This is a genomic window from Kitasatospora sp. NPDC001175 (genome assembly GCF_053598215.1).
The window spans coordinates 115,344-159,744 of sequence record NZ_JBSFJU010000015.1 but is presented as its reverse complement, the minus strand read 5'-3'; the positions used below and the strand labels follow the sequence as shown (position 1 = coordinate 159,744).

General features: G+C 72.4%; 31 protein-coding genes and 2 pseudogenes (1 of these 33 running past the window's edge). 14 read left to right on the top strand and 19 right to left on the bottom strand.

Going from position 1 to position 44,401, the window contains the following annotated elements; all coding sequences use genetic code 11:
* The 5 genes from ACWDAK_RS14315 to ACWDAK_RS14295 all read left to right on the top strand — a co-directional run.
* Positions 1–5,896 (top strand): amino acid adenylation domain-containing protein (locus tag ACWDAK_RS14315; RefSeq protein ID WP_427393419.1); only part of this gene is annotated, 5,896 nt, incomplete at its 5' end.
* A 3-nt stretch (positions 5,897–5,899) separates the two neighbouring features.
* On the top strand, positions 5,900–6,115 hold the full coding sequence (locus tag ACWDAK_RS14310) for an MbtH family protein (protein ID WP_344637592.1): 216 nt from the start codon (positions 5,900–5,902) through the stop codon (positions 6,113–6,115).
* A gap of 10 nt (positions 6,116–6,125) precedes the next feature.
* Complete coding sequence (locus tag ACWDAK_RS14305; RefSeq protein ID WP_427393418.1) at positions 6,126–7,436, top strand: cytochrome P450; 1,311 nt, start codon at positions 6,126–6,128, stop codon at positions 7,434–7,436.
* A 32-nt stretch (positions 7,437–7,468) separates the two neighbouring features.
* Positions 7,469–8,212, top strand: coding sequence for an SRPBCC family protein (locus ACWDAK_RS14300; RefSeq protein WP_427393417.1), 744 nt, complete (start codon positions 7,469–7,471; stop codon positions 8,210–8,212).
* A 132-nt stretch (positions 8,213–8,344) separates the two neighbouring features.
* Complete coding sequence (locus ACWDAK_RS14295; protein ID WP_344637595.1) at positions 8,345–8,533, top strand: hypothetical protein; 189 nt, start codon at positions 8,345–8,347, stop codon at positions 8,531–8,533.
* Positions 8,534–8,690: 157 nt separating this feature from the next.
* Here ACWDAK_RS14295 and ACWDAK_RS14290 read toward each other — a convergent pair whose 3' ends face one another.
* Positions 8,691–9,770 (bottom strand): hypothetical protein, encoded by a 1,080-nt coding sequence (locus tag ACWDAK_RS14290; protein ID WP_344637596.1) that lies wholly within the window; start codon positions 9,768–9,770, stop codon positions 8,691–8,693.
* Between the two features lie 214 nt (positions 9,771–9,984).
* Positions 9,985–10,119, bottom strand: a pseudogene (locus ACWDAK_RS14285) (IS630 family transposase); the annotation flags it as partial.
* Between the two features lie 173 nt (positions 10,120–10,292).
* On the opposite strand from ACWDAK_RS14285, the gene gcvH reads away from it, so the two are divergent.
* Together gcvH and ACWDAK_RS14275 are read left to right on the top strand one after the other, a co-directional pair.
* The gene (gene gcvH, locus ACWDAK_RS14280; protein ID WP_427393416.1) at positions 10,293–10,685 is read left to right on the top strand and encodes a glycine cleavage system protein GcvH; all 393 of its coding nucleotides are present in this window, start codon (positions 10,293–10,295) and stop codon (positions 10,683–10,685) included.
* A gap of 545 nt (positions 10,686–11,230) precedes the next feature.
* Positions 11,231–11,506, top strand: coding sequence for a hypothetical protein (locus ACWDAK_RS14275; protein WP_344637598.1), 276 nt, complete (start codon positions 11,231–11,233; stop codon positions 11,504–11,506).
* 330 nt (positions 11,507–11,836) lie between these two features.
* On the opposite strand, the gene ACWDAK_RS14270 is transcribed toward ACWDAK_RS14275, so the two are convergent.
* From ACWDAK_RS14270 to ACWDAK_RS14240, 7 genes are all read right to left on the bottom strand, one after another.
* On the bottom strand, positions 11,837–12,967 hold the full coding sequence (locus ACWDAK_RS14270) for a M24 family metallopeptidase (RefSeq protein WP_427393415.1): 1,131 nt from the start codon (positions 12,965–12,967) through the stop codon (positions 11,837–11,839).
* Between the two features lie 242 nt (positions 12,968–13,209).
* Positions 13,210–14,379: a class I SAM-dependent methyltransferase gene (locus ACWDAK_RS14265; RefSeq protein WP_427393414.1), complete on the bottom strand. Its 1,170-nt coding sequence runs from the start codon at positions 14,377–14,379 to the stop codon at positions 13,210–13,212.
* Complete coding sequence (locus ACWDAK_RS14260; protein ID WP_427393413.1) at positions 14,376–15,737, bottom strand: glycosyltransferase; 1,362 nt, start codon at positions 15,735–15,737, stop codon at positions 14,376–14,378. The genes ACWDAK_RS14265 and ACWDAK_RS14260 overlap by 4 nt, the downstream gene beginning before the upstream one ends.
* Positions 15,734–16,585 carry an alpha/beta fold hydrolase gene (locus ACWDAK_RS14255; protein ID WP_427393412.1) on the bottom strand — a complete coding sequence of 284 codons (852 nt, stop codon included), beginning with the start codon at positions 16,583–16,585 and terminating at the stop codon, positions 15,734–15,736. Before ACWDAK_RS14255 ends, ACWDAK_RS14260 begins: the two co-directional genes overlap by 4 nt.
* Positions 16,586–16,588: 3 nt before the next feature.
* Positions 16,589–16,915, bottom strand: a complete 327-nt coding sequence (locus tag ACWDAK_RS14250; protein ID WP_425557660.1) for an acyl carrier protein — start codon at positions 16,913–16,915, stop codon at positions 16,589–16,591.
* Complete coding sequence (locus tag ACWDAK_RS14245; protein WP_427393422.1) at positions 16,912–21,531, bottom strand: beta-ketoacyl synthase N-terminal-like domain-containing protein; 4,620 nt, start codon at positions 21,529–21,531, stop codon at positions 16,912–16,914. The genes ACWDAK_RS14250 and ACWDAK_RS14245 overlap by 4 nt, the downstream gene beginning before the upstream one ends.
* Positions 21,532–21,578: 47 nt before the next feature.
* Positions 21,579–28,415, bottom strand: a complete 6,837-nt coding sequence (locus tag ACWDAK_RS14240) for an SDR family oxidoreductase (protein WP_427393411.1) — start codon at positions 28,413–28,415, stop codon at positions 21,579–21,581.
* A gap of 678 nt (positions 28,416–29,093) precedes the next feature.
* Between ACWDAK_RS14240 and ACWDAK_RS14235 the strand changes: the two genes are divergently transcribed.
* Complete coding sequence (locus ACWDAK_RS14235) at positions 29,094–29,765, top strand: FadR/GntR family transcriptional regulator (protein WP_344637605.1); 672 nt, start codon at positions 29,094–29,096, stop codon at positions 29,763–29,765.
* Between the two features lie 65 nt (positions 29,766–29,830).
* On the opposite strand, the gene ACWDAK_RS14230 is transcribed toward ACWDAK_RS14235, so the two are convergent.
* From ACWDAK_RS14230 to ACWDAK_RS14195, 8 genes and pseudogenes are all read right to left on the bottom strand, one after another.
* A complete protein-coding gene (locus tag ACWDAK_RS14230; protein ID WP_427393410.1) occupies positions 29,831–30,688 on the bottom strand; it encodes an amidohydrolase family protein in 858 nt (285 codons plus the stop codon).
* The gene (locus ACWDAK_RS14225) at positions 30,685–30,996 is read right to left on the bottom strand and encodes an L-rhamnose mutarotase (protein WP_344637607.1); all 312 of its coding nucleotides are present in this window, start codon (positions 30,994–30,996) and stop codon (positions 30,685–30,687) included. Before ACWDAK_RS14225 ends, ACWDAK_RS14230 begins: the two co-directional genes overlap by 4 nt.
* Positions 30,997–31,171: 175 nt before the next feature.
* Positions 31,172–31,234: pseudogene (locus ACWDAK_RS14220) on the bottom strand (lactate utilization protein C); the annotation flags it as partial.
* Between the two features lie 87 nt (positions 31,235–31,321).
* Positions 31,322–31,474, bottom strand: coding sequence for a heterodisulfide reductase-related iron-sulfur binding cluster (locus tag ACWDAK_RS14215; RefSeq protein ID WP_427393409.1), 153 nt, complete (start codon positions 31,472–31,474; stop codon positions 31,322–31,324).
* Positions 31,465–32,469: an aldo/keto reductase gene (locus ACWDAK_RS14210; RefSeq protein ID WP_427393408.1), complete on the bottom strand. Its 1,005-nt coding sequence runs from the start codon at positions 32,467–32,469 to the stop codon at positions 31,465–31,467. The genes ACWDAK_RS14215 and ACWDAK_RS14210 overlap by 10 nt, the downstream gene beginning before the upstream one ends.
* Positions 32,470–32,480: 11 nt before the next feature.
* On the bottom strand, positions 32,481–33,239 hold the full coding sequence (locus tag ACWDAK_RS14205; RefSeq protein ID WP_427393407.1) for an SDR family NAD(P)-dependent oxidoreductase: 759 nt from the start codon (positions 33,237–33,239) through the stop codon (positions 32,481–32,483).
* Positions 33,236–34,579: an L-fuconate dehydratase gene (locus ACWDAK_RS14200; protein WP_427393406.1), complete on the bottom strand. Its 1,344-nt coding sequence runs from the start codon at positions 34,577–34,579 to the stop codon at positions 33,236–33,238. The genes ACWDAK_RS14205 and ACWDAK_RS14200 overlap by 4 nt, the downstream gene beginning before the upstream one ends.
* Before the next feature lie 11 nt (positions 34,580–34,590).
* The gene (locus ACWDAK_RS14195) at positions 34,591–35,442 is read right to left on the bottom strand and encodes a fumarylacetoacetate hydrolase family protein (RefSeq protein WP_344637611.1); all 852 of its coding nucleotides are present in this window, start codon (positions 35,440–35,442) and stop codon (positions 34,591–34,593) included.
* 508 nt (positions 35,443–35,950) lie between these two features.
* Here ACWDAK_RS14195 and ACWDAK_RS14190 point away from each other — a divergent pair.
* The 6 genes from ACWDAK_RS14190 to ACWDAK_RS14165 all read left to right on the top strand — a co-directional run bounded on the left by ACWDAK_RS14190 (position 35,951) and on the right by ACWDAK_RS14165 (position 43,052).
* Positions 35,951–36,997, top strand: a complete 1,047-nt coding sequence (locus ACWDAK_RS14190) for a sugar ABC transporter substrate-binding protein (RefSeq protein ID WP_344637612.1) — start codon at positions 35,951–35,953, stop codon at positions 36,995–36,997.
* 94 nt (positions 36,998–37,091) lie between these two features.
* Positions 37,092–38,645, top strand: a complete 1,554-nt coding sequence (locus tag ACWDAK_RS14185) for a sugar ABC transporter ATP-binding protein (RefSeq protein ID WP_344637613.1) — start codon at positions 37,092–37,094, stop codon at positions 38,643–38,645.
* Positions 38,632–39,657, top strand: coding sequence for an ABC transporter permease (locus ACWDAK_RS14180; RefSeq protein ID WP_427393405.1), 1,026 nt, complete (start codon positions 38,632–38,634; stop codon positions 39,655–39,657). The genes ACWDAK_RS14185 and ACWDAK_RS14180 overlap by 14 nt, the downstream gene beginning before the upstream one ends.
* 146 nt (positions 39,658–39,803) lie before the next feature.
* Complete coding sequence (locus tag ACWDAK_RS14175; protein WP_344637615.1) at positions 39,804–40,550, top strand: FadR/GntR family transcriptional regulator; 747 nt, start codon at positions 39,804–39,806, stop codon at positions 40,548–40,550.
* A 15-nt stretch (positions 40,551–40,565) separates the two neighbouring features.
* Positions 40,566–41,618: a sugar ABC transporter substrate-binding protein gene (locus tag ACWDAK_RS14170; protein ID WP_344637616.1), complete on the top strand. Its 1,053-nt coding sequence runs from the start codon at positions 40,566–40,568 to the stop codon at positions 41,616–41,618.
* A 129-nt stretch (positions 41,619–41,747) separates the two neighbouring features.
* Positions 41,748–43,052 (top strand): aminotransferase class I/II-fold pyridoxal phosphate-dependent enzyme, encoded by a 1,305-nt coding sequence (locus ACWDAK_RS14165; RefSeq protein ID WP_344637617.1) that lies wholly within the window; start codon positions 41,748–41,750, stop codon positions 43,050–43,052.
* A 207-nt stretch (positions 43,053–43,259) separates the two neighbouring features.
* On the opposite strand, the gene ACWDAK_RS14160 is transcribed toward ACWDAK_RS14165, so the two are convergent.
* Positions 43,260–43,955, bottom strand: coding sequence for a maleylpyruvate isomerase family mycothiol-dependent enzyme (locus ACWDAK_RS14160; protein WP_344637618.1), 696 nt, complete (start codon positions 43,953–43,955; stop codon positions 43,260–43,262).
* 137 nt (positions 43,956–44,092) lie between these two features.
* A protein-coding gene (locus tag ACWDAK_RS14155) for a glycosyl hydrolase family 18 protein (protein ID WP_427393421.1) crosses the window boundary here: on the bottom strand, positions 44,093–44,401 show its 3' end. Its footprint extends 612 nt past the window's final position; only the last 309 of its 921 coding nucleotides appear in the window; its start codon lies beyond the right edge, outside the window — the gene reads right to left on this strand; it ends in the stop codon at positions 44,093–44,095.

The following is a 44,401-nucleotide window of genomic DNA, read 5'->3' as shown; positions in this document are numbered from 1 at the left end:
GGGGGAGTTGTACGTCGCCGGTGCGGGGCTGGCCCGCGGGTACCTGAACCGGCCGGGGCTGACGGCAGGACGGTTCGTGGCGTGCCCGTTCGACCAGGCGGGCGCGCGGATGTACCGCACCGGTGACCTGGTGCGCTGGCGCGCCGACGGCGAGCTGGAGTACGTCGGCCGCGCCGACGACCAGGTGAAGGTGCGCGGCTTCCGGATCGAACTCGGCGAGGTCGAGGCGGCGCTGGCCGAGCACCCCGCCGTCGCCCAGGCCGCCGCCCTCGCCGAGGACGACCGGCTCATCGGCTACGTCGTCCCGCGCCAGGACACCGCTCGGGACAACGGCCTCGAAGCGGACCACGTGGGTGAGTGGCAGGACATCTACGACGCCCTGCCCATCACCCCCGCAGAAGCCGCCTTCGGCCAGAACTTCGTCGGCTGGAACAGCAGTTACGACACCCACCCGATCCCCATCGAGCAGATGCGCGAGTGGCGCGACACCACCGTGGCGCGCATCCTCGCCCTGCGGCCCCGCCGGGTGCTGGAGGTCGGCGTCGGCACCGGTCTGCTGCTCTCGCACATCGCGCCACACTGCGAGAGCTACTGGGCGACCGACTTCTCCGCCACCGCGATCGACGCGCTGGCCGCCCAGATCGCTCAGCAGGACGGCCTGGCCGAGCGCGTGGTGCTCCACACCCGCCCGGCACACGACACCGACAAGCTACCCACCGGGCAGTTCGACACCATCGTGATCAACTCGGTGGTCCAGTACTTCCCCTCCGCCGACTACCTGGCGGAGGTGGTCGACCAACTGATGACCCTGCTCACCCCCGGCGGCGCGCTCTTCATCGGCGACGTACGCAACCTGCGGCTGCTGCGCCCGCTGACGACCGCCGTCCAACTGCACCGGGCCACCGACGGCACCGACCTGCCGGCGGTGCGCCGCGCGGTGGAGCAGGCCCTCCTGGTGGAGAAGGAACTCCTGGTCGACCCGGACTTCTTCACCGTCCTGCGCGAGCGCGGCACCGACATCGGCGCGGTGGCCGTGGAGGTCAAGCGCGGCCGGCACCACAACGAGCTGACCCGCTACCGCTACGACGTCACCCTGCACAAGCAGCCGACCGTGCCGACGGCACCGACCACGCAGCAGGAACTGACGTGGGGCCGAGAGGTCGCCGACCTCGCGGAACTGCGCGAGCTGCTCGCCCGGCGCGGCGCGGATTCGGTGCGCATCACCGAGCTGCCAAACCGGCGCGTCGCCCGCGAGGCCGCGCTGGCCCGGGCGGTGCAGACCGGGGACGGCACGCTCGCCGAACTGCTGGACCGGCTGCACGGCCCGGACAACGACGGCCTGCCCGACCCGGAGGACCTCCGCGCGCTCGGCGACGAACTCGGACGCCGGGTGTACGTCACCTGGTCGCCCACCGCGTCCGACGCCCTCGACGTGCTCTTCACCAGAGCGCCGGCACCGCAGGACGTCGGCGTCGAGGCCTACCGGCCGCTGCGGCCGTCCGGCACCGCGCTGTCCGAGCTCACCAACCGCCCGACCGGGAACCGGGGTACCACTGCCCTCATCGGCGAACTCCGCGACCGGCTGCGCGACCGCCTGCCCGAGTACCTCGTGCCGTCGGCCTTCGTGGTCCTGGACGCGTTGCCGCTGACCGCCAGCGGCAAGCTCGACCGCCGCGCCCTGCCCACCCCCGACCTGGGGATGGCCGCGGCCGGGCGCGCGCCGCGCACCCCGCAGGAACAGCTGCTCGCCGACCTCTACGCCGACGTGCTCGGGCTGGCCCAGGTCGGCGTCGAGGACAGCTTCTTCGACCTGGGCGGGCACTCGTTGCTGGCGACCAGGCTGGCCTCCCGGGTCAGGGCGGTCTTCGGTGCCGAGCTGGAGGTCCGGACGCTGTTCGAGTACCCGACCGTGGCCGCACTGGCGGCTCGCCTCGACGGCTCGGCAGCGGCGCGGCCCGCGCTGACCGCCCGCCCGCGCCCCGAGAGGATCCCGCTGTCCTTCGCCCAGCGCCGCCTTTGGTTCCTGCACCGCATGGACGGGCCGAGCGCCACCTACAACATGCCGCTCGCGCTGCGCCTGGACGGCCGGCTGGACCAGCCGGCGCTGCGGGCCGCGTTCGCGGACGTGGTCGCCCGGCACGAGAGCCTGCGGACGGTTCTCCGCGAGGCGGACGGCGCGCCGTACCAGGTCGTGCTGAGCGCGGACGAGGCCCCGTCCCCGGCGCTGAAGGTGATCGGGCTCGACGAGGGCCGGCTGGCCGAGCGGCTGGCGGAGGCGGCCCGGCGCGGGTTCGACTTGGCCGCCGAGCCGCCGATCCGGGCGGAGCTCTTCGCGCTCGCGCCGGACCGGCACGTGCTGCTGGTCGTGGTGCACCACATCGCCGGTGACGGCTGGTCGATGGGCCCGCTCTCCCGCGACCTCGCGGCGGCCTATGCGGCCCGCTGCCGGGGCGAGGAACCGCAGTGGTCCCCGCTGCCGGTTCAGTACGCCGACTACACCCTGTGGCAACGCGATCTGCTTGGCGACACCGCCGACCAGAACAGCCTGTTCTACCGGCAACTCAGCTACTGGGAAATGGAGTTGGCGGGACTTCCGGAGCTGGTCCAGGTGCCAGCCGACCGCCCCCGACCGGCCGAGGCCTCCCAGCGGGGCGGCCGGCTCGAGGTCCACATGGACGCCGAACTGCACCAGGCGCTGCGGGACCTGGCCGCCGCGCACGGCGCCAGCATGTTCATGGTGCTCCAAGCCGGCCTCGCCGCGCTGCTCACCCGGCTCGGCGCCGGTACGGACATCCCGATCGGCAGCCCGATCGCCGGCCGCACCGACCAGGCCCTGGACGAACTCGTCGGCTTCTTCGTCAACACCCTGGTGCTGCGCACCGACACCAGCGGCGACCCCGACTTCGCCGAACTGCTCGGCCGGGTGCGGCAGAAGGCGCTCACCGCCTACGACCACCAGGACGTGCCGTTCGAGTACCTGGTCGAGGTGGTCAACCCGGCCCGGTCGCTGGCCCACCACCCGCTGTTCCAGGTCATGCTGGCGCTGCAGAACGCGCCGCTGGGCGAGTTCACGCTGCCCGGGCTGGAGACCGGCTACCTGCCGGCGCCGACCGGCACCGCGCGGGTCGACCTGACGTTCAGCCTGGCCGAGCAGTTCCGCCCCGACGGCGGCCTCGACGGCGTGGTCGGTGCGGTGGAGTTCGCCACCGACCTGTTCGACCCGGACACCGTGGAACTGCTGTTCGCCCGCTGGGTGCGGCTGCTGCGCGCGGCAGCCGCCGACCCGCACCGGGCGATCGGCCGGATCGACATCCTGTCGGGCGAGGAACGCCACCGGCTGCTCGGCGAGTTCAACGACACCGCCGCCGAGCTGCCCGAGGCCGCCCTGCCGGAGCTGTTCGCCCTCCAGGTGCGGGCCACCCCGGACGCGGTGGCCGTCGTCACCGACGGCACCGAACTGACCTACCGGGAACTCGACCTGCGGGCCAACCGCCTGGCGCGGGCACTGATCCGCCAGGGCGTGGGGCCGGAGACGCCGGTGGCGGTCCTGCTGGACCGCTCGGCGGAGCTGGTCGTGGCGATCCTGGCGATCATCAAGGCGGGCGGCGCCTACGTCCCGCTCGACTCGCGCTTCCCGTCCTCCCGCATCGACCTGATCCTCCGGGAGACCGGCGCCGCGCTGGTGCTCACCGAGGACGTACTGACCGCACTGATCCAGACCGAACCCGATTCATCCGACACTGAAGTCTCATGCAACCCAGAGCAGTTGGCGTACGTGATGTACACCTCCGGCTCGACCGGCCGGCCGAAGGGAGTGGGCGTCACCCATCGCGACGTGGCGGCTCTGGCGCTGGCCCCGTGCTGGTCCGGCGGCGCCCACGACCGGGTGCTGCTGCACTCCCCGATCGCCTTCGACGCCGCGACGTACGAGCTGTGGGCGCCGCTGCTCGGCGGTGGCCGGGTCGTCGTCGCACCGCCCGGCCGGCTCGATGTCGACCAGTTGCACCGGACCGTCACCGAACACCGGGTGACCGGCCTGTGGCTCACAGCCGGTCTCTTCCGCCTGGTGGCCGAGGAACGGCCGACGCTGCTCGCCGGGGTGCACGAGGTCTGGACCGGCGGTGACGTGGTCTCCCCGGCCGCCGTCGCCCGGGTTCTGGCGGCCTGCCCGGACATCGCGGTGGTCAACGGCTACGGACCGACCGAGACCACGACCTTCGCCGCCCACCACCGGGTACGCGCCCTCCCCGCGCACGCCGCCACCGTCCCGATCGGCCGGCCGATGGCGAACATGCGGGCGTACGTACTCGACGCCGGACTGCGGCCGGTGCCAACGGGAGTGGCCGGTGAGCTCTACCTGGCCGGCGCGGGCACGGCCCGGGGCTATCTGGACCGGCCCGGCCTGACGGCGGGGCGGTTCACCGCCGACCCGTACGGGCCCGCCGGGGAGCGGATGTACCGCACCGGGGACCTGGCGCGGTGGCTGGCCGACGGCACGCTGGAGTTCGCCGGCCGAGCGGACGACCAGGTCAAGCTGCGCGGCTTCCGGATCGAGCCCGGCGAGATCGAAGCCGTCCTCGCCGGACTCCCGGGCATCGCCCAGGCAGCCGTCGTCGCCCGCGAGGACCAACCGGGCGACCAGCGGCTCGTCGCCTACCTGGTACCCGCTCCCGAGGACGCGCCCGAGGTGGGCGAGCTGTCCGAGCGGCTGCGCCGCGAACTGCCCGAGTACATGGTGCCGTCGGCGTTCGTCACCCTGGACGTGCTGCCGCTGACCGCCAACGGCAAGGTGGACCGGGCCGCCCTGCCGGCTCCCGAGTACGGCGCGACGAGCACCGGCCGCGGCCCCCGGACCCCGCAGGAGCAGCTGCTGTGCGCCCTGTTCGCCGAGATCCTCGGCCGGGAACAGGTCCACATCGACGACAGCTTCTTCGACCTGGGCGGGCACTCGCTGCTGGCCGCCCGGCTGGTCTCGCGCGTCCGAGAGACCCTGGGCGTCCAGGTCGGCCTGCGCACGCTCTTCGAAGCGCCGACGGTGGCCGGGCTCACGAACCGCCTGGCCATGAACGATCCCGAGGACTCCTTCGAAGTGGTGCTGCCGCTGCGCCCGACAGGCAGCCGTCCGCCGCTGTTCTGCATCCACCCCGGCGGCGGCATCAGCTGGTCGTACAGCGGGCTGCTGAACCACGTCGGCCCGGAGCACCCGGTCTACGCGATCCAGGCGCGCGGCCTCGCCCGACCGGAGGAACTTCCGAAGTCCTACGAGGAGATGGCGGCCGACTACGCCGACCAGATCCGCAAGATCCAGTCCGACGGTCCCTACCGGCTGCTCGGCTGGTCCGCCGGCGGGCTGATCGCCCACGCGATCGCCTGCGAGCTGCAGGCCCGCGGCGAACGCACCGAGCTGCTGGCGATCCTCGACGCCTACCCGGTGAAGGACGTGGAGTTCGACGAGGCACCCGTCCCGACCGAGCGGGACGTGCTGGTCGGGATCCTCGACTGCGACCCCGCCGAACTGGACGAGGGGCCGCTGACCTACGGCGAGATCGCCGAGATCCTGCGCCGACGGGGCAGCGCCCTGGCGGACCTGGACGAGCGGCGCATCGAGGCCGTCGTCCAGATCATGATCAACAACGCCCGGCTGGCGCTCGACCACGACCCGGGCAGGTTCGACGGGGACCTGCTGCTGTTCAACTCCACCATCGACCGCACCGACGACTCGACGGGCGCCGGGATCTGGCAGCCGTACGTCGCCGGCCGGATCGAATCGCACGAGATCACCACCCGGCACGACCGGATGACCCAGCCGGGCTCACTGGCCCAGATCGGACCGATCCTGGCCGCCAGGCTCGCCGAGGCCACCGGTGCCACCTCGACCCCCAACCTGGAGGACTGACTCATGACCAACCCGTTCGACGACCAGAACGGCACCTTCCTCGTGCTCGTCAACGAGGAGAACCAGCACTCGCTCTGGCCCCAGTTCGCCGACGTCCCAGCGGGGTGGACCGTCGCCCACGGCCCCGACACCCACGCCGCCTGCCTGGAGTTCGTCGAGCAGAGCTGGACCGACATGCGGCCCAAGAGCCTCGTCGACGCCATGAACGCCCAGCGGTAGAGCGGCCGACGTGACTTCTACCGACACCGCCCTCGGAGCCGACACGCTCGGCACCGATGCCCCCGGCGCCGGCACGCTCGGCACCGGCGCCCCCAGCGAGGCCCGCACCACCGCGAGCCCGTCCGGGCCGGGCGATCTGGCCGCGGCGCTGCACACACCCGCGGCCCGCCGGGACCCGTACCCGTTCTACGCCCGGATGCGCCGCGAACGCCCGGTGTACCGCAGCCCGCAGGGCATCTGGTACCTCACCCGGTACGCCGACGTCGAGACGGCACTGGGCGACCTGAGGCTGTCCAACGACCGGGACCGGATGACCCGGGCCCTCGGTGCGCTGGACGGCAACCTCAAGGGCCTGAGCCGGCTCACCGACCGGCTCGGCAGGGTGATGACCAACACCGACCCGCCGGACCACGCCCGGCTGCGCAAACTGGTGAACAAGGCGTTCACCGCCCGACGGGTCGAGGCCCTCAGGGACGGCATCCAGACGATCGTAGACGGCCTGATCGACCGGGCCGTGGCCCAGGGGCCGACCATGGACCTCATCGAGGCGGTCGCCTCCCCACTGCCGCTCGCGGTCGTCTGCGAGCTGTTCGGCATCCCGCCCGAGGACCGTCCGAAGGTCAAGGGCTGGTTCCGCCGGCTCGGCAACCTGACCGAGGACATCGAGCAGTCCGTCCTGGCCGTCGACCAGCACGAGGAGTACCTCACCGAGCTCATCCGCCGACGCCGCGCCGACCCGGGCGAGGACCTGATCAGCGCCCTGGTCACCGCCCAGGCGCGAGGCGACCGGCTCACTGACGCGGAACTGCTGTCGACCTGCTTCGTCCTCATCACCGCCGGCGACGAGACGACCACCCACCTGATCGGCAACGGCACCCTCGCCCTGCTGCGCCACCCCGAACAGCTGGCCCGGCTGCGTGAGGACCCGAGGTTGATCCGGAGCGCCGTCGAAGAACTGTCCCGGTACGACACGCCGACCCAGGCGATCGTGCGGGTCGTCGCCGAGGACGTTCCGATCGGCGGGGAGACGCTGCGCGAGGGCGAGTTGGTGTACCTGTTCCTCGCCGCGACAAACCGTGATCCCGAGCGCTTCGAGGACCCCGACCGGCTCGACCTGGCACGCCCCGGCAACCGGCACCTGAGCTTCGGCAACGGCCCCCACTTCTGCTTGGGCGGACCGCTGGCCAAGCTCGAAGCCGAGGTGGCCATCGGCACGCTGGTCCGCCGGCTCCCACAGCTACGGCTGGCCGAGGAGGCGGCCCTCGAGTGGAAGCCCAACCCGTTGCAGCGCCGGCTGAGTGCCCTTCCGCTCTGCTACTGAACAAGTCATCGGCTATCGAAGGAGTTCTGATCATGGCCCAGGAGTTCCGGGTCCGCCGGGAGCAGGAGCTGGCCGCCGCACCCGACCAGGTCTGGCACGCGGTCGCCACCGCTGGCGGCAACCTCGGCTGGCTCTACCCCATGGAGATCGAGCCGCACATCGGCGGGAAGGTTTCCCGCGGCGATGGGACCGTCGTGGCGTGGGAGCCGCCGCACCACTTCGCCTGCCGGGTGACCAGGGACGACGGATTCTCCAACACGCTCAGCTACCAGATCGAGCCGGCCGACGGCGTAACCAGCCGACTGCGCATGGGAATTCACTGGGTCCACGAGGGCGTCGTCGACGACGGCTGGGACACCAGGGCGGACGCGGCCGAGAAGCACGTCGACTTCTACCAGCACAGCCTGGCCGAGTACCTGACGCACTTCGCGGGGCGTCCCGCCGTCTACGTCAAGGCCGACCGGCCTGGGCCGAGCGCCGACCCCGCCGAGTTCGCCGCCCTGCGCCGACGCCTCGGACTGGCCGACGGCAAGGCCGTCGGCGACCGGTTGTCGCTCACGCTGCCGGGCCGGGACGGCGGCCCGGTAGACGTGATCGTGGACTACCTCACCCGCGACTTCATCGGCCTGCGCGGTCCGGACGCGCTGTACCGCTTCTTCGACGGGAGCTCCTGGAACTGGCCGATCTGGCTGGGCCACCACCTGTTCGCCAAGGACACCGACGAGGAGCAGACCGTGCAGGCGTGGACCGCTTGGCTGAACGACGCGCCCTCCTAACCCGGGGCTGGGGAACGGGAGGCGGCGGAACCGCGCCTTCCTACCGCCGCCTCCCGCGACCCGGGATCCGCCTCCCGTGACCCGCGACCCGAGCTCCGACCGACCGGACGACGGAGAACCGAAGGACCTCTGATGGAAACACTGCTCTATACCGCCGAACTCATCCAGGAAGGCGGTACCTACAAGCTCGTGGTGCAGGACAAGCTGCGGGACACGGTGCAGACCACCCAAGTCCCCAGGGCCGCGGTGGACAAGCTCCCGACCTTCCTGTCCATGCTCAGCGCCAAGCTCAACTCGGGGCTGCCGCACGGCCGGCGGTAGGCAGTGGGCGGCGGAGCGTGCGATGACCACGTTCCACCGGCACGGGGTGGACCGCCGGACCGTCATCCGCCCGGAGCGAGCCGACTGCCTGGTGGTCGAACCTCGTATGAGCCGATGAGCGCGGCGGTACGCCTGTTCGCGCGGGGTTCGCAGCGGATCACAGCAGCGTGCGACGCGCACAACACGGCGTCGATCCAGTCCCTGGGTCGGGTCGACCGCTGGCGGCGGTGATCTTCGTGGCGGTGTCCCACAGCTCAGGTAGAGCCGCCAGGGTCGCCTGGGCGCGGTGCTGCAGGTCGGTACTGGAGGCGATGCCGAGGTCGGCCAGGACGGCGTCGAACAGCGGGGCCAGCTCGGCCTGGCTCTGCGGGGCGTCGATGGCGAGGATCTTGTGGCACCGGGCGAAGGTCGCCGTGATCCAGAACATCGCCTCCCGGTGGTCGCCGCGTTCGGTCAGGTCGTAGCTGGCGTCGATGGCGATCGGCCGGGCGATCGGGGTGATGTCGGTGCTGAAGGAGAACGGCGTCGTGGCTGCTGCGGCTGCGGCATCGAAGGTGGTGGCCAGGGCGTCGACGTGTCCATGGACCTGGGTGGCGGTCAGCTGGTCGGCGCCCATCAACCGCAGCAGGCCGGGGTAGCACTGGGCCAGGCCGAAGTCGGTGAGGGTCTCGCGGGCGCGCAGGTAGCGCAGGCGCACGGTGGGGTTTCGCAGGGCGGCGACCAGGATCAGGTGCGCGGTCACTCCGGTGGGGAAGAGCCAGCTCGTCACCTGGTCGTGCCAGGGCAGCGTCGTGTCCAGGTTGCCGAGTGCGGTCTCGATCTTGTCGCGGACGCTCTGGCAGCGGGCCCGGACCCAGGCCGGGTCGGCGAAACCGGTGGCGACCTGCTGTTGCAGGGCACGCAGAGCGCCGGTGGGGTCGTCGACGATGGTGTCGCGCCGGAGCCCGCCCGCCAGATGGTAGTCGGCCAGTGTCGCCTCGGCCGGGTGGAGCTGCTCCCACGCCAGGTAGGTCACTTCCAGCAGGACGCCCCGGTGCGTGAACTTGCCGAGCTTGTGCCCTTCGACGGGCCAACGGGTGATCAGCATGATGTCGACGTCCGAGCCGAGCGGAAGTTCGGCTTCGTCACGCAGCACGGTGGTGGATCCACTGAGATAGGCCCCGAAGTAGCCGGGAAGGGAACGGCCGTTGGTTGTGATCCAGTCGCGGGCAGCGGCACGTGCGATGTCCATTTTCATGGGCAGGTTCCTCCGGTCAGAGAAGATGGGGCCTGGCGCGCCAAGCTGGTGCTGTGACCGCATAGGTACACCGGGTTGCTTGATCACGCGACGAGGGCTGGTTCGCCACCCCGGCGGAGTCCCTTCTCGCTGCGGATGCGGGCGTGTTCTCGACGCTGGGCGGCCACGACATCGGGGGGCGGGCGTTGGCGTTGCGCCAGCACGGGCAGGCGAGCAGTTTGCGGATCGACCAGCGGCCGAAGGGTTGCCCGAGTTCGGTCGGGCGGGTGGTGGCCGTCTGGACGACGAAGTCCTCGTCGTCAGGACCGCGCAGGCGGAGACAGCCTCCCGCCCACTGAGGGGCCGGGCACGGCACCCAGGGCGGGAAGCCGAAGCGGGCGGAACGGGCGGACGGTGGCGGGATCATCGGCGAGATGTCACCCGTTCGAGTGAGGATCCGAGCTGTGACCGACGATCTGTTGCACGCTGTCCAGCGGCGCCCGGCGACAACGGCGTCTCAGCGACCAGTTCAGGGAGGCTCTCATGGCCAACGTCCCGAAGGACCTCATGTACTCCAAAGAGCACGAGTGGGTGCAACGGATGGGAAACGGCCAGGTGCGCGTGGGTATCACGGACTTCGCACAGCGGCAGCTCGGGGACATCGTCTTCGTGGAACTGCCCAAGGTGGGGGACCGGCTCGATGTCGGACGGGCGTTCGGCAGCGTGGAATCCGTAAAGGCGGTCAGCGAGCTCTACATGCCGGTGGCCGGCACGATCGTCGCCGTGAACGTGGATATGAACGACGACCCTGAAATGATCAACCAAGACCCCTACGACGGCTGGATGATCGAGATCACGCTGGCCAAGGCTTCCGACACCGACAACCTGCTCTCAGCCGCGCAATACGAGGCGTACCTCAGTGAGGAAGCCGACTGACCAGTGGCAGATCGGATCCGAACGGCCCACCCTGTTCGGGTAGTTGGGCCGGCTCGCGACGATGCGTGACGTCAAGAGGTGCTCCCGGAGCCGTGGGCCCGGGGGCACCTCTCGATCAAACGGGGAGCAGACGCGTCAACCGTTCTGAGACAACGAGACGGGCTGAACTGGGTCGGTTGGTTCCGGACATCCCGCGGGCAGTGCCCGGTACGCACATTCATGGCTCTGTTCGCGAGAACTCCTCAACAGTCAGCTGTAGTCCCGCGCCGCGTCACCGGCGGAGAGCTCGCGCCCACAGAGCTCGCGGTCCCGGCTGCTTTGCACGCGGCCGCGCCGATCCTGGCGAGCCTACTTGCGCTGGCGATCGCCCCGACCGTCACCGTGCATGCGCCGGTTCGCCAGCGTGACAGCCTGGCTCACTGCCGAGGGACTTCCTGCGGTTGGTCGAGGTCGTGGCAGGCATGGTGTGATCAGCCCACCGTCCGCCCGGGAAGATCACCGCCCTCGGGCTGCACACCCGGCCGGCCAGACCTACCGTGAGGGGCATGAGCGAGCTCCCTCAAGCCGCCCGGCAAGCCGCCGACGCCTACGCCCATGCCGTCGTCCTCCTCGGCCGCTGCGGCGAGGCCACCCACCAGGCCGACTGGGCCGCGCTCGCCGAGCACGCCGGCGCCCTCAGTGTCGCCGCGGGCGAGCTGTCCGTCGCCGCCGGTGCCGTAACCCGGGAGGAGACGCCTGTCAGCCCAGCCGAGTTCCATGCCGCAGCACAGCAGGCCATTCGCGGACGGCAGCCTGATCCACGTGTGCCACGGGGCCAATGAGTGCCGGGCGCAGGGCGGCTGCGGCTACAGCGGGTCGGACGCCGAGCAGGCCAGGCCGGGTGATCGCGCAGCTGTGCGATGCCGCCATGGCCCACTTCCCGAAGCCCGGCGGCGACAACGGCGTGCGCTGGTTGATCGGCAAGCTGCCGGACGCCGTGTGACGACGCCGTGGCCGGGCCCACTCGTCCGCGCGGCGGGCCCGGCCACGTCACGGGTGTACGGAACGCGTCCTCCGCTGGTCTTGGGGCCTGGGTCCTGAGCCACGGGAGCGGTGGACGGGACACGGTGACGGGTACTGCCGAGGCGATTGCCAGGGCGCGGGGCGTCCGTTCAGCCCGGGACGACGGTGAGTTCGCGGGTGCTCCGGTTGAGCCGTTCGGCGCCGTCCGGAGTGCAGACCACGATGTCCTCGATCCTGGCGCCGTAGCGCCCGGCCAGGTAGATGCCCGGTTCGACCGAGAAGGCCATCCCCGGCTCCAGCGGCCGTGACGAGCCGGCCACGATGTAGGGCTCCTCGTGGGTCTCCAGACCGATTCCGTGACCGGTGCGGTGCAGGAACTGCTCGCCGTACCCGGCGGCCGTGATGACGTCCCGCCCGACGGCGTCCAGTTCCTCGGCCGTGATGCCCGGCCGCGCGGCGTCGGTCTGTGCCCGCTGGGCGCGCAACAGCACCTCGTACAGGCGGCGGTACCCGGCCGGCGGCTCGCCGAGCGCGTAGCAGCGGGTGGAGTCGGAGCAGTAGCCGGCTGCGGTGGTTCCGCCGATGTCGACGACCACCGGGTCCCCCGCGCGCAGTGCCCGGTCCGACACCTCGTGGTGGGGGCTCGCGCTGTTCGGCCCCGAGCCGACGATCACGAAGTCGACCTGGACGTGACCCTCGGCGGTGATGGCCTCCGCGATGTCCCGGCCGACCTCGCGCTCCGTGCGGCCCGGCCGCAGCCATTCGGCCATCCGGGCGTGCACCCGGTCGATGGCCGCCGCGGCCTGCCGGAGCGCCTGCACCTCCTGCGAGCTCTTGCGCATGCGCAGTTCGCCGAGTACGGGCCCGGCGAGGACCTGCCGGCTGCGGGGCAGGGCAGCCTGGAAGGCCATCGCCTTCTCGGCCCACATCCGGTTGTCGACGCCGATCGTCGCGCGTGCGGGCAGCCGGGCGGCGGCGATCGCGTACGGGTCCTGCGTCTCCTGCCAGCTGATGATCTCCAGATCGAGACCTGCGGCGGGGGAGGCCTGCGCGGCGGGCTCCTCCAGGGCCGGTACGAGTAGGAAGGGATCGCCCTCGACGGGCAGCACCAGGCAGGTGAGCCGCTCGAGCGGCAGGGCGTGATAGCCCGTCAGATACCGCAGATCGGCACCGGGCGAGATCAGGAGGGCGTCGATGCCGGTGCGGCCGGCGGCTTCACGGGCCTGCCGCAGGCGGTCCGAGGTGACCGTGAGCGGGAGCGGGCGGTCCGGGTCAGGCATTCGGGATCTCCTTCGGGTCTGGCGGCAGGGCCGGATCGGCCCCCACGGGCAGGGCCGGATCGTGAGGACGCCGCCGAGTGCGCCATCGCGACCGGGGCGCCAGCAGCCTCGCCGTCGGGGATCGGGCTGCCGACCGTCCCGAACGCCAAAGAGCGGGCGACCCCTGCCGGTCCGTCATGCCGGGTGGGTTCCGTGACGTTGTCGCTGACCACCTCACGGTCGGCAACCTGCGGACACTCTACCTACCAAACGTTTGTTATGCATCCGTCTTGCGGACTTGCTGACGGAGCGGCAGGGTTGCCGTCGGCGATGCGCTGCGGCACGTCGAGGCGGGCGAGCAGGCGGTAGGCGTTGGCGAGGCGGGCGTGGCCCGCGACGGGGGCGAGCAGGCGGTCGAGGGCGGCCGCCGCCAGCAGGACCGGCGCGGCGGCCAGGAAGAGCGTGCCGCGCAGCAGTCGCCGGCCTCGCCCGGGGGAGCCCGGCAGCCAGGCGGCGTCCTCGCGCGGGGCGACCGCATCGAGCAGCAGCCAGCAGGCGGCGAGCAGGTCCACCGGGTCGTGGGGCTCGCCGTGCTGTTCCAGTAGGACGGTGAAACCCAGCTCGGACAGTCGTCGGCGCAGGTTGACGGCGGGCAGCAGGTGGAGGTGTTGCGGCTGGAGCCAGGGCAGCCACCACCGGCCCAGCAGGCGGGCGTAACGCGACCGCGGGTCGGGGACCTCGATCAGCAGCAGCCCGCTGGGGCCCAGCGCCTGCCGTGCGGCGGCCAACTCCCGGTGCGGGTCGGTGCAGTGCTCCAGGTAGTGGAACATGCTCACCACGTCGTACTGCCCGGCCAGGGTGGGTGCCAGCTCCGGGAAGGAGCCGCGGAAGGCCCGGACCACCCGGCCCTCCCGGCGGGCGAGTTCGACACCCTCGGTGAGGTCCAGGCCGTCGAAGGCGGTATTCGGGAAGAGCCCGCGGGCGCTCTCGCAGAAGTGCCCGTGGCCGGTGCCGACGTCGAGCCATCGGGCGAGTCCGCCGGCGGCGTGCGGAAGGACGGATTCGGCACGCCGGCGGTAGACCCGGGACCGGGTGCCGAAGACTCCGCCGAGCCGCTGCTCGCCCAGCCCGTCGTAGAAGTCGCGATAGTAGAACTCCAGCCCGGCGGACGTCAGCTGCGGGTTCTGGAAGATGTGTCCGCAGCTGCGGCACTCGTCCAGGACGAACCGTCCCGGCTTGTGCTGCAGCAGGTCCGAGGTGCGCAGCCGGGATCGCAGGTCGGTGGCGCCGCACCACGGGCAGTCGGTGCGGCGGGCCGCGAAGAACCGGTCGGTGCCCTCCGCGAGGTCGGCCCGGTAGCCGGGGCGCAGGGCGGCGATCAGGGCGGTGCGGGTCGCGGCCGCGGTGGTGGTCGGCCTCGCGGAGGTGGTCACTGGCTGCTCCCGGGTGTCAAGGGCCGCTCCACTGCCAGCCGTTCGAGGTGATCGGCGGCCGCGGTGGCGCCGCCGGCGGCTCGGAAGGAGGCGCCGACGCGCTGCGCGGCGGCGCGGTACGCGGGGTCGTCGAGGACGGCGTCCAGCGCCTGTCCGAGCCGTTCCGCGGTGGTCCGACCGAACCGCAGCCGCACGCCCGTGCCGGCCGCCACCACCTGCGCGGCCACCACGGGCTGGTCGTCCCGGATCGGGGCGACCACCAGCGGCACTCCGTGCCACAGTGCCTCGCAGACCGTGTTGTGCCCGGCATGGCAGACGACGGCCGCCGCGCGGGCCAGCAGGTCCAGCTGCGGGACGTGCGGGAGTACCAGGACGTCCGGGTCCAGGGCAGGTGCTCCCAGCAGGCCACCCGGGTCGACGATCACGGCCTGGAGGCGTTTCGAGCGTGTGCGCAGGGATGTCTGACTGTGTGACAGAAACGCTGCTCCGGCGTCGGAGTTGGCGGTTCCCAGGGTTACCAGGACCAGTGCGCGGTCCGGGTCCAGCCACTCCCAGGGGAAGGCGGTGCCGCTCGGGCGTGCAGCCAGCGACGGGCCGACGAAGCGGATCGGTCCACCGGCTGACGTGGCGGATGAGGCCAACTCTGCTGTGCTGAAGGCGAGTACCAAATACGGGGAGAAGCGCGGGTCTGTGTTAGTCGCCCGCTCGCCTCCGGGCGCTCGGACCCGGTGCCGACGGTCGTCGCTCCCGCACTCCCTCCTTCGTCGGTCGTTTCCTCGCTCCTCACTTACGTCACCGGCGCGCCCCTCGGCTCGGGGCGGGTTGGTCGCCCGCTCGTTGAGGGGCGGGCCGTCTGGGTCGTCCGGGCCGCTGAGGCGGCTGCGCAGTTCGGCGAGCCGGTCGCGGACCCAGCCCTCGACCAGTGGCATGCCGTCCAGAGGGCCGGTGAGCTCCGCCGAGGTGGTCGCCGAGGTGGCCCAGGGTAGGCCCGCGCGTTCGGCGACCAGCGCGCCGGCCACCGCCTGCTGGTCGACCACCAGCACGTCGGGGCGGAAGTGCTCGATGGCCTCGGCCACGCCAGGGGCCATCGCGTCGGCGAGCGGGACCAGGAAGTCCTCCCAGAGGAACTTCAGCGCCGCCGGACCGCGCAGCTCTGGCGGGCGTTCGGGAACGGCGTCCGGAGCCAGGGCGACGGCGCAGCGGAACACCTCCGCCTCGGAGCCGGCGAGCCGGCCGATCAGCTCGGGTACCCCGGCCCAGGCCGTGGCGTGCCCGCGCGCCGCCAGCTCGGCCGCCACGCCCACCACCGGGTTGACGTGCCCGACCAGCGGCGGGACCACGAACAGGTAGCGGCTCATCGGGCGCTGTCCTCCAGTTCCCGTCCAGTGGGCAGCGGAGCGTGGGCCGGATCGCGGAGGCGGACGCCGCACTCGTGCAGCCAGCTGAGAGTCAACTTCCGGACGGTGTAGGGGGCTTCGACTAGGACCGAGTGTTCCTGTCCGGGCACGAAGGTGGTGCGGCAGTCCGGTAGCAGGCCGTCCAGCCAGGCCGCCTGATGGGCCAGATCCGAATCGGTCCCGTAGACGGCGAGCACCGGGCAGGAGATCGAGCGCAGTTCGGCGCCGCCGGGCAGCCGGCTGGCCGGGATCTCCCGGGCCAGCGAGGTCTGTGCGAGCAGCCGGCCGGCCGAGCGGGCCAGCCGTGCGGTGTGTGCGCCGCGCTGCTCGGCGACCCAGGCCAGGGTGGTCTCCCGGACCAGCTCGTGCTCGGCACGGCGCAGGATGCCGTCCAGCTTGGCCGCCCAGGAGCGGGAGGCCGGTTCGGACTCGATCGCCAGGATGCTCGCCACCCGCGCGGGACGGCGGGCGGCAAGGCCGAACGCCACCGTGCCGCCGAAGGAGTTGCCCACCAGATGCACCGGACCGGTCAGGTCGAGCCCGTCCAGCAGCGCCGCCAGGTCGTCGACGAAGTGCTCCAGGCGGTAGCCGGTGGCCGGCCGCGCGGTGCGACCGTGGCCGCGCTGGTCGTACATCAGCACATCGAGTCCGGCAGTGGCCAGCGCCGGGCCCAGGGTGAAGTAGTAGCTGGCGAGGCTGTCGGTGAGCAGGCCGTGCACCAGCACGACGGTGGCCGCGGGCGGGCCGCCGTCCTGCGGAGCGAGTCGCTGTACATGCCGGCGCAGCCCGCCGAGGTCGAGGAAGGCCATCGGTCAGCCTCGCGCGGCGTTCTGCAGCTGGTTCACCACGTAGTCGACCAGCCGGCCGACGGTCAGGCCGATGATCTCGTCCAGCTCCATGCCGGCGATGAACTCGGCGAAGTTGATGTGGTCGCCCCAGCGTTCCTGGAGCCGGCCGCTGAGGGTCACCAGGTCGATGCTCTCCAGTTCGAGGTCCTCGGTGAACCGGGTCGCCATGGTGACCTCGGTGTCCGCGAGGCCGTACTCGTCGAGCACGGCGGCCAGCATGCCGGTGATCTCGCGCAGGACCTCCTGGTCGGTGGGCGGGCGGTGGTTCACCGTGTGCTGACTGGTCGTCACGTCGGTAACTCCCCTGAGAGGTTGTCGGTGTCGGTGGTGGCCGCTGTCCAGGCGACCACGTACCTGCACTCGGGCAGGCCGGGTGGGCTGCCGGTATCGGTGTAGTGGATGCGGTGGGTTCGCGCCCCTCTCCCAGCCTCCGGCCGGGGGCACCCTGCTGGCCCGGCGAGCCGGACCAGCAGGGTGCCCGGTTGGGCGGAGGTGATCGCGAACTCCCGTGGTCGGCCGCGCAGTCCGGTGCCTTCGGCCTTGGCCGCCGCCTCCTTGGCGGCCCAGAACCGGGTGAACCAGAGCGCCTCGGAGCCGCCGTCCGGGTCGGCTGCGCGGCAGTCGGCGAGCAGGTCGAGTTCGGCCGGGCCGAAGGCGACGCGCAGGTCCTGCGGGGCGCTGTCGGTGACCGTCTCCAGGTCGATGCCCACGCCGCCGGATCCGGCCGGCCGGACGAGTGCGACGGCCGCCTCGGCGCGGTGGGCCAGCGAGACGTGGAGGGTCGGGAGCGTGCGGCCGTGCGCGCCGGTGACGTAAGGGCGGCCGCTCGCGTCGTTCCACACCTGGATCTCGGCGGGGAACACCGGTCCTTCACCGTGGTCCCAGAGCCACCGCCGGACGGCGTCCTTGACGGCGATCCGGCCCAGCAGCCAGCCGCGTCGGCCGCGCGGGGGCTGGCGGTGGTAGCGGTCCCGCTCGGCGGAGCCCAGGTGGTTGCGCATGATCAGGTCGCGGGATGCCAGGTCCGGCCAGCGCTCGTGCAGCAGTGTCCAGCCGCCGGGCTGCACGGTGGAGAGGGTGTTGTGTTCGGGGCGGCGTTCCACCGGTCGGGTGGCGGGGTCGCTGTCGAAGCGGCGGTCCTGCCAACCGTTCACCTCCGCCCGGACCTCGCCGTCGATGAGCAACTGGGCGTCGGCTTCGAGGGTGGTGTCGCCGAGGGTGGTGATCCGGATGTGGCAGTCCACTTCGGTGCCGGGACGCGGCAGCGGTCCGTACCACCGCAACCGGCGCATGCCGACGGGGAAGACCACGGTGCGCTCGGCGCGGGTGGCCATGATCCAGTAGCCGAGCAGCTGGCCGACGTTGTCCAGCAGCGCGCCGGGGGCGCCGGGTGCGGTGATCACTCCGCGGCCGTGGGTGTCGCCGATCGCGGTCAGTTCGGTCAAGCCCTGGAAGGCCGGGCCGTGGAACATCCATCGCTCGTCGTAGAGCCCGGCGGCGGTCAGTTCCGGTGTCCGCTCGCCCGCCGGGTCGATCGGCCATGGCTCCGGCGGTGTGATGTGGCGATCAGTCAGTTCCACCGTGCCGCAGGCGTAGTCGCCGAAGGCCGCGGCGAGCCGGTCCGGTCCCAGCTCCTGGAGGGTGATCTCCACGTCCAGTGGTTCCGCAGCCGGGACCCACCGCCCGAACCGCAGGTCGTGGACGGTGCCGGCGACCCGGCCCGGCAGTGCCCGCTCGGCCGCGTCCATCAGGTGCTGCACGATCGTGGTGGCCGGGACCACCGGCCAGCGGTCGGCCGGGTCGGGCCAGCCGGGGCGCTGGCGGAAGAAGCAGTGGTCGAGCAGGTACGGCATGGTGGTGGCGCAGACGCGCAGCCGGCTGGTGTAGCGGCGGCCGGCGGGCTGGGCGGGCGCGGCTGCGGACGCACGGGACGGTGGCGTCGGCGGTGGCGCCGTCGGCGCGGCCCGCCCGGCGTGTCGGCCGGCGGTGATCAGGTCGGCGGCGGTGCGGGCGGTGTCCCGTAGCAGGGCGTCGAGTTCGGCCGCGATCGGATGGCCTTCGGCGAGCGCCGCGAGGTCCGATGCAGGGCCTGCGGGCACGGGGGCGGGTGTGGGCCCGGGCGTGCCGGCCGGCGCCGGGGCGGTGGTGTGGGATCGGGCGAGTTCGGCCCGGAGCGAGGTCAGCGTGGCCTCGTCCAGCGCGACCAGGGCGCCGCTGAGGTCGAGCGGGACGACGGGGTGCGGCCGGGCTGGGGCCGTCGAGGCGCCGGCCCGCGATTTCGCGGCCAGTACCGCCAGGTCGGGTTCCGCGCCGATGCTCCACAACGCCGCGGCCGCGCAGCGCAGTTGGGAGATCCCCGGGCGGTGCGGCGCGTTGGCGGCGACCACCAGGTGGTCCCGGCCGTGCAGCGTGTCGCCGACCAGCGAGCCCAACTGCCCGGTGCCCACCTGGACGAAGGCCCGGAAGCCGTCCGCGTACAGCGCCTCCACCAGACGCCGGAACCGCACCGGCTCCAGCAGATGGCGGACGAACAGTGCCCGGATCTCGTCCTGTCGCGTCGGGAACGGCGCGGCCGTGGTGCCGGACCAGACCGGCACGGTCGGCCGGTGCAGGGTGAAGCGCTCCGCGGACTGCCGGATCGGCTCCAGATAGGGGCTCAGCATCGGTGTGTGGAATCCGGACCGGAACGGCAACACCTGGCCGAGCACACCGCGCGCCCGGAACCACCGGACCAGCCGCTCGACCGGTTCCTCGGGACCGCAGACGATCGACTGCTGCGGCGCGTTGTCGTGCGACAGCACGACCTCCGACAGGCCGTCCACACTCTCCAGCGCCCCGAGCACCCGCTCCGCCGAGGCGCCGAGCGCGGCGAAGGCCAGCCCGGGAACGCGCAGCGCGTCGGGGTCGAAGGAGGACAGGAAGGAGTCCACCTCCGTGCCGGCGAAGAGGCCGCCCGCGATCATGGCGGTCCACTCGCCGACACTGTGCCCCGCGACGGCGTCCGGTGTGACGCCCAGGCGGCGCAGCGCGGTGTCGAGCAGCCGTCCGACGCCGACCACGCCCACGCCGTGCCGCCCGATGTCGCCCACCCGGTCCGTGCGGCCGGCGCCGCCGGCCGTCAGGTCGGGGCGGGGCAGCGCGAAGTGCTCGGCGACGTCGTCCACCCGCGGCGCGAACTCGCCCTCCAGGCCCGGGAAGAGGAACGCCACCCGGCCCCGTGCGGCCGCGCCCTCGCCGAGCAGCGGCTCGGGCGCGAACCACACGTCGTTGCGCCCGTGCCAGGCCCGTCCCCGGGCCACCGCGCGACGGGCCAGCGCCAGCCGCTTCGGTGTCGGGTCCACGATCGCCAGCCGGCAGCGCGGTGCGGGCACCGCGCGCTCCGGCAGGCCGGCCGCCAGCACGGTCCGGTCGTCCGCCGCCAGCAGGGCGGCCAGCTGCCCGGGCCCGTCGGCGGCCAGCCGCAGCACCCGCTCGGGTTCGGTGACGGTGGCGGAAGGTCGCGGCGGTGCGGGGCTCGGGGCCGGTCCGCCGCCGGGCGCCTGTTCCAGTACCACATGGGCGTTGATCCCGCCGAAACCGAAGGCGTTGACGGCCGCCCGACGCGGCTGCCCGGCGGTCTCCCACGACCGGGCGGTGGCCACCGTACGGAACCGGGTGGCCGCCAGCGCGGGGTGCGGGTCCTCGCAGTGCAGGGTGGGCAGCAGCATCCCGTGGTGCACGGCCAGCGCGGCCTTGACCAGTCCGGCCACACCCGCCGCGGGCATGGTGTGCCCGATCATCGACTTGACCGAGCCGAGCACCGCCCGTTCGCCGCCCACCTGGGCCGGGCCGAACACCTCGGCAAGGGTGGCCAGTTCTGCCGCGTCACCGGCCGGGGTGGCGGTCCCGTGCGCCTCCAGCAGACCGATCGCGCCGGGTGCCGCCGGATCGAGGCCGGCCGCCTGCCAGGCGGCCCGGACCGCCCGGCTCTGGCCGCCGGGGTCGGGGTTGGCGAGGCCGGCCGTGCGGCCGTCGCTCGCCACGCCGGTGCCGCGGATCACCGCGTAGACCCGGTCACCGTCGCGCTCGGCGTCGGTGAGCCGCTTGAGCACCACCACGCCGGTGCCCTCGCCGATCAGGATGCCGTCGGCGCCCCGGTGGAAGGGCCGGATCCGCTGGCTCGGCGAGAGCGCCCGCAACTGTGCGAAGACGCTCCACAGCGTGACGTCGTGGCAGTGGTGCACCCCGCCGGCCAGCACCAGGTCGCAGCGGCCGGAGGCCAGTTCACCGATCGCCTGGTCCACCGCGACCAGCGAGGAGGCGCAGGCGGCGTCCACGGTGTACGCGGGACCGCGCAGGTCCAGCCGGTTGGCCAGCCGGGAGGCGGCGAGGTTGGGCACCAGGCCGATCGCCGACTCGGGTCTCTCGGGCCCCAGCCGGTCGGTGAACGCGGTACGGACCTGGTCGAGCTGACCAGGCGTCAGTTCCGGTATCAGCTCGCCGAGGGTGCGTACCAACTGGTGTGCGCTGCGCACCCGTTGGTCGAGCCGGACCAGGCCTGGCGTGAGATAGCCGCCGCGGCCCAGCACCACGCCGACCCGGTCGCGGTCGGGCAGCCGGTCCGGACCGCCGGCGTCCTCGATCGCGGCGGCGGCGACCTGCAGCGCGATCAGCTGGTCGGGCTCGGTGCCCGGCACCGAGCTGGGCATCAGACCGAACCTGGTCGGCTGTACCTGCGCCAGTCCGTCCACGAAGCCGCCGCGCCTGCAGTAGAGCCGGTCCGCCGTCGCCGGTCCGCCGGCCGCCGCCGGATCGTAGTAGGCCACGTCCCAGCGTCCCTCGGGGACGTCCGTGATCGCGTCCACCCCCTCGACCAGGTTCCGCCAGTAGGCCGCCAGGTCCGGCGCGCCGGGCAGCAGCACCGCCATGCCCACCACGGCCACCGGCGGCTGGCCCTCCGTCCGCACGGCGGCCCTCACCAGCCCGAGGCGGTGTAGACCACGGACCGCACCGACTCCTCGCCCCAGGCGAGTTCACGCAGCAGGGCCCGGGTGCCGGCCTCCGGGTCGATCAGCCTGACGCCGCGCCGGGCGTAGTCCTCGGCCAGTTCGGGCGAGACCATCCCGCCGTGCGGGCCGGACGGCGCCCAGGGCCCCCAGTGCACGGTCAGCGCCCGCAGGCCGGTACGGTTCGCCCAGCGCGCGCCGAGCTCCTCCAGCGCGTCGTTGGCCGCCGCGTAGTCCGCCTGTCCGCGGTTGCCCAGGGCGGCGGCGATGCTGCCGAACAGGACGGTGAACCGCGGACGGGCAGGCAGGTCGGCCAGCGCCTCCAGCAGCGCCCGGGCGCCGTCGGCCTTGGTGGCGAAGACCCGGCGGAAGGACTCGGGGTCCTTCTCGGCGAGGACCTTGTCCTCGATCACTCCGGCCGCGAACACCACACCGTCCAGCCGGCCGTACTCGGTGTAGGTCTCCTTGACCGCCTGGCGCAGTGCGGCCGGATCGGCCGCGTCCACCGGGCGGTACCGGGCCTGGGCGCCGAGCGCGGACAACTCCGCGAGGGTGGCGGTGACTTCACGTGCGGCGAGCAGGCCGGCGGCGGTGCGGTCGATCTGCGCCAGCGGAACGCCCTGCCGGGCCAGCGCGGCGCGCAGCGCCGTCCGGTCCGGGGCGGCGGCCGTCGCCGGGTCCTCCGGGCCCTCGGGCGCCGCGGTGCGGCCGATCAGCTCCAGGCGGCAGCGGGCGGCGGAGGCGAGCGTCGCCGCGAACCGCGCGGTGATGCCCCGTGCGCCGCCGACCAGCAGTACCACCGCGTCCCGGTCGAGCCCGAGCGCCGCCGCCTCCGCCGCGCCCTCCCCGGCCGGGCCGGCGCCGGTGCTGCCCAGCACGCCGAGGCCGGACTCGGTCAGGGCCGGAGCCGCCCGGCCGGCCGTGCGCAGCACCACGGGCTCGTGGTCGTCCGCCCGCAGCTCGGCGAGCAGCAGGTCCGCGGCCTCCTCGGCGGACCGGCCCTCGCCGAGCTCCACCAGTCGGGTGACGCACCGCGGGTACTCGCGGGCCAGGGTGCGGAAGAGCCCGCGCAACCCGGTGGCCCGGGAGGTGTCCGCCTCGGGCGAGGTCCGGGCGGCGAGCAGCCGGCCCGGGGCGGTGGCCAGCGCGGCCTGCAGCACGGGCACCAGTTCGGGCAGCACCGGTGCGCCGCGATGGGAGAGCGGGTCGAGTAGCAGGACTCCGTCCAACGGCCCGTCAGCGTCGGATAGTTCGTGTCCGGCGTCGAAGGTCAGCGGCTCGGCCCCGGCCGAGAGGAGCCGGGCCGCCAGGGCGTCGCGGACCCCGGTGCCGTCCTCGCCGAGCAGGGCGAAGCGGCGGCCGGCCAGTGTGCCGGGTGCCTCGTCGGGCTGGGGCAGCGGGCTGGTGGTGAAGAGCAGCCGGACCGGTTCGTGGCCCAGGACGACGGCGGGCGGCGGGTCCTCGGCCGGCGGCGCCTCGGCCGGTGGTTCCCCGGCCGGCACCGGTGCGGGGCCGGCGAGCCGGGTGGTGAGCCACTCGGTGATGGCGGAGGCGGTACGGGCCCGGGAGAGCTCCTCCAGCTCGTCGTCGGTGAGGCCGGCGAGGTCGCCGTCCGCTCCGGTGAGATGGCGGGCCAGCCGGCCGATGATCTCGGTGCGCTTGATGGAGTCGATCGAGAGGTCGGCCTCCAGGTCGAGGTCGGGTTCGATCATGTCGGCCGGATAGCCGGTGCGTTCGCTGATCACGGCCACCACGGCGGCCATCAGGTCCACCGGTTCCCGCCCGGCCGGCTCGGGGGCCGCCGGGGGCTGCGCGACGGTGCTCGCGGGCTCGGGCTGCGCGGGCGCGGCCAGCGCCGCCGGCACTGCGTACGCCGGTGTGGCCCGGACCGGCTGCGCGCGTACGGACGGCTCGGCGCCGGGCCCGCCGAAGTAGCTGAGCAGTACGTCCCGCTGGGCCGCGATCAGCTCGCGGCTGCTGCGCAGGAAGTCGGCGACGAGCGCGTCTGCGCCGTTGGGCTGCGGTACCTGCGTGGTCACCAGGGTCTCCGGTACGAGTCGGGCCGGTGCGAGCGCACCGGGCAGCAGTTCTCCGGCAGCGGTCCGCACCAGCTGCCCGTCCACCGTCCAGCCGGGCCGGCGTGGCGCCCGCGCCCGGCTCGCGTCCACCGCGTCCCGGCCGCGCAGCAGCCGGCCGGTCCGCACCGGCACGCCCGCGACGGCCAACTCGGCCAGGGCGTCCAGGAATCCGGACAGTCCGCGGCGGCGGCCCTCGAGAGCGACCGCCCAGTGCGGCCGGTCCCCGAGGACCGACGTCACCAGGCGGGTCAGCACCGACCCCGGCCCGGCCTCGACGAAGACCCGGGCGCCCGCCAGGTACATCGCCTCGATCTGCTCCGCGAACCGCACGGGCGCGCCGATCTGCGCGGCGAGGTGGGCCCGCACCGCGGCCGCGTCCGCCGGGTAGGCGCTCGCCGTGCGGTTCGACCAGACCGGGAACTCGGGGGCCCGTACGGCGCGGCGCACCAGTGCCGCGGCGAACCGCTCGCCCGCACCCGCCACCAGCGGGCTGTGGAAGGCACAGGCCACCGGAAGCCGCTTGGCGCCGTACCCGGCCGCGCGCAACTCCTCGACGGCGGCGACCAGTTCCTCCGTCGGCCCGGAGACGACCGTCTGCCGGGGCGCGTTGCGGTTGGCCGCCACCACCCGGCCGTCCAGCCCCGCCGCCCGCAGTACGTGCTCAACCTCCTCGGCGCTCGCCGTGACCGCGGCCATCGCCCCGGGATCGGCATCCACGCCGATGGCGTCCACGATCGCCCGCGCTCGCTCGGCGCTGAGAGCCGGCAGGTCCTCGGCCGCCAGCGCCCCTGCCGCGCACAGTGCGACCAGTTCGCCGTAGCTGTGGCCGCCGGCCAGCTGCGGGCGCACCCCGGCCAGCCCCAGCAGCTCGCAGGCGGCCAGTCCGGCCATGCCCAGCACCGGCTGCGCGACCACGGTGTCGGTGACGGCCTCGCGCCGCCGATCCCGTGCCTCGGGAGTGAAGGCCGCCGGAGGGTAGAGTATCCGCGCGTAGTCCGGGTGCAAATGGTGCTGCACACCCGGGAAGGCCGCGAAGAGCTCCGCGAACATCCCCGGCCGCTGACTGCCCTGCCCGGGGAAGAGGAACGCCACCGCACCCTCCTCCGGCTCGCCCCGCCCGGCCAGGTGCAGCCCGGCCGCCGGATCGTGCTCGCCGGCCAGCGCGCGGCGCAGCAGCCCGGCCAGCTCCGCCCGGTTCGCGGCGACCACCGCCACCTGCACCGGCCCGTGGGCCGACTCCGCCCGGCGGGCGGCGGCCAGCGCGAGGTCGCGCATCCGCCAGGGCTGCTCCGCCAGTTCGGCCAGGCGGAGCAGTTCGGCCACCCCGCGCAGTGCGCGCTCGCGGTCGGCGCCGCGGAAGGTGAACAGCTCGGCCGGCCACTCCTGCAGGCCGTGCACCGGCGGTGGTCCGGCGTGACCGCTCAGCACCGCATGGAAGTTGGTGCCGCCGAAGCCGAACGCGCTCACCCCGGCGACCCGTTCGGCCGGCGGTGCGGCCCACGGGCTGGCCTCGGTGTGGAAGCCGAACGGCGTCTTGCCCTCCTGCCAGGCGGAGTTGGGCTGCGAGAGGTGCAGGGTGGGCGGCTTGACCCCGGTGTGCAGGGCGAGCGCGGCCTTGATCAGCCCGGCCAGTCCGGCGGCGCACTTGGTGTGGCCGATCTGGGACTTCACCGAACCGAGCGCGCAGCTCTCCGGCGCCGCCCCCGCCTCGGTGAACACCTCGACCAGGGTGGTCAGTTCGGTGCGGTCGCCGACCACCGTGCCGGTGCCGTGCGCCTCCAGCAGCCCGACCTCGGCCGGGCTGACCCCGGCGCCGCGGTACGCGCGTTCCAGCGCCGCCCGCTGGCCCTCCGGACGCGGTGCGGTGAGTCCCAGCGAACGGCCGTCACTGGCGCTGCCGATGCCCTTGACCACGGCGTAGATCCGGTCGCCGTCCCGTTCCGCGTCCGCCAGCCGCTTCAGCACCAGCGCGGCCACGCCCTCGCCGAGCGCGATGCCGTCCGCCGAGGCGTCGAAGGGCCGGGACCGGCCGGTCGGCGAGAGCGCGTGCACCGAGGAGAACAGCAGGAAGTCGTTGATGCCGTTGTGCAGGTCCGCGCCGCCGCACAGGACCAGGTCGGCGGTGCCCTGGACCAGCTCCTTGCAGGCCACGTCCAGCGCGGCCAGCGAGGAGGCGCAGGCCGCGTCCACGGTGAGGTTGGCGCCGCCGAGGTCCAGCCGGTTGGCGATCCGGCCCGAGATGACGTTGGCCAGCATGCCGGGGAAGGAGTCCTCGGTGAGCGTGGGCAGTTGCCCGGCCAGCGCCTCGGGCACCGTGCCGAGGTAGGACGGCAGCACCGCCGCGAGCACCCCGGCGTTGGACAGGTCGCTGCCCGCCTCCGCACCGAACACCACGCCCGTCCGGGACCGGTCGAAGGGCCGGCCGCCCTCGCCCGCGTCGTACCCGGCGTCCGTCAGAGCCCGGCGCGCCGCCTCCAGCGCCAGCAACTGCACCGGCTCGATGCTGCCGAGCGCGGACGGCGGGATGCCGTAGCTCAGCGGGTCGAAGGGGATCGGCGGCAGGAACCCGCCCCACTTGGACGGCGTGGTGCCGGGCGCGCCGTCCGGCGAGTGGTACAGCGCCGGGTCCCAGCGCTCGACGGAAACCTCGGTGACCGAGTCCACCCCGGCCAGGACGTTGGCCCAGAAAGCGGGCAGGTCGGGCGCCTGCGGGAACATTCCGGCCATCCCGATCACCGCGATGTCCAGCGGCTTCGGCTCCGCCGCCGGGCGGGGCCGCGGGTCGAGCCGGTCGCTCAGCTCCTCGGCCCGTTCGGCGAGGAAGGCGGCGGCGCCGGTGCTCACCGCGGTGTGCAGCTCGGCCAGCGTCGTGGTGGCCGAACGCAGTACGGCCACCTGGCCGGCCATGAACATCCCCCGGGCCAGCTGCTCCTGCTCGTCCACCTCGACCAGCGCACCCGCGACCCGGTCCACGCCCTTGCCGGCGATCCGCAGCCGCCCGACGTTCAGCCGCTCCAGCCGCTCCCAGGTCTCCCGGTCCGGCACACCCCGGGCCCGCAGCCGCTCCCGCTCCCGGGCGAACTCGGCGGTGAACGGGCTCGGCACGCACCGGGTGGCGTGTCCGGGCGCGGTCTGCAGCACCTCGGTCCCGTGCGCCGCCAGCACCTGCCGCTGGAACTGCGGTTGCACCGCCCCGCAGCCCACCGCCTCCTCGGTGAACAGGTAGGCCGTGCCCATCAGGACGCCGGCGGCCACCCCGCGCGCGGCCAGCGGCGCGGCCATCGCCGCCACCATGGCCGCCGAACGCTCGTCGTGCACCCCGCCGGCGAACAGCACCTCAAGCCCCGGCCGGGCATCGGGAGCTGCGCCGTCCAGGAACTCCGCCAGCACCGCCAGCTGCGCCTCCCACAGTGGAAAGCTGTGCCGCGGGCCGACGTGGCCGCCGCACTCGGCGCCCTCGAAGACGAACCGGCGCGCGCCGTCCTCCAGGAACTGGCGCAGCAGGCCGGGGGAGGGGACGTGCAGGAAGGTGCGGATGCCCGCCTCCTCCAGCGCCCGGGCCTGGGACGGGCGCCCGCCGGCGATCACCGCGTGGCTGGGCCGTGCCGCCAGCACCTCGGCCAGCTGGGCTCCTCGTACCTCCTCCGGTGCGAAACCCAACACCCCGACACCCCACGGGCGTTCACCGACCGCCTCGGCGGTGCGGGCGAGCAGCTCGCGGGTCTGCTTCGGGCCGGCCAGGGCCAGCGCGACGAACGGCAGCGCACCGGCTCCGGCCACCGCGGCCGCGAAGCCCGGCCGGTCGCTGACCCGGGTCATCGGGCCCTGGGTCACCGGCAGTTCGGTGCCGAGGGTGGCGCTCATCGGCGTGCCCGGTCCGAGTAGCGCCGTCGTGGCACCCGGCGCCGCAAGCCCCCGCAGCCCGTCGAGTATCGCGTCCCGCATGGCGGGCACGGCGCGTCTCGCGGTGCCCCATCTCTCGGCGAAGTCAGTGGCGAGGAAGCCGTCCTGACCGACGGTCAGTTCGAGCTCCGGTTCGGGTGAACCCGGCCGCCGGCGGCGCAGCACGCGGTGCCCGTCGGCCAGGATGGTCTCGGAACCGTCCATGCCGCGCACGGCCGCAGCGGTCTGCTCGCCGACCGATGACTCGGCGAGCAGTGCGAGCTGGCTGTCCAGTACCACGCCGGCCGCACCGCCGGCCACCGCCGCCACCGCGGTGTGGACGCCGATGCCGCCACAGGCCCAGACCGGCAGCCCGACATCGGGCGCGGCCAGTAACTGCTGGAGCAGCACGAAGGTGCTCAACTCGCCGACCCGTCCGCCGCTTTCACTTCCACGGGCGATCAGCCCACAGGCCCCTGCCCGGACGGCCTCGCGAGCCTGCTCCAGGTCGGTCACCTCGACCAGAACCCGGTGGCCGCTGGCTGGCAGTACGGCGGACAGCCACTCGGGAGGCGCGGCGGCCAGCACGACGGTGTGGGGTACGCCGTTGGCGGGGCCCAGCTCCTCGGGTGTGATCCGGCAGTCCCGGCCCACCCGGATGCCGAACGGGCCTGGCGCCCACTCGCGCAGGCGGATGAGCTCCTCCCGGGACCGGCGGTCGCCGGTCCCGAGGTCCAGGACCCCCGACCCGCCCGCGCGGCACACCGCCGCGGCGAGCTGGGCGTCCGGTTCTTGGAAGGGGGTGATCCCGATGATGAGATCGGCAAGCTGCGAGGTGGGCCGCATGGACTCTCCGGTGGGGGGTCGCGGAGCAACAGAGGACGTGCGAGGACGATCCGTACTCCGGACGGGGCGCTCCGGAGCTGCTGAGCTGCGGACTGCTGCGAAGTGCTTCGAAGTGTTGCGAAGTGCTGAGCTGCGGGACGGTTCCCGAGGATGCAGGGGCATGCCGATGCGTACTTGCGGCGTTCCTGCTCACTGGCGACGATAGCCGGTGTCACTGCGTGCCAGGTTAAGCTCACGTTTCGCGTTCATGCCAATGTAGCGCACACCAGGTTGCCTCCGTCACCCCTTCAACCGCACCGCAAGGAACATGACGCCGAGTCAGGTATTCGGAGCGCGCGTGCCCTCCCAAGGGCGGCCGGCGCGACCGCACGGCAAACGGTCCGCCTCCTCGAGGACCACTCGCTCGCCGAGGCCGGCCTCAACGCGACCGGCAGCCTCCTGGTGGGCCTGGCCGCCGCAGCCGGCGGCCACGCGCTGCTGAGCCGGTGACCGGGGTGCCTCCCGCACGGGGCGACACCCCGATCGCAGTCGTCGGATGACCGGGCGACCTGGTTTCAGTACGGTGTTTCTGCTGCTCAGAGGTCCGCTTCCGGGCGTCTCCCAGCACCTGAGGGCGCTGTCCGGCGCGACCAGGTGCATACTTGCTCGTCAAACATCGGACCAGTGGAAGGCACTGACGTGGCTGTCACCGACGAGGCCATCGAGAAGATCAAAGCGATGATCCTCTCGGGTGCCCTCAAGCCGGGGGATCGGCTGCCCAAGGAGCCCGATCTGGCGGCGGAGCTGGGGCTCTCGCGGAACTCGCTGCGCGAGGCGGTGAAGGCGCTGTCGCTGCTGAACGTGCTCGACGTGCGGCAGGGCGACGGTACCTACGTGAGCAGCCTGGAGCCCCCGCATCTGCTGGAGGCACTCACCTTCATCCTGGACCTGCACCGGGACGAGTCCGTGCTGGAGCTGTTCCAGGTGCGGGCCATCCTGGAGCCGGCCGCCGCCGCGCTGGCCGCCCAGCGGATGACCGACGAGCAGCTCGCCGAGCTGCGCGAGATCCTCGACCGGCTCGGTGAGAACCCGACGGTGGAGGCCCTGGTCGCCAACGACCTGGAGTTCCACGGCCGGATCGCGGCGGCGGTGGGCAACAGCGTCCTGTGCTCGCTCATCGACTCCCTCTCCAGCCGGACGGCCCGCGCCAGGATGTGGCGCGGGCTGACCCAGGAGGACGCCGTCCAGCGGACCATCGCCGAGCACCGGGCGATCGTCGAGGCACTGGCCGCCCGTGACGTGGAGACCACCCGTGCCCTGGCGACGGTGCACATCACCGGTGTCGCGGAGTGGCTCCGCCGGGCGCTCTGACGGGCGAGCCCTGACGCGTGCCGCGACGGGCGAGCTTGGCTTCTGCCCGGCGCCGTGACCGGCGGTCACAGCGCCAGGCGGTACACGCGAGCCGCGTTCCCCCGGAACACGGCATCCTTGTCCGCCGGGCTCAATGTGTCGGTGAGCCGGTCGGCGACCTCCACGATCGCACCGTAGGCGGCCTCCAGCGTCGACACCGGCCAGTCGGAACCGAACAGCACGCGCTGCGGGCCGAAGGCGTCCAGGACCGTGTCGGCGTAGGGCTGGAGGTCCGCGACCTCCCAGGCACCCGGCGTCGCCTCGGTGACCAGGCCGGAGAGCTTGCACACGGTGTTGGGCAGCTCGGCGAGCCGGCGGACGTCGGCCGCCCACGGGCCGAGCGCCCCGGAGGCGATCGGCGGCTTGCCGAGATGGTCGAGTACGAAGGTCAGCCCGGTGAGCCTGGCGGCCACGGCGACGGCTGCGGGCAACTGGTGCGGCCTGACCACCAGGTCGTAGGCCAGGCCGGCGTCGGCGACGGCGGTCAGACCACGCTGCACGTCCTCGCGAAGCAGCCAGTCGGGGTCGGGCTCCTGCTGGACCTGGTGCCGGATGCCCACCAGCCGGTCGCCGCCCGGCCCCTCGCGCAGCACGGCGAGGGCGTCGGTTGTGCCGGGGTCGGTCAGGTCGGTCCAGCCGACCACACCGGCGACCAGCCGGTTGCCGGCCGCGAGGGCCAGCAGCTCCGGGGTCTCCTCGGGGACACAGACGGTCTGCACCACCACGGTGGCCGTCACCCCGGCCGCGCGGGCCTCAGGCGTCAGATCCTCGGCGGAGAAGGAACGGTTGAGCGGCGCGAGCGCCTCTCCGGTGATCCAGCTCTGCGGCCGGACCGCCAGGTCCCAGACGTGGTGGTGGGCGTCGATGATCCCGCGGCCGGTCACAGCTCCCACACCCTGGGAAGACCGGCGCAGGCGCCGTCGGCGGAGTAGTCGTGGACGACCTCCAGCAGCTCCGCCATCCGGGCCTGCCAGGCGATGTTGACCGGGAGCTGCTCCAGTTCGGCGAGCAGCCGGGCGTAGTCCTCGCACTCCAGCAGGTGGAAGAGCTCGACGCCGCTGCGCCAGATGGTCCAGGAGGACACGCCGGCCGACCGGATGGCGTCGGTCAGCTCGGTGGGGACCTCGCGGTGGGCGGCCTCGTACTCGGTGATCCGGTCGGCGCGGACGCGGGTGTGCAGGGCGACTCTCACGGCTCCTCCGTGGTGACGATGATGATGTCCAGGGTGCGCGGGCCGTGCACGCCCTCGACGCGGTCGAGTTCGATGTCGCTGGTGGCGGACGGTAGACGAAGGTCAGCGGTCGCGCCGGATCCAGCCGGGAGAGCGCCTCGGGGACGTCGTCGCAGATCTGCTCCGCGCGGATGACGCACAGGTGGTAGTCGGGGGACGGGGTAGGGGCGCGCCTGCCCTGACCGGGCCCGGCGTCCAGGACGACGGTGCCGGTGACGGCGATACCGACCGCGGCGGGGGTGAGCGCGCCGTTGAAGCGGACGACCAGCGGTACGGCGTCCGGACGCTAGCCGGTGTCGAAGTGCACCTGGCCGCAGCAGGTCTGCTCCGGTGGGAACTCCACGGTGTGGCCGAGCCGTTCCAGCAGGCTGACGACAGCTCGGCCGGTGCCGGGGAAGAAGGTGTCGTTGAAACGGGTGATGAAGAGCGCTACACGCATGGGGGCCGGCTTCCCTTCGGGAGGGGCAGGTGGTCGGGCAGCAGACCGGTGGCCACCAGCCGCTGCCAGAGCGCATCCGGGATGTCCAGATCCAGCAGTCGGGCGGCGTCGGTGATCTCCTCGGCCGAGCGGGCTCCGATCAGCGCGCTCGCGACGGCCTGCGGGGCCAGCGCGAAACGGACCGCGGCAGCCCGCAGCGGCACGCCGTACTGCTCGCAGACGGCCTGCATCCGCAGCGCCCGCTGGAGCAGTTCCGGCGGGGCGGCGGCGTAGTCGAAGGTGGCTCCGGGCTTGGGATCGGCCAGCACACCGGAGTTGAAGACGCCGCCGACGATGACACGGACGCCGCGCCGGGCGGCTTCCGGCAGCAGCTCGGCCATCGCGCCCTGGTCGAGCAGGGTGTACCGCCCGGCCAGCAGTACGGCGTCGACGTCCGTGTCGCGCACGAAGCGGGTCAGCATCCGGGCATGGTTCATCCCGACGCCGATCGCACCCACCACGCCTTCGGCGCGCAGCCGTTCCAGGGCCGGGTAGGCCTGGCCGATGGCCTCGGCGAAGTGGTCGTCGGGGTCGTGCAGATGGACGATGTCCACCCGGTCCAGTCCCAGCCGCTCCAGGCTGGCCTCCAGGCTGCGCCGGACGCCGTCGGGGGTGAAGTCCCACACCCGGCGGTGGGTCGCGGGCACGGCGAAGCCGTTGGCGAGGTCGTCGCCGGCCGGGTCGGGGAGGGGTTCGAGCAGCCTGCCGACCTTGGTGGCGACGGTGTACTCCGCGCGCGGGCGGCCGCGGAGGGCGGCGCCCAGGCGGCGCTCGGAGAGGCCGAGACCGTAGTGGGGAGCGGTGTCGAAGGAGCGGATGCCGGCCGCCCAGGCGGCGTCCACCGCCCGGGCGGCGGCCTCGTCCGTCACCGGGGTGAAGAGGTTGCCGATCCCGGCCGCGCCGAAGGACAGCCGGGTGACGGCCGGGGTGCTGCGGCCGAGCCTGACTCGGTGCACGGCGGCGCTCCTCACCGGGCGGCCGGTCGCAGCCGCAGGCCGGCCATGCCGCCGTCCACCGCGAGTGCGGTGCCGGTGACCGAGGACGCGGTGGGCGAGGCCAGGTAGGCGATGGCGGCGGCCACCTCCTCGGCGGTGACCAGGCGGCCGTGCGGCTGGCGGGCTTCGAGCGCGGCGCGTTCGGCCCGCGGGTCGTCCGCGGCGTCGAGCAGGCGGCCGATCCAGGGGGTGTCCACCGTACCGGGGTTGACGCAGTTGACCCGGATGCCCTCGCCGATGTGGTCGGCCGCCATGGCGAGGGTCAGGGACAGCACGGCGCCCTTGCTCGCCGAGTACAGTGCGCGCTGCGGCAGGCCGGCGGTGGCGGCGATCGAGCAGGTGTTGACCACCGAGGCGTGGGCCGATCGCCGCAGGTGCGGCAGGGCGGCGCGGGTGGTCCGGACGATGCCGAGCACATTGACGTCCAGGACGCGGTGCCACTGGTCGTCGGGGTTGTCCTCGACCGTTCCGGCGGCGCCGATACCGGCGTTGTTGACCAGGATGTCGAGGCCGCCCAGGTCCGCTGCCGCCCGCTCGACGGCCGTGCGGACCGAGGTGTCGTCGCTGACGTCGGCGAAGTAGCCGGCCAGCGGCTCGTTCACGGCCTTCGGGTCGAGGTCGAGCACGGCGACCCGGGCACCGCGCCCGGCGAGCAGTCGCGCGGTGGCCAGGCCGATGCCGGAGGCCCCGCCGGTGACCAGTGCGGCAAGCCCGTCGAGTTCGCATTTCATGCCGGAACCTCCGTGTTCTGCTGCTGTGCCAGGTCCGCTACCCAGAAGTCTCCCTGCGGATAGCGGTAGGTGTCGATCGAGGCTCGGTGCATGGCCGCGGAGAACCCCGGTGCGGTGGGGGCCCGGTAGTGGCCGTCGTCGATCACCACCGGGTCCACGAAGTGCTGGTGGAGGTGGTCGACGAACTCGATGACACGGTCCTCGGTGGTGCCGGAGAGCGCCACGTAGTCGAACATCGAGAGGTGCTGGACGAGTTCGCACAGTCCCACGCCGCCCGCGTGGGGGCAGACCGGGACGCCGTACTTGGCCGCGAGCAGCAGGATGGCGAGGTTCTCGTTCACACCGCCGACCCGCGCCGCGTCCAGTTGCAGCACGTCGATGGCGCCGGCCTGCAGCAACTGCTTGAAGATGATGCGGTTCTGCACGTGCTCGCCGGTGGCCACCCGGATCGGGGCGACCCGCTCGCGGACGGTCGCATGGCCCAGCACGTCGTCCGGGCTGGTGGGTTCCTCGATCCAGTAGGGGTCGAACTCCGCCAGGGCGTTGGTCCAGCTGATCGCCTCGGCCACGTTCCAGCGCTGGTTGGCGTCGATCGCCATCCGGATGTCAGGACCGATGGCGGCGCGGGCGACCCGGCAGCGGCGGATGTCGTCCGCCAGGTCGGCGCCGACCTTCAGCTTGATCTGCCGGAAGCCGTCCGCGACCGCCTCGTGGGCGAGCCGGGTGAGCTTCTCGTCGGAGTAGCCGAGCCAGCCAGGCGACGTGGTGTAGGCCGGGTATCCGCGCCGCAGCAGCTCGGCCGCCCGGTCGGCGGAGCCCTCCTTGCCACGCCGCAGCAGGTGGAGGGCCTCGTCCGGGCTGAGCGCGTCGGCGATGTAGCGGAAGTCGACTTGGGAGAGCAGCCATTCGGGTTCGGCGTCGGCGAGCAGTCGCCACAGCGGCTTGCCCTCGCGCTTGGCCGCGAGATCCCACACCGCGTTGACCACGGCGCCGATCGCCATGTGCATCACGCCCTTCTCCGGGCCGAGCCAGCGCAGTTGGCTGTCACCGACCAGATCGCGGTGCAGCGAGGCCGGATCCGCGCAGACCTCGGCGACCGAGCGCCCGACGACGTGCTCGCGCAGTGCCTGGATGGCGGCCACCTGGACGTCGTTGCCGCGGCCGATGGTGAAGGTGAAGCCGTGGCCCTCCGGGCCGTCGGCCGACGTACGCAGTACCAGGTAGGCGGCGGAGTAGTCGGGATCGGGGTTCATCGCGTCGGAGCCGTCCAGCTGACGCGAGGTGGGGAAGCGGATGTCGTAAGTGTCCACTGCGACGATCCGCGTGGTGTCTGTGGCCAACTCGGTTCCTCTCACGCGTTGCTGAGGATCTGTCGCTGCGCGCCGAGGCGGTCGATCGACAACTCGACGGTGTCGCCCGCGCGCAGGTAGGGGGTGTCCACAAGCCCCAGGGCCACCCCGGCCGGAGTGCCCGTGTTGATGACGTCGCCCGGGTTCAGCACCATGTACCGGCTCAGGTAGTGGATCAGGAAAGCCACCTCGAAGACCATGTTCTTGGTGTTGCCGTCCTGGCGCCGCACTCCGTTGACGTCCAGCCGCAGGCCGAGCGCCTGGGGGTCACCGACCTCATCCGGCGTCACCAGCCACGGGCCGAGCGGGTTGAAGGTCTCGCAGGACTTGCCGAGGTCCCACTGGCCCGAGTACTCCAGCTGGAACTCGCGCTCCGAGACGTCGTTGCTGATCGCGTAGCCCGCGATGCACTCCGCCGCCCCGGCCGGATCCGTCAGGTAGCGGGCGGTGCGGCCGATGACGACGGCAAGTTCGACCTCCCAGTCGGTCTTCACCGAGCCGCGGGGGATCAGCACGCCGTCGTCGGGGCCGACCACCGTGGACGGGTCCTTCATGAAGACCACCGGACGCTCGGGGACGGGCGCGCCCGTCTCCTCGGCGTGGTCGCGGTAGTTGAGGCCGATGCAGACCACCTTGCCGGGACGGGCGATCGGGGCCCCGATCCGTCGGCCCCCGGGCTCGATCGCGGGCAGCCAGCCCTCGGCGAGGGCCCGGCGCACCCGTGTGACGCCGCCGCCGGCGAGAAAGGCCCCGTCGATGTCGTCAGTGACGGTCGAGAGGGCGAAGGTCCGGCCGTCCTCGTCCTGGACGGCCGGCACCTCCTCGCCCGGGGCACCGATGCGCAGCAGCTTCATGGTCAGGCCTCTCGGTCGGGAGGGAGCGGAACTCCGCGTCATACATCGGATGACTTGAAGGTGGCTTGAACCATATGAGTGGGTAGGTCCGAGCGCAACAAGTCCTCCGACGATTCCTGGGCGCACGTCGAAGTCGGATCGGGAAGGTGTGCTTCAGTGCTGAACGCCTGGAGACTAGCGGAGAGTTGGATAGTCGCGAAATCCAAATGTCACGGTTTGGAATCGTCCGAGGTCTGTACTTGTCGAGCGATCGTCAGGACTCGTAGTCTCCTCGTGCCCGCACCCATCCGACGATTCTCGAAGAGTCGGAGAGGCTGGGACTCGCGGTCCGGGCTCCCCTGACCCGGACCGCCGAGCAGGTGCCGGCCTACCCGGGACGAGGGCCCCCGGAGGCGGCCGGCACCTGCGTGCCCTCCGGCGGGTGGGGCCGAGTGCCCCTTTCCACCGTGCCGAACGCTTCTCTTCTCGCCCCCGTCGGCGTCTCGGCCACACCCAAGGAGACCTCACGATGAAGCTTCGCACCTCCCAGACCGTGGCAGCGGCCGTCTCGGTGCTCCTGCTGGCGGCATCCGCCACCGCCTGCAACCGCGGGTCGTCGTCCGACGCCGCCTCAGGTGGCAAGCCGGCCATCGGCATCGATCTCCCGCGCGCGGACTCCGACTTCTGGAACTCCTACGCCCAGTACGTGAAGCAGGGCGCCGCCGCACAGGGCCTCAACACCCTTCCGGTCAGCAACTCGCAGAACGACGTGACCAAGCTGGTCGCCAACGTCCAGGTCTTCGAGAACACCGGTGCCAAGGCCGTGGTCATGGCCCCCCAGGACACCGGCGCCATCGCCTCCACCCTGGACACCCTCGCGGCGAAGAAGATCCCGGTGATCAGCGTCGACACCCGCCCCGACACCGGCAAGGTCTACATGGTGGTCCGCGCGGACAACAAGGCGTACGGCACCAAGGCGTGCGAGTTCCTGGGCAAGCAGCTCGGCGGCAAGGGGAAGGTCGCCGAACTCCAGGGCGCGCTCGACTCGATCAACGGCCGCGACCGCTCCGAGGCCTTCGCCGCCTGCATGAAGAGCGAGTTCCCCGGCATCCAGGTGATCGAGCTCGCGACCGACTGGAAGGGCGACGTGGCCTCGGCCAAGCTGCAGAGCACGCTCGCCGCCAACCCGGACCTGAACGGCGTCTACATGCAGGCCGGCGGTGTCTTCCTGCAGCCCACGCTCGCCCTCCTCCAGCAGAAGGGCCTGCTCAAGCCGGCAGGGGAGAGCGGCCACATCGCCATCGTCTCCAACGACGGCATCCCGCAGGAGTACGACGCGATCCGCAAGGGCGACATCGACGCCACCGTCTCCCAGCCCGCCGACCTGTACGCCAAGTACGCGCTCTCCTACGCGCAGGCCGCCACCGAGGGCAAGACGTTCCAGGCCGGCCCCACCGACCACGACTCGACCATCATCTCCCTGCCCAACGGCCTCGAGGACCAGCTCCCGGCGCCCCTGGTCACCAAGGACAACGTCGACGACAAGGCCCTGTGGGGCAACAACCTCGGCAAGTGACCCAGGACCACCGGTGAACGGCGGATCCGTCCGGCCGCTGCCCACGCGGCCCGCACCGCCGCCCGCCGAATCACCCAGCGGAAAGGACCCCGCCATGGCGGACCCAAGTCCTCCCAAGAGCCCTGTCGTCGAGGCCGATGGAATCAGCAAGCGCTTCGGCGCCACCATCGCGCTGAGCGACGCCCGCATCGCGGTCGCCCCCGGCGAGTCGCACGCCCTGGTCGGCCGCAACGGTGCGGGCAAGTCCACCCTCGTCTCCATCCTCACCGGCCTGCAGACCGCCGACACCGGCACCCTGCGCTTCGACGGCGAACCGGCCCCCGCCCACGGCGACACCGATGCCTGGCGTGCCAAAGTCGCCTGCGTCTACCAGCGTTCCACGATCATCCCCGCGCTGACCGTCGCCGAGAACCTCTTCCTCGACCGCCAGAGCAGCGGCGGCCTCCGCCCCATCAGCTGGCGGCGGCTGCGCCGCAGCGCCACCGAACTGCTCACCGAGTACGGCGTCGAGGTCGACCCGACGGCGCGCGCCGAGGATCTGACGGTCGAACAGCGGCAGTTCGTCGAGATCGCCCGGGCGCTGTCCTTCGGCGCCCGGTTCATCATCCTGGACGAGCCCACCGCGAAACTCGACGCCCGGGGCATCGAGCGGCTGTTCACCAAGCTCCGGGAGCTCCAGGACCAAGGCGTCGCCTTCCTGTTCATCTCGCACCACCTCAAGGAGATCTACGATCTCTGCAGCACGATCACCGTCTACCGCGACGCCCGGCACATCGTCACCGCGCCGGTCGCCGAACTCGACCAGCACGCCCTGGTCGAGGCGATGACCGGCGAGCGGACCCGCACGTCCGCGGCCGACCGGGACGTCACCGAACCGGTGTCCACTGACGCACCGGCGCTGCTGGAGATCGAGAACCTGACCCTGCCCGGCTTCTACCAGGACGTCGAGCTGACCGCCCGGGCCGGTGAGGTCGTCGGCCTCGCCGGGGCCGCGGCCAGCGGCAACGTCCAACTCGGTGAGACCGTCGCCGGCCTGCACCGCCCGCACGGCGGCCGGATCACCGTGGCCGGCCGGCCCGTCCGCACCGGCAAGGTCCCCGCGGCGCTCGCCGCCGGCGTCGGCTTCGTGCCCGAGGACCGGCACGTCCAGGGCCTGGTCCCGCAGCGCAGCGTCGCCGAGAACGCCACGCTCACCGTCACCGACCAGCTCGGCCCGTGCGGCACGGTGCTGCCCTCACGCACCCGGGCCTTCGCCCAGCGCATGATCGCCGACCTCGACATCAAGACCCCCGGGCCGGCCACCCCGGTGTCGGCGCTGTCCGGCGGCAACCAGCAGAAGGTGGTCATCGCCCGCGCCCTGGCGACCCGACCGCACGTCCTGGTCGCCATCCGACCCACCAACGGCGTCGACATCAAGTCCAAGGAATCCCTGCTCGGCACCGTCCGCCAGGTCGCCGACGAAGGGAACACGGCCCTGATCGTCTCCGACGAACTCGACGACCTGCGGGTCTGTGACCGCGTCGTGGCCATGTTCCACGGCCGGGTCGTAGCGGAGCTCGACCGCGGCTGGAGTGACGAACAGTTGGTCGCCGCGATGGAAGGCGTGGCCGACCTACCCGACACGAAGGAAGGCCATGGCCACCACTGACTTCACCGAGCACAGCGCCGTCACCGCGGGGCCGGACGGCCGCCGGTTCGACCTCGCCCGCTACCGCGACCTGTCCCTGCTGCCGGTCCTCGTGGTGCTCGGCATCATCGGCTTCGCCGTCTCCCCGGCCTTCCTCACCGCCGACAACCTCCTGGGCGTCGGCCAGCAGGCCACCGAGCTCAGCCTGCTGGTCCTCGCCGAGGCGATGATCCTGATCACCGGCCGGATGGACCTCTCCCTGGAGTCCACCATCGGCGTGGCGCCGGTCATCGCGGTCTGGCTCGTACTGCCGGATCACGGCGCCCGGTTCAACGGACTCGGGCTCTTCCCCGGATGGGCCGCCATCCCGCTCTGTCTGTTCGTCGGGGCCCTGATCGGCGCCGTCAACGGCTTCCTGATCCTCGAACTACGCCTCAACGGCTTCATCGTCACCCTCGGCGGGCTCACCCTGCTGCGAGGTCTTCAGGTCGCCGTCTCCCAGGGGCAGTCGATCGTCAACGTCCCCGGCTCGTTCCGGTACCTGGGCAGCGCCTCCTGGCTGGGCGCTCCCGCGGCCATCTGGATCTGCGCCGTGCTCTTCCTGCTCGCAGGCTCCGCGCTGGCCTGGCTGCGGCACGGCCGGGCACTGTACGCGATCGGCGGCAACGCCGAGGCGGCGCGCGCCGCCGGGATCCGGGTGGACAAGATCACCTGGGTTGTCCTCATCCTCGGCAGCCTGCTCGCGGCCTTCGCCGGCATCCTCTACACCGGGCACTACGGTTCCATCTCCGCCGACCAGGGCAACGGCTGGATCTTCCAGGTCTTCGCCGCCACCGTCATCGGCGGCGTCAGCCTCAACGGGGGGCGCGGCACTCTCTTCGGTGCGCTCACCGGCGTGCTGACCCTTCAGCTGGTGGTCAACGTCATGACCCTGGCCGGTGTGCCGCCGCTGTGGAACCAGTTCCTCAACGGCGTGATCATCATCCTCGCGCTGATCGTCTCCCGGTTCGCCTCCGGTGAGAAGCAGGAGTAGCGCTCTCAGTCGAGGACCGCTGTCCGGATTCCCAGGCCGCGCGGCGCGGCAGCCCGGGGCCCTCACCGCGGGCGGCGCGCCGCCGGCCCGTCCGTGCCCGTCCGTGCCCGTCCGTCGTCCGACCCCGCCGACCAGGAGTTCCAGCCATGAGCGGATATCCAAGCCCCGGTGCCCGGAAAGCGGCCCCGACCGCGGTGACCGATCTGGCGATCGAAAAGATCAAGAAGATGATCGTCTCCGGCACGCTCGCCCCCGGTTCCCGGCTGCCGAACGAGGCCGACTTCGCCGAGCAGCTGGGACTGTCACGCAACTCCCTCCGCGAGGCGGTCCGAGCGCTGACCGCCATGCGTATCCTGGTCCCGAAGCAGGGCGCCGGCACCTACGTCTCCAGTCTGGAGCCACATCTGCTGATGGAAGCGATGGCCTTCGCCGCCGACGTCTCGAACGGCGACAGCGCCCGGCAACTCCTCCAGGTGAGACGGCTGTTGGAACCACAGGCGGTGGCACAGGCGGCCGGCTGCCTGACGCCGGAGCAACTGGCCGTCCTCGAGGGGACCCTTGAGCGCTCGGCGGGGGAGGTCAGCGTCGAGCGTTTCGTCGAGCTGGACATCGAGTTCCACCGCATCATCGTGGACTCCGTCGGCAACCCGGTGCTGTCCACGCTGCTGGGGATCCTGTCCACCCACACCCAGCGGCTGCGCATCGCGCGGGGCACCCACGACGCCCCTGCCCGCGCCCGGGCGCACCGGGAGCACCAGGCCATCCTGAGCGCGCTCGCCGCCCGCGACGCCCAACTGGCCGCCTGCGTGGCGGCCGTGCACATCGCAGCCGTGGAGGAGTGGCTGGACCGCAGCACTGCCACCGTTCCTCCCACGACACCACCTCACTCGTAGCGAAGGGTCAGAACAATGCACTACCGCAAGCCCCGGGCCACGGTCGCCGGTGCGGCAGCCGGAGCAGTCCTGGTCGCCGGGACACTGACCGGCTGTTCGGGCCACTCCTCCGGTGCCGGAGCCCGGGACGCGGGAGCGGCCATCGGTGTCGATCTCCCCCGGGACGACTCCGACTTCTGGAAGTCGTACGCCCAGTACCTGAAGGCGGGCGTCGCCGAACAGGGGTTGGACAGCGTCCAGATCACCGAGTCCCACAATGACGACGCACAACTGAAGTCCAACCTCCAGAAGTTCGAGAAGGACCACGTGAAGGCCGTGGCGATCGCGCCGCAGTCGACGCAGAACACCGAGGCGCTCTTCTTCGACCTCTTCTCCCACCGGATCAACGCGGTCAGCGTCGACACCGAACCCGAGCACGGCGAGGTGTACATGGTGGTCCGGGCGGACAACGTCGCGTACGGCACCAAGGCCTGCGAGTTCCTGGGCAAGCAGCTCGGCGGCAAGGGGAAGGTCGCCGAACTCCAGGGCGCGCTCAGTTCGATCAACGGGTACGAACGGAGCCGAGGCTTCGCCACCTGCATGAAGAAGCAGTTCCCCGGCATCCAGGTGATCGAGCTCGCCACCGACTGGAAGGGCGACGTGGCCTCGGCCAAGCTGCAGAGCACGCTCGCCGCCAACCCGGACCTGAAGGGCGTCTACATGCAGGCCGGCGGTGTCTTCCTGCAGCCGACCCTCACCCTCCTCCAGCAGAAGGGCCTGCTCAAACCGGCCGGGCAGAGCGGCCACATCGCCATCGTCTCCAACGACGGCATCCCGCAGGAGCTCGACGCGATCCGCAGGGGCGACATCGACGCCACCGTCTCCCAGCCCGCCGACCTGTACGCCAAGTACGCCCTGTACTACGCGCAGGCGGCCGCCGAGAACAAGTCCTTCCACACCGGGCCCACCGACCACGACTCGACCATCATCTCCCTTCCCAACGGCATGGAGGACCGCCTTCCGGCACCCCTGGTCACCAAGGACAACGTCGACGACAAGACGCTGTGGGGAAACCACATCGTCAAGTGACCCGGCGCGTGCGTGGCCGGCTCCGGCCATGACGGGGGACACGCCGGCGGCTCGATGACGCGTAACCTCTGCGGAGGTGCGGCGGTTGTCCCATAGTCCGACCGACTTATGGTCTGAGGGGAAGCCGTCATGGCCCGTGTGCCGTACCAGAGTTCCGCCGACACCGCGGAGAGGCTGATCGCCGAGGCGATGCGGCAGGGCACCAGCCATCTGACGACCGGGCTCGACGCGCCACCGGGCAGGTACCTGCGGATCGGGGGCAGGGATCTGGTCAACTTCGGTACCTGCGGCTACCTCTCGCTGGAGCAGGACGAGCGGATCCGGCGCGGCGCCGTCGATGCGGTCGAGCGCTTCGGTGTTCAGTTCTCGATCTCCCGGTCGTACGTGGCTTCCGGGCTGAACCTCGAACTCGAGGCGCTGCTCCGGGAGATCTACGCGGATCACCCCGTGCTGGTGTACTCCTCGACGTCGCTGTGCCACATCTCCGTGCTGCCGGCGCTGCTCGAGGCCGGCGACCGCGCCGTGCTGGACCAGCAGGTCCACTTCAGTGTCCAGACGGCCGCCCAACTCGTTCGGCAGCAGGGGGTCGGGCTCGCGATGGTGCGGCACGGCGACCTGGACGCGCTCGAACGGCGACTGCGGCGCGCGCAGGCAGCCGGTGAGCGGGTCTGGTACCTGATCGACGGCGTGTACTCGATGTTCGGCGACGTCGCACCGATCGAGGACCTCGCCCGGCTGATGGAGGTGTACCCATCGCTGCACCTCTACATCGACGACGCGCACGGCATGAGCTGGTACGGGCGGCACGGTGCGGGCTACGTCTTCGAGAAGCTCGGCCGGCGCCTGAGCGAGCGCGTGGTGCTGATCACGACGCTCGCCAAGGGGTTCGGGACGATCGGCGGCGTTGCGGTGTTCCCCACCGAGCAGTTGTCCGGCAGGGTCCGGATCAACGGGGGACCACTGATGTACTCGCACCCGCTGCCACCCCCGATGCTGGGTGCGGCGATCGCCTCGGCGCGGATCCATCTCTCCGATCGCATCGAGGACCTGCAGGCGGAACTGGCTGAGCGTCGGGACTACTGCAACGAACTCCTCGCCGCCGCCGGCCTGCCCGTCGTCTCCGACCCCCGTACCCCGATCTACTTCATCGGACTCGGTGAGCCCGAGGTGAGTTACGGCATGGTGCGGCGCATGCTCGACGCGGGTTTCTACGTGAACCAGTCGTCCTTCCCCGTCGTTCCCCTCAAGAAGTCGGGCCTGCGCTTCACCCTCACCCGGCATGTCGACCGTGATCACATCCGGGGACTGGTCGAGGCCGTGGCACACCATCTGCCGCAGGCACTCCGGGAGGCCGGCCGCACGATGGCCGACGTCCGGGCCGCCTTCGGGTGCATGTTGCCCGAGGCCGGTGCGGCACCGGTCCGGACGGGTTGACCGGCGGTCAGGGAACCAGGACGGGTCGAGCCCGTCGTCCTACCGGACCGCAGGTACCCGCGCAGGCGCCACGGCCTGCGCGGGTGCGAGTACGGGGCAGGACCTCGAACTCCCCGGCGGCACAGGATCGTGGGGTGAGCGTCCGATCAACTCGCCGTCCTGGCGACGGGACCGCCGAGGGCGTCGTCGGAACTCCGTTCGCGGGGGTCAGGGGGTCAGGGTTCGCTCCAGGATCCGCCGCCCGGCCCGCTGGTCTCCTTCCCAGGCGAAGGTCTCGCCGTCGACCGGCATCCGGTTCCACAGCAGGAGCAGGAGGTGTTCCGCCGGCGCGGCGAGCGTGGCCACCGGCGATCCGGGCCCGTAGGTCCACGAGGCGCCGCTGTCCGTCGCCTCGAGCCGCAGAGCGCTCTCGGGTGCGAGGGCACGGCCCCGGGACACCAGCAGGGGCGCCATCGTGTCGAAGACCTCGGCGACACCCTCGCCCGCCAGCTCGACGTCCATCGGCCGGTGGGTGCCCACCGCGTGCTCGGCGTCCCAGCGGTGGACGAGCGTCTCCATGCAGCGGCGCCGCTGCCAGAAGCCGACCGTGTGCGGCGGATAGAACGTCCAGGCGGCGGTGTCGGGGGCGGTGTCCAGCGCCTTCAGCAAGGTCGCGGACGAGGCCTCGAACCATTCCACCAGCGCGGACCGCTCCCGCGGCGCCGCCGGCGGCTTGAAGTCCCCACGCCCCTCGGTGGCAGCGATGGCCGCCCACAGGTTCGACCCGCCCATGTGCTCGGCCAGGTCGTGCAACGTCCAGTCGCCGCAGTGCTCGACCGGCGCCGACAGCTCGCCGTCGACGAGAGTTTTCTGAAAGTAAGTCAGTTCCCGGCGCAGGTGCAGGAGAAGAGATTTGGGTTCCATGCCACGAATCTACTCGGGGCCGCTGACAGCCGGGAGAGTGCGGTACCCAAGGTGGCCACGCGCACGGACCGGGCCGCCGGAACGACGGAGAGCCCTGGGCCGGGCCCAGGGCGCTCCGCTCGTGCGGTGAACGTCCGTCAGACACCTGCCGTCTCGTACTTGCCGTGCGGTTGCCAGGTGTTGACGTCCGTGCCCGGCGTGATGGCCTGGTCGGGCCTGATGTTGTAGGCCGCCGTGTAGAGCTCGCCCTGGTGGGTGACCATGGTGCCGGTTTCGTACGCGAGGCTCTCCTGCCAGGGCTTCGCACCGTTGGGGTGGAGTCTGGCCGGCAGTTTGCAGGTGCGGAGCTCACGCCACGGGGATCCGCCTCCGCCGTCCTTGCTGCCCGGTGCGGTTCCCTTGGTCCAGTACTGCCCCCGCCACATCTTGCCGGCGTGGCTGACCAC

Excerpts from the sequence above, each read along its gene's own strand:
- ACWDAK_RS14190 (WP_344637612.1), top strand. The coding sequence starts at position 35,951 with ATGAAGCTTCGCACCTCCCAGACCGTGGCAGCGGCCGTCTCGGTGCTC.
- ACWDAK_RS14270 (WP_427393415.1), bottom strand. The coding sequence starts at position 12,967 with ATGCCTGACCCGGACCGCCCGCTCCCGCTCACGGTCACCTCGGACCGC.
- gcvH (WP_427393416.1), top strand. The coding sequence starts at position 10,293 with ATGGCCAACGTCCCGAAGGACCTCATGTACTCCAAAGAGCACGAGTGG.
- ACWDAK_RS14205 (WP_427393407.1), bottom strand. The coding sequence starts at position 33,239 with ATGAAATGCGAACTCGACGGGCTTGCCGCACTGGTCACCGGCGGGGCC.
- ACWDAK_RS14215 (WP_427393409.1), bottom strand. The coding sequence starts at position 31,474 with ATGCGTGTAGCGCTCTTCATCACCCGTTTCAACGACACCTTCTTCCCC.
- ACWDAK_RS14245 (WP_427393422.1), bottom strand. The coding sequence starts at position 21,531 with ATGGCGGTGCTGCTGCCCGGCGCGCCGGACCTGGCGGCCTACTGGCGG.
- ACWDAK_RS14160 (WP_344637618.1), bottom strand. The coding sequence starts at position 43,955 with ATGGAACCCAAATCTCTTCTCCTGCACCTGCGCCGGGAACTGACTTAC.
- ACWDAK_RS14185 (WP_344637613.1), top strand. The coding sequence starts at position 37,092 with ATGGCGGACCCAAGTCCTCCCAAGAGCCCTGTCGTCGAGGCCGATGGA.
- ACWDAK_RS14295 (WP_344637595.1), top strand. The coding sequence starts at position 8,345 with ATGGAAACACTGCTCTATACCGCCGAACTCATCCAGGAAGGCGGTACC.
- ACWDAK_RS14260 (WP_427393413.1), bottom strand. The coding sequence starts at position 15,737 with ATGAGCCGCTACCTGTTCGTGGTCCCGCCGCTGGTCGGGCACGTCAAC.
- ACWDAK_RS14170 (WP_344637616.1), top strand. The coding sequence starts at position 40,566 with ATGCACTACCGCAAGCCCCGGGCCACGGTCGCCGGTGCGGCAGCCGGA.
- ACWDAK_RS14175 (WP_344637615.1), top strand. The coding sequence starts at position 39,804 with ATGAGCGGATATCCAAGCCCCGGTGCCCGGAAAGCGGCCCCGACCGCG.
- ACWDAK_RS14180 (WP_427393405.1), top strand. The coding sequence starts at position 38,632 with ATGGCCACCACTGACTTCACCGAGCACAGCGCCGTCACCGCGGGGCCG.
- ACWDAK_RS14275 (WP_344637598.1), top strand. The coding sequence starts at position 11,231 with ATGAGCGAGCTCCCTCAAGCCGCCCGGCAAGCCGCCGACGCCTACGCC.
- ACWDAK_RS14195 (WP_344637611.1), bottom strand. The coding sequence starts at position 35,442 with ATGAAGCTGCTGCGCATCGGTGCCCCGGGCGAGGAGGTGCCGGCCGTC.
- ACWDAK_RS14240 (WP_427393411.1), bottom strand. The coding sequence starts at position 28,415 with ATGCGGCCCACCTCGCAGCTTGCCGATCTCATCATCGGGATCACCCCC.
- ACWDAK_RS14290 (WP_344637596.1), bottom strand. The coding sequence starts at position 9,770 with ATGAAAATGGACATCGCACGTGCCGCTGCCCGCGACTGGATCACAACC.
- ACWDAK_RS14300 (WP_427393417.1), top strand. The coding sequence starts at position 7,469 with ATGGCCCAGGAGTTCCGGGTCCGCCGGGAGCAGGAGCTGGCCGCCGCA.
- ACWDAK_RS14165 (WP_344637617.1), top strand. The coding sequence starts at position 41,748 with ATGGCCCGTGTGCCGTACCAGAGTTCCGCCGACACCGCGGAGAGGCTG.
- ACWDAK_RS14310 (WP_344637592.1), top strand. The coding sequence starts at position 5,900 with ATGACCAACCCGTTCGACGACCAGAACGGCACCTTCCTCGTGCTCGTC.
- ACWDAK_RS14255 (WP_427393412.1), bottom strand. The coding sequence starts at position 16,585 with ATGGCCTTCCTCGACCTCGGCGGGCTGCGCCGGCATGTACAGCGACTC.